This window comes from Rhodovulum kholense (assembly GCF_003053725.1).
GTDB lineage: Bacteria > Pseudomonadota > Alphaproteobacteria > Rhodobacterales > Rhodobacteraceae > Rhodovulum > Rhodovulum kholense.
The window spans coordinates 564736-605830 of sequence record NZ_QAYC01000001.1 but is presented as its reverse complement, the minus strand read 5'-3'; the positions used below and the strand labels follow the sequence as shown (position 1 = coordinate 605830).

Below are 41095 nucleotides of genomic sequence, written 5' to 3'. Positions count from 1 at the left end.
TCATCCCCTTGCGCTCCAGCATGATGCCCACGCGCCGATAGCCGAAGCGTCGACGCTTCTCGGCGATCTTGTGCATCTCCTCACGGATTGCAGGGTTATCGGGCGGCCGCTCACGCCGCACCGTCTTCGGATCGACACCGATCAGGACGCGGGCCCGGCGTTGCGAGATCGGATGATCCCTCATCGCCCGCAACACCGCGTCCCGCCGTTGCATCGGCGTCGTCACGGTTTTCCCAGCAGATCCTTCAGAACAACCCTCGCCATTGTCTCTCGGACCAATGGCGTTCCAATGGCTCGATCCAGCATGGCATCCGCCAGCAGGCGCTTCAGCTTCGCGTTCTCATCCTCGAGCTGCTTCAGCCGCTTGGCGTCCGACAGGTCCATCCCGCCATACTTGGCCTTGAGCTTGCAGAAGGTCGCGGGGCTCAGCCCATGCTTCCGGCAAAGTTCCGACGTGGGCAAACCCGCCTCCTGCTCTTTGAGCAGCCCGATAATCTGCGCCTCGGTGAAACGGCTTTTCCTCATTCGACTGCTCCTTCAGGTTGGGCAGACTCTACGCTACGGCGAGGGAACTTCCGGGGGGGGCAGACCAAGGTGTGTAGCTACGTCAGCACGTAAGCTGGGTATCGCGATTGACCCCGGCTCAAGTTTTCTGAGCGTGTGTTGTTCGCTGAGCATGGGGAGGCTGGCCGTGCGGTCAAACTCGTCAAGGATAGCCTGCGCCGCGTGATCACCAAGCGGCGCTCCCGGCTCGAACTCGAGGACGCCGAGCGCATCTTCGTGAAAAGCAATGGTCCCAGGGAAATGACACCTTTTCACCCCGGAGACTGGTCTTTCGTCGAGAGCGAGCTGAGGGCCATGGGATGGGTGCGATGAGAGTGCTGCGTCCATATCTGCCGTTTGACCCCGAGGAAACGACGTTGTCGTTCGCCAACCGTCTTGCGCTCATGCACACGGGGCGCGGTATGCGGCACTTCCTGCGTGATCTCAATATCAGCGCTCCGAGCTTCGTTTCGGGCCATGCGGCGGAAACCAGCGCACTTGCGGAGATGGTGGGCGTCGAACCCGAAGAGCTTTTGGCAAACAGTGTCGACGTGAAGCAGACTCATGCAAGCTTCAGGGACCAGCGACTGGCCCGGGCATTTCTCTCCCCGCATGCTGCACATTTCTGCCCGGCCTGCCTGGCGGCGGATGGTGCCCGCGAATGCTGGCGGCAACGGCTTATCTGGGGTTTTCGGCACGTTCACCGATGTGACCGCCATGGTCTTTGGCTCGCCCATTCAGACAATGCATCTGCAGAAGCGCTGCCCGATGCGGTCTCGGTTTCGACTTTCAAACAACGGGATACTGTCGAAGACCCCACGCCCGAGTACATTGGTTGGCTGAAATGCAGCCTCTCCAATATGAGTACACCGGTGTGGTCCTGGCTCGAGGGTCAGACCTTGGAGCAGGTCTTGAACGCGTCTGAGATGCTTGGAGCCGTCCTCGAGCACGGTCATGGCGTCAAGATCAAGAAGCTCGCCCCCATCGAAGTGGAGCAGGCGACAGACATCGGTTTCAGCATCTACCGCGAAGGCCCCGAGGCTGTGACCGAGGCGCTTGATACGATCCATGCAACGTCCCCGGCTTCGGCCGTTCAGGCGGGGCCTCTCGCCTACTATGGAGCGTTGTTTGACTGGCTTGATCGGCGAGCCAACGCAATCGATCCGGGGCCCATCCGAGATATCCTCCGTACGCACATCACAAAGTACTTTGCGATCGAGCCCGGCACGAACATTTTGGGCGAGCAAATCACCGCCCGCACCACCTATAGCTTCCAGGCTCTGAGCGACACGCTTGGAATTCATCGGCAGCGCTTGTCTCGGATCCTCCAGAAATTTGGGAAGGTTCCGATGGGGGCATCAGATAAGGAAAGCGGCAGGATCGTGTTCGATGCGGCTGAAATCTTGCCTCTGATCGAAGACTTCCAGACAGCGATCAGTCTTCATGACATCCCCGGCCACCTGGGGGCCAGCAAACGGCAGGTGGAGGTGCTATATCGGGCAGGTCACCTAGTCCCCCTGATACCTGCACCTGAGCGTGGTGCCGTCCGAAAGGTGGTCTTCTCCCGTCGGCATCTGGAGCAACTTCTTTCCAAGATTATGGTTCTCGACGAGCTGACAGATCCCGCCGATGGATGGCATCCTGTAGGTTATGCTTGTCAGCGTGGAGCTGGTCCGTTCGCGGACCTTTTTCCAGGATCATGTCGGGTGAACTCCGTGCGCTTCGTGCTCCTATGCAGCATGGCGTTGCCAGCCTTCGCGTCCACCTGGACGACGTGATTGGTTGAGCCCACCTAGCTCTGACGATCTTCCGCGATATGAGAAAATGCCCGCTTCGGCGGGTTTTTTCATGTCTCACGGGGTGATCCGGCCGGACCTTGAGGCCGACTTGGCCGCATCTTGACACCAAGGCACTTTGACTGTCACTTTAAGCATCTGATACGAAATCAAAAAATCTACGCCTTGGCCCCAACTTGTTCCCGATCCACAACCGCAAGGGCTTTCGGGATCATCCATCGGGCCGTTTCGGCGAACGGCACTGCTGTCGCCCGTTGAATGCCCGGCGTCCGGTGCGGCGCCTTTTGGGCCGAAGGCGCTGCCGACTGGCGGATCCCCGAGCGGCGCAGCGGGCCATGGCCGCGTCGGTCCGCAGAGATCCCGGGGCCTCTGTCCGCTGGAAGACCCCGGGGGAAGCTGAGCCATCCGGGCCGCCGGGCGCGCGCTGCGCCTCGTAGGGCCTCCCGACGCATCGACCCCTTTCCGTCGCGTCGTTGGCCGGTCGGCGAACCCGCCCGAAGCGACCGTTTCCGCCGGTGCCGGTCTAAAGGGTCTTCAGGTTCACCCGGGCCGAGAGCTCGGCATGGCTTTCCTTGCGCTCCGAGTAGCGGTCGACCAGATGGTCGCGGATGTCGCGCGTCAGAAGCGTGAGCTTCATCAGTTCCTCCATCACATCGACGATGCGGTCGTAAGAGGGCGAGGGCTTCATCCGCCCGGCCTCGTCGAATTCGGTCCAGGCCCTGGCGATGGAGGACTGGTTGGGAATGGTCAGCAGGCGCATCCAGCGCCCGAGCACGCGCAGCTGGTTGACCGTGTTGAAGCTTTGCGAGCCGCCCGAAACCTGCATCACGGCGAGCGTCTTGCCCTGGGTCGGGCGCACCGAGCCCAGCGACAGCGGAATCCAGTCGATCTGCGCCTTCATGATGGCGGTCATGGCGCCATGGCGTTCGGGCGAGGACCAGACCATGCCCTCGCACCACTCGACCAGGGCGCGCAACTCCGCGACCTTCGGATGGTCGGCCTCGACGCTGTCGGGCAAGGGCAGGTCGCGCGGGTCAAAAAACCGGACCTCGGCCCCGAGGCGTTCGAGAATGCGTGCGGCTTCCTCGGCGGCCAGGCGCGAATAGCTGCGCTCGCGCAGCGAGCCATAGAGGATCAGGATGCGCGGCGCATGGGCGCTGCGCCTGGCCGGGACCAGCGCGTCGGGATCGGGCAGGCGCAGCAGCGCGTCGACGAGGTTCGGCGTTTCAGGCAAGCCGGTCTTCCTTTTCCTTGAGGATCGTGTCTCGGTCCTGCCTGTCATGCGGCCCCGACGGCGGCCGGTCCAGCGGATTTGCGAGGGCGTCGGCGGCTGGAGAAGGGCGCATCCGCGTTGCCATTGCTGACCGCGGCCGGGAACAGGGTCGGTTTCGCGCCTTCGGGGGTCGCATGTCCGCCGCCCGCGTCCCCCGACACGCTGCGGCTGGCTGGGCAAGGATGCCGGGAACGTCCGCCATCGCGAAGTCGCCGCGCGGGCCTCCGCGTCCGGCCCCGATTGGCGGAACCCGGATGGCGTTCCGACGCGCCGATGCGCCGCCGAACGCGGCCGCCGGCCGATCGGGGCGCTTCTGGGCCCTGCGGGCAACCGGCTCTCGGACCGGTTTGTCCATGAGGCCCGCCGCCCGGGTGCCAGAGGGGGTCGTGCTTGCGGCAACGAGACATGGGATTTCGGCGCGGACGGCCCGATGATGGTGGGCCGCGCCCGGATCGGCGACCGGCCGATTGCCGGGACCGACCGGCTGTCCCGCTGGCCGCGTGGCCCCGGTCGGCCAGCCAGGCCTGTCCGACCCCGGCCGCTGAGCCCGCAGGGAAAGAGGCCCGCGAGGACCCGAGGCCTTGGCTCGGGACGTCCCCGGGGCCGCGCGGCAGAAGCGGGTTCCGGGTCGGGTCTTGGCCTTCGACCGGCACGGCGCGGGGCCTATCCCGCAACCCTTTTGCCGGGACGTGATCGAGGCGCTGGATGCGTCGGCGCCAGCGGGGGCGCGCGGCGTTCCGAATGGCGCGCGCCCGATTGGCCTTCCCGGCACCGGCGGAAACGGGGCGCTGCACAGCCACCTTGGCGTTCCGCCATCGGTTGGACTGGGCATCGCAGACGGCCGGGCCAGGGCCACCCCTGTCCATGACCGCGCGGCCCGGGCCTTTGCCGCCGGTCCCGGGGGCCGGACGCCCCGATATGGCGGCCGTTGCGCCTGCGGCCTCGCGCGGGGCAAGACGCTCGACCGCCCGATGCGGCGGTTCCGGCCGAACCGGGCGGTGCCGGGCAGGGCGAAAGCCAGGGCGGTCAGAAAAATGACGAAGGGTTCACAGCGGTGTTACCTGCGGTGGATACCCGACGGTCACGCGCTCACCAAGACCCTAAAATTCAGTTCGGATGACACGAAACGCGTCGCGCGTCGCGGCTCTGGCCGCGCGGCACCAGGACGGCCCCAGGATGGGTCCAGGACGGCGCCGATCGGTGCCGAAACGGCGAGCGACGGCCGCCGCGGCGGACCGGAACCGCGTCAGTGTCCCGTCCTGCGCCGCCGGATCGCGCGACAATCGCCGGACTGGCCGACGTTTCTCGACCCCAGGAGATCTTCACATGAGACATCTTCCCTTGGCCTTCTCGTTGCTGACGGCCGCGGCGGCGGCGACGCCGCTTGCGGCGGAGAACAGAATTGACGGCCAGGCGCCCAACGCTCCGGCTCTGGCGGCTTACGGGGATCTGCCCATCGGCGTGCGGCGGATCGATCTGGTCCATGAAAACCAGATCGACATCGTCGGCATCGATCCGGCGGCGGGCGCATCGGCGGATCTGCCGCGCTACGACCGGCCGCTGACGGTCGAGGTCTGGTATCCGGCCGTCGCGGGCGCGACGGGCGAGACCTCGCTTGATGTCTACCTGCGCGACGGGATCACCGAGGTCGCGCTGGAAGGCCGCGCGGTTCGCGACGCCGCCGCCGCGGACAGCGCCGAGCCGCTGCCGCTGGTGATCATGAGCCACGGCTATCCGGGCAACCGCTTCCTGATGGCGGAACTGGCGGAAAACCTCGCCTCGAAGGGCTATGTGGTCGCATCCATCGATCACACCGATTCGACCTATCGCAGCCAGGCGGCGTTCGGCTCGACGCTGGTGAACCGGACCCTGGATCAGCTGTTCGTCCTGGACGAGATGGAGCGGCTGAACGCCGACGCAAATTCGGGGCTGGCCGGTCTGATCGACACGCGCCATACCGGTCTGATCGGCTATTCGATGGGCGGCTACGGGGCGATCGTCACGGCCGGCGGCGGCCTGTCCGAAGCGGCGATGGGCTGGGCGCCTGCGAACACGCTGGCGATCCACGAGCAGGGCAGCGAGACCCACGCGGCCATGGCCGATCCGCGGATCAAGACCGCCGTGGCCATTGCGCCCTGGGGCATGAATTACGGTCTCTGGGAGGCCGAGGGGCTGGCGGCGATCGACGTGCCGATGCTGTTCATCGCGGGGTCGGACGACCGCACGGCGGGCTATGAGACCGGCGTGCGGGCGATCTGGGAAGGCGCGACCGGCGTCGACCGCTCCCTGCTGACGCTTGAGGGCGGCGGCCACCATGTCGTCGCGCCGATCCCCGCCCCGGAGGAAAGCCATGCCTTGGGCGTCGCGGATCACTACATCGATCCGCTCTGGGATCAGGTCTTCACCAACAATATCGGCCAGCATTTCGTGACCGCCTGGCTCGACATCGAACTGAAGGGCGACACCGGCAAGGCCCCCTATCTCGACCTGGTCGAGAAGGGCGACGACGGCGTCTGGTCGGTCAACGAAGACGGGTCCGTCAACCCGGATCACAGCTACTGGTTCGGCTTTGAGGAGGGCGCGGCCGCCGGGCTCCGGTACGAGGTCCTGGCCGCGGCGGAGGACCCGGCCCCGGTTCCGCTGCCGGCATCGGTCTGGCTGATCGGACTTGCCTGCGGCGCCCTTGGCAGCGCCGGGCGCAAACGCCGCCGGGCCGCCTGACCCAAGCGGGCGGTGCGGGGACGGCGACTGTCCGCCTCCGCGCAGGTCCTCTGCCGCCGAACCCTTGCCGCCGAACCCTTGCCGCCGGGGGCCCTTCCCGCAAAGCCCCGCCCGGCGGGTCCGGTGTCGTGAGCGAGGGGCGTGGGGGGCGTGTCCGAGGCGGGGACAGCGCTCGGCGCCCGCCTGCGCTTTCGGCCAGAAAGTCGGTCAGGGTCCGGACCCGTGCCGCCTTCCGGCCGTTCCGGGGAAAACAGAGAAAGAGCGCCGGATAGCGGCGGCAGCAGGGCTCCAGCACCGGCGCGAAGTCCGCCGCATCGGGCAGGCGGGCGCGCACTGGCTCGAACAACCGGCCGATCCCAAGGCCCTGCCGCACCGCGTCGGCGGTCACCTCGATGTCGTTGGTCGCAAGGCGCGCGGGCATGTCGATGGTCGGGTCCTCGCCGTCGCGCTCCTGCATCAGCGGCAGCCTCCGATGCGCGGGCAGGTCCTCTTCCAGCCGGTCGCCGAAGCGGATGCCCATGTCGAAGCCCTGTCGCAGGATATCGACCGTGCCGTGATCGTCCGAGATTTCCAGCCGGATCTGCGGATGGCGCGCGGCGAAGCGGGCAAGCACGGGCCGCCGCGGCCCGCACCAATGGGCAAAGCGGGCCACCGTGATCCGCACCGTGCCGCTGGGGGTCCGGCCCAGATCCTGCACGCTTTTCCACCGCATGGCTCGGCACCCGCAGCGCGTCCGAGCTGCGGCCCTGCAGCATTTCGCCCGCCGGGGTGATTTCCAGCCGCCGGGTGCTGCGGTTGAAAAGCGGCACCCCGTCTGCGTTTCGAGCGCTTTCAGAGACTTGCTGGCCGCGGGCACGCCGACACCCAGACGCCGTGCGGCGCCGGTGACGCTGCCCTCGGCGGCGATGACATGAAACACCCGGAGGTGCCCGTAAAGCGCCGGCTCCACCAACGTGTCCTTTCCTTCCGGGAAAGAAGGATTGGTCCATTCCACGGCCAATTGTCAAAAGCGCGCGGATCTGGATCGGCCCCGAGCTCCCCAATGCCCCCTCGGATCAAAGCATGACCAAGACACCCGTCATTTCCGGCCATCCCGATCTCGACCGGTCGACCGCGAACCGCATCATCCTCGACAGCCTGCGGGCGCAGCCCGGGATCGAGATCGAGCTGCGCCGCCTCGACGCGCTTTACCCCGATTTCCGCATCGACGTGCCCGCCGAACAGGCGGCCCTGTCCGATGCCGACGTCATTGTCTGGCAGTTTCCCCTTCGACTGCTTCGGCCTGCCGGGGCTGATGAAGACCTGGGTCGACCGCGTGCCGGTGCATGGTTTCGCCCACGGCGCGGAGGGCACGCGGCTGCAGGGCAAGCCGCTGATCCAGTCCTTCACCACGGGCGCTCCCGGGGCGGCCTATGCGTCGGGCCAGCCGATGACCTCTCCGCTGGAGGACTTTCTTCCGGCGCAGCTTTGCGGGATGGACGACTAGTCTCCCGTCATCTCGACCAGCATGAGACATGTCCCGGGGGTGAACAGTGCCGAGGACCTGCAAGCGGTGACGGACCGGGCGCGCGATCACGCGGCACGGCTGGCCCGCGCGCTGCGGGGCCTCGCGGCACGGCTGGCGGCCTGAGAGGGGGCGACTGGTGCGCCTTGTCCCCGATATGTCAGCCGGAAGGACCCGAACATGAGGCCTGCTGGCCATTTCGTCCTCGAACCCGACCCGCAGGACCCCGCGCGGATCGTCCCCCATGCCGAGAGGGTCGCGGCCGCGCCTGCGCGGTTCGGTGGGTGGCTGCTGGCCACTGGCGGCCGGACCGAAGCGGTCGAGGGCCGCGCGCCCGAGGGCAAGATCGTGAGGCCGCGGTTCGGCAGCATGGACAGCGCGCCTGGCTGGTACCGGTCCGCGGCCCATGCCGAAATTCGGGTCCACCGCCTCGCCGCGGGCCGGAACCGCGGCTATTTCGTCGAGCGGCTGCCCGGCTGATCGACGCGCCGGGCCAGTCGGACGATCCGAAGGACAGAAGAATGAAGGTGCTTGTGATCGGCGCCACCGGAGGCATCGGCAGACAGCTGTTGCCGCGTCTTCGCGCGGACGGGCACGAGGTGCGGGGCCTGCATCGCAAACCCGCACAGCCCGCCGGGATCGCCGAGGCAGGCGCGGTCCCGGTGTCGGGCGACATCGTCGGGATGACGGTGGACGACTTCACCCGCGCAGCCGAGGGCTGCGAGGTCCTCGTCTTTTCGGCAGGGGCGGCGGGCAGCGGGTCCGAGCGCACCACCGCGACCGACGGCGATGCCCCGGCCAAGGTCGTCGCGGCGGCCGAGCGGCTTGGCATCCGCCGCCTCTGCCTGGTCTCGGCCTGTCCCGAGGCCGGCCGCCAGCGCGCGCGCACTCCGGGTTTCGAACATTACATGGCCGAAAAGAAGCGGGCCGATGTCGCGGTTGCGGCCTCGGGGCTCGACCGGGTGATCCCGCGGCCCGGGACGCTGGTTCACGAAGGGGGCGAGGGCAGGGGCAGCCCCGGCCTCGCGGTGCCCTGTGGCTGGGTCGCCCGGGGCACCGTCGCCCGCGTCCTCGCCGGGCGGGTCGGTCTGCCCGGGATCCGGCGCGAGATCCTCGATCTGACCCACGGCGTCACACCCGTCGCGGCGGCGCTGGACGCGGTCGCGCGCGGCGAGGGCAGGACCCCGGTCGCATGGGGCATTCATGAGCCCTGCTCATGTCGCAAACAAGGACCCCGGGCGTTCCAGAGCTACGCGCGGGCGCTATGTCATGGCCGGACCGTCCGGGGCCGCGCCCCGGGGGCGACCAACGGATGAAGGGAAAATCCATGCAGAAGCGAACGCTTGGACAAGGGTTGGAAGTGTCGGCCCTCGCGCTTGGCGCGATGGGATACGGCAAGAGCCGCGAGATCGAGGATCGCGACCAGATGATCGCGCTGCTGCGGGCGGCGGCCGAGCGCGGCATGGACCTCTTCGACACGGCCGAGGTCTACGGGCCCTGGACCAACGAGGAAATGGTCGGCGAGGCGTTCCGGGGCATGCGCGACAAGGTCAAGATCGCGACCAAGTTCGGCTGGGACATCGACCAGAAGACCGGCGAGCATCGCGGCGGCGTCAACAGCAAGCCCGCGCAGATCCGGTCCTCGGTCGAGGGCAGCCTGCGCCGCCTGGGCACCGATTACATCGACCTCTGCTATCAGCACCGGGTCGATCCCGAGGTGCCGATGGAGGATGTCGCGGGCGTCGTGAAGGACCTGATCGCCGAGGGCAAGGTGCGCTGGTTCGGCCTGTCCGAGGCCGGGGCGGGCTCGATCCGCAAGGCCCATGCGGTGCAGCCGGTGGCGGCGCTGCAAAGCGAATATTCGCTCTGGACCCGCGAGCCCGAGGGCGGGATCCTGCCGGTCCTGGAAGAGCTGGGGATCGGGCTCGTGCCGTTCTCGCCGCTGGGCCGGGGGTTCCTGACCGGCAAGATCGACCCGGCCGCCAGCTTTGCCGAGAATGACATGCGGGCGAAGATGCCGCGGTTCGAGGCCGAGGCGCGCGCGGCGAACATGCGGCTCGTCGAGCTGATTTCGGGGATCGGCGCCCGCCACGGTGCGACGCCCGCCCAGGTCGCCCTGGCCTGGCTGCTAGCGCGCAAGCCCTGGATCGTGCCGCTCTTCGGCACCCGGCGGCTGGAGCGGTTCGAGGAGAACTGCGGCGCGCTCGACGTCGCGCTGACCGAGGCCGACATGGCCGAGATCGAGGCCGCCGGGTTCCGGCCGCAGGGCAATCGCTATCCCGAGGCTTTCATGAAGCTCTCGGGGCTCTGAGCGGGGCCTTGCTGCAGACCCGCAGCATGCCTCGTGCCGCGGCCTTCGCAGACTGACCGGTCCGGTCCGCGTCGGGCTTTTGGCATGGGGCTTTGGGTCCGGGCTGCCGGTCGGGCGGGCAGGGCATCGGATGCCGGATCACGGGAAGACGAGGCCCGGCCTCGCCGCGCCGTCGGCCGGACTGGTTGCAGACAGGCCCTGCCGTGCTCCGGCGCGGGCGGAGCGGTCCTCGATTGGCATCGGCGGGCGGACGGGCCTCGGGGTCGGCTGGCGCTCGGGTCGGGCGGCCGAGCGTGCGGGTCATGCCCGGGGGCGTGCCCGCCGCAAGGCCCCCCGTGCCGGGCCATCGTTTGGCTCGGGGGGGAGCCGGGCGGTCAGGCGCGGCCCGAGAAGATGTCCTTCTTCACGATGGCGTGCACGCCCCAGTTGCCGTCGACCACCTGCGTGATCCCGAAATCGACGCCGACCGACCGCAGCGCGCCCTCGACCGAGACCGGGTAATACATGATCGCGCCCTTGCCGATCCGCCGGTTGTCGACATTGCCGCCGGTATAGCTGGGCGGGACCGGTTCGACGAAATCGGCCTCGGCCGTGGCCACGCCAAGCGTGCCGAAATGCGGCCGGATCGGAATGCGGATGCCTTTCTGCACGTCGTAATTGCGGTCGGTCAGCGCATGGTCGACCGGCACGCCGGGATGGTCGATGGTCGGATGGGTCACGCCGAACGGGTCGGTCTGCGGAACCCATTTGAAATGGTAGACCGCCTCGGCCCAGCTTTTGTCGCCGGTGGCATCGACCTGATAGATCGTGATGACCTCGCGTTTCGCGCCGCCCAACATGTCGTTGTAATGATAGCCCCACCAGGCGGCGGCGTTCGACCGGAAGCTCTTGCCGGCGAAATCCGGATTGGCGCTGGGACGCGGCACGCAATCGAGGATGCGCATCTCGAGCACGTCGCCCGGCTCGGCGCCCCGCACATGGACCGGGCCGGTGAGGATATGCACCCCCTGACCGTCGCCCGAGCCCACCCTGTAGACCGCCGGATCGGTCGACCCCGCGCCCCGGCGGTCGACGCCCTTCCTGTCCTTCGTCCAGAGACAGACGCTTTCGGCGCCCTCATCGCCGTGAACCATGCGTTCCAGGTCGTCGTCGGCGTGATGGCTCAGCGTCTCGGGGGGCACGATGTCGCCGCTGTCGGTCTCGATCCGGGGCGCCAGCGTCTTGCTGGAATACCCCCCAATGGACCGTCTCGGCATTGGCGGGAAGATAGTGATAGGACGGGCGCCCCGGCGCCTTGGCGGCACTGGCCTGCGCCAGCGCGGGCGTCACCAGCGACAGCCCGCCGCCCCCGCCGCGATCAGCCCGCCCGCGCCGAACAGACTGGCGCCCAGCAGCCCGCGCCGGCCGGGGTTGATCTCTTCCTTGAACTGCCGGAAATGCGCCTCGAAATCGGGGCAGGTCGCATCGTCTTCACGACACATGATCGTCTTTCCTGTTGGGAAATATCTGGCACCGGCAGGCTCAGTTGGCGGTGGCCCGGTTTTGGCAAGCGCGCCCGCCCGGGGGCAGGGCGCCCGGGCCTTCCGTTACGGGCGGCGGAAAACGGCGCCATGGCAAGGAGTTGGCGGGGGCTGACCGCCGTCCTGCCGGACCGCCGCCGCAGGAGGGTCGCGCGTCCGGGAAACCGTTTGTGCATATGCGGGACAGCGCTTGCCGACACAGCCGCATAAAATTAAGGCATATGAACGGAAACCGGCCCGCCCCCCCCCGGATTTCCGGCACCGGGCGGCCGCTGCTGCGCCAGGCTTGTCGCGGGATGGACAGCGCTTTGGCCCCCGATCATCTGGATCTGTCGACGCTGCCCGAGGCGGGGCGCGCGGCGCTCTGGTGCGCGCGGCTGGCCGAATTCGGGCTGACCGCTGCGCCGCCCGACTGCGTCTCGACCCGGCTCGGCCGACAGCGGCTGGCGCGGCCGTTGGTGCTGGGCGGGTCGGTTGCCGCCGATATGGCGCGGACGATGCTGGCGGTTCTCGGCGCGCAGTTCGACGCGCTGACCCAGCAGGACCTTGCCGCCAGCGAGGGCGCCTTGCTGGACGTGCTTTGCAACGCCGTCCTGCGCGAGGCGGATCTGGACGACGGCGGGATGACGCCCGTTCAGGTCGCGCATTTCCGGCGGGTCACGGCCGCTATCGACACGCGGCTGGCGATGCAGGAGCTGTCCCTGCGCGATGTCGCCGGACTGGCGGGGCTGTCGCCGCGTTATGTTCAGCGGCTTTTCGAGCTGGGGGGGCGACAGCTTTTCCCGGCACATCCGCCAGAAACGGCTGGGGCGCAGCCGCGCCGATCTGCTGGACATGAGCCAGAACGGGGTCGGTATCGCCCAGATCGCGCATCGCTGGGGCTTTGCTGGCGCCGCGCATTTCAGCCTGTCGTTTCACGACGCCTTCGGCATCTCGCGCCCCGCGCGCTGCGCGCGGACAACCGGCATGCGCCGCTTCCCTACGCCGTTCGCGGCAATCCGGGTGAGGCCGCCGATCCGGCGGCGGTGGGCGCGGCCCGGCCGCCGGTGCGGCGGCCCGCGAGCCCCGCGGCGGAGCTGCCTGCGCCTGCGCCCGGCGATGGCGGCCCGGTCGATTTCGTGCTGCCCGCGCGGGCCGGTACCGTGCATCGGGGTCATATCAGCCGGTCGCTTCCGCCCGCCCTCCATGTGCCCTCCGGCGCGGTCGTCCGGGTCGAGACGCTGACCCGGCATGGCGGCGACGATTACACCTGCTTCGTCGAGGGCGATCCGGGGGCGGAAAGCGTCTTTCGCTGGACTCGTCAGGCCAAGGCGATCGACCGGCGCGGGCGAGGGTTTCGGCGTCCATATCTGCAGTGGGCCGATCCATGTCAGCGGCGCCGAACCGGGCGACGTTCTGGAGGTCGAGATCCTGAAGATCGCCCCGCGCCCCTCGGCCAATCTGCTGTTCCGGGGCAAGGCCTTCGGATCGAATGCCGCCGCCTGGTGGGGGTATCAGTACACGGACCCGCTGCCGGGCACGAAACGGCACGAGACGGTGACGATCTTCGAGGTCGATCCGGACCGCCCCGACGAGGCCCGCGCCGTTTATCAGTATCGCTGGACCCCGCAGACCGGTCCGTTCGGGATCGAGCGCGGCACGATGGACGATCCCGGCATTCCGGTCGACCACAGTCTGGTCGATCACCGCCGGGCGCTGGACGGCATCGTCGTGCCCGCGCGCCCGCATTTCGGCTTTGTCGGGGGCGCCCCGCGCGCGGCGGAGATCGTCGATACCATTCCGCCGGGCTATTTCGGCGGCAATATCGAAAACTGGCGCGCCGGTTCCGGCGCCCGCATCTATCTGCCCGTCGCGGTCGAGGGCGCGCTGCTGTCCATCGGGGACGGCCATTTCAGCCAGGGCGATGGCGAGATCAACGGAACGGGTCTTGAGATGTCGCTGACCGGCACCTTCCGCCTGAGACTGCACAAGTCCGGAACCGACACCGTCCCCGGGGTGCGCGGCCGGACCGCGCCGGTCATCGGGACGCCCGAGGCTTGGGTGATCCAGAGCTTCAGGTTCGAAAACCACCTGCGCGATCTCGGCCGCAGCGCCCAGACCGATGTCTACACGCGCTCTTCGGTGGATCATGCCTTGCGCCATGCCTTCCGCCAGGGGCGGCGTTTCCTGAGGGACGTCCACGGGCTGACCGAAGACGACGCCCGTGCCCTGCTGTCTGTCGCCGCCGATTTCAGCGTCACCCAGGTCGCGGATGGCAATTTCGGGGTTCATGTGGCGATCCGGCGGTCGCTTTTCCACCCGCCCGGGGGCTCGGCCAGGTCCGCAGGAGCCTGACCGCCGGGGTCGGCCGGCGGGTGAGACGATGCTTGCCCGAAGGGGCGCCGGCGCGACGGGCGATTGGCCGTTTCGCCCGCAATGACGGCAGGTCCTGCGCTAGGCCGGGCCGATGGCGCGACCAGCGCACCCGCGGCCCCACCGCCAGGGGCAGGATGCCTGGCGTTCCCGGCGCCTTTGCATGCATGCGCGGCGCCGATCCGATCATTAGGGTCTTTGGTCAACCGTCAGCGGGCGCCGCCAGTGGCGGCAATCGCAGGGTCCGAGTCCGCCCTTCCAAGGGACAACGCCCCTAATTCGTCGCGATCAACGGGTCGAGGGTCGGCCTCGGCCGAGGGCGCTTTGCCCCGGACTTTGCCGTGGCCCGACCGGGACAAGCGTCAGCCATATTGCCATCCAGGACAGGAAGCACAGGTAGATCTGCACCTGGATGCAGCATGTCACCGGCGCCGGGTCCGGCGCCTGACTTAAAGGAAAGGAGTTTCCATGCACGCAACGGTCATGCACGGCCCCGGCGACGTTCGCTATGAAGCCGTCGAAGATCCGAAGATCCTCAAGCCCACCGATGCCATCATCAAGTTGTCGGCCACCTGTATCTGCGGCTCGGACCTCTGGCCCTACCGGGGCCTGCAGCCGCAGGACGGTCCCGCGCATATGGGGCACGAATATTGCGGCGTGGTCGTCGAGGTCGGCAGCGAGGTGCGCACGGTCAAGCCGGGCCAGTTCGTCGTCGGGTCCTTCTGTCTTTCGGACAATACCTGCCCGCATTGCCAGTTCGGCTTCCAGTCCTCCTGCGAGCAGCGCGAGTTCATGACCGGCGCCCAGGCGCCCTATGCCCGGGTTCCGCTGGCCGACGGCACGCTGGTGGCCACCGAAGAGATGCCGGATGCCGGGATGATCCCGCATATGCTGGCGGTGTCGGACGTGCTTGGGACCGGATGGTACGGGGCGGTCGCGGCCAATGTGCGCGAGGGGGGAACGGTCGTCGTCGTCGGCGACGGCGCCGTGGGCCTGATGGGCGTGATGGCGGCCAGCCAGCTGGGCGCGGGGCGGATCATCGCCATGAGCCGGCATGAAAGCCGCTCGGCCCTGGCGCGCGACTTCGGCGCCACCGACATCGTCGGGGAACGCGGCAAGGACGGCGTCGCCCGGATCATGGACCTGACCGACGGCGTCGGCGCGGACTCGGTGATCGAGGCCGTCGGCATGGCGCAATCCATGCAGCAGGCGATGGGGGTCTGCCGCCCGGGCGGGACCATCGGCTATGTCGGCGTGCCCCATGGCGTCAGCTTCGACGGCGGGCAGCTCTTCTTCAAGCAGCAGCGGATGCTGGGCGGCCCGGCCCCGGTGCGCCGCTTCCTGCCCGACCTGATGGACAGGGTTCTGCAGGGCCGGATCGAGCCCGGCAGGGTGTTCGACCTGACGCTTCCCATCGCGGATGTCGCCGAGGGCTACCGGGCGATGGACGAGCGCCGTGCCATAAAGACGATGCTGCGGGTCGAGGAATGATCAGACCAGGCTCTGGCGGAAATCGTCCAGCAGACCTTCGAGTTCGCACGCGGCCTTCCGGAACGGCCTCAACTCGTCCTCGGGCAAACGCTCCTCGATGCGGCGGAGGGCAGACAGGCAGCGCTCGGGCCGGTCCGGCAGGTGGCCCACCCGCCCGATAAAGCCGGTCAGGGCGCGTGCCGCGCCCGGCGTCACGGCGCCGCGCTCCAGCAGGTCCTTCGCCCGCATCGTCGCATGCCCGAGATCGAGGATCGCAAGGCTCGCGCGCTGCCCCCGGTCCTTGGCGCGCGAGGCCTTTTCGGACAGGCGCACCAGACGCAGCGCCCGGTGATAGAGCCGCGCCCGCCAGACGGCGCGATGGGTCAGGGCCTGGTCGTCCGAAGCGAGGGCGGCCAGATCCGCGATCATCATGCGGAACTGGGTCCGAAGCCTGCGCCGCAACCCGGCGGGATAGACGAAGCGATAGGCCACGAAGGCCGTTATCGGTGCGGCGAGGATGGCGAGACCGATCTCGACCGAGTCGAGAAACTTGCCCGCCAGCGGCCAGACGGGTTGCAGCATGAGCATCAAGGTCATGTTGTAGTCGAAACTGATCGCCGCCGTGCGCCGATGGCCCACGAGAAACGGGCCGAAGAGGATGAAGGGAAAGGCCAGCAGGATCAGCTGATACTCGGCTCCGGCCAGCGGCCAGACCAGCCAGCGGCAGGCCAGCGCCCCCAGCGCGCCGAACAGCGAGCCGAGGAAGACGTTGCGCATCATGGCCCGCGGATTCTCGAAGGTCGAGAACAGCGAGATCATGATCGACAGGCCCAGCAGCAGATAGGGTCCCGCATGCCAGCCCGTCGCCTGCCAGACCGCGCCGAACAGAAGGATCGCGCCTCCGGCCCGGAGTGCGGCCTCGCGCGCTCCGATCCAGTCGCGCGAGATCACGGCCGGCAGCGAGCGGTCCGGCGTGCGGGCGTCCGGGTTTTGCCAGTGATCGAGCGCGAGGGCCAGGTCGCGCACCACGCCCAGCAGCCGGGGATGCGCCGCCACGAGGCCGGCCGAGGCCGAAAGCGTGGATCGTGCCCTGTCGATATGGTCCAGTCGCAGGTCGGCCGCGGCCTGACGGAAGGGCTGCGCCGCCCCGGGGCAAAGCGCATGCGCCGGGTTGCGACGGACCCAGAGCAGCGCCGACAATCCCGCCCCCAGGACGGCGCGGGTCGACCGCACCACGCGCCGGGACCGGATGGAGCCCGCCGCCTGGGGGTCGAGCCCGTCCTCGATACTGGCCATCTCCGCCAGCAGGGCGCCCCCCCGGTCCGGCCGTTCGGCATGCCCGTCCATCCGCGCGGCAAGCTCGTCGAGGATATCCGCGATCAGCCGGGCCGCCCTCCGGCGGATCTCGGGGCTTGCCGTGGGCGGCGCGAAGGCATAGCCGAAGACCATCGCCACGACGACCCCGGTCAGCACGGTCGCCAGCCGGTCGGCCCCAAGCAGAACCACGCGGTCGGGGAGGCTCGACTCGAGCAATGCCACCATCGCGGCGGTATAGCCGGCAAGCACCGTGCCATAGGACACGAACCCGCGCTGCACGTTGCCGATGCCCGTGCAGGCTGCCACCCAAAGCGCCAGCCCGAGGACCAGCAACAGGGGGTGCAGGCCGCCCGCCAGCACCAGAAGGATGCCCGCGGCCGTGCCGCTGACCGTGCCTGCGATCCGGAAGAAGCTTTTCTCAAGAAGCTGGCCGCGCGTCGGCTGCGACGCGGCCCAGACGGTCATCGCGGCCCATTGCGGATGCTCCAGCCCCGCCGCCCAGGCCACAGCCAGGGCCGCGCAGGCGGCGAGCGCGGTTCGGCCCGCGAAGGACAGGTGTTTCGGGTCGAATCCCAAGGTTGCCAGGACGGCGCGGCTTCTCTCCAAAGGTCCGGATCTCCAACGCTGATCATCCGTCAGAGCCGCGGCGGCGCCCGATTCTCGGGACGCTTTTGCGCAGGAAACCGTCCCTTCGGTCATGGCGGGGCGTGTGCCGCAGGCCAGCTGACCCTTGCCAGTTACCGGAGCGATGCCGCGAATGCCAGATGCAAGTCGCTCCCGGTGCCGGTGTCCGGGCCGAGACGCCAGTGAACGGGAACTTGCGCGCGCGCGTTCCGGGCGGACCCTTCGGATGGCCGGACTGGCCGGCCATTCCACCTTTCGGACCCCGACGGGGCTGTCACAGGCCGCCATTCCTCTCCCTCGGGGGCCGTTCTGTCCTGAGCGTCAGCGGCGTCCGCGACGATGCGGTCGCGGCCGTACCGCCGTGGAAGTTCGGCAAAAGCGGCGGTTCCGTTTTGGATCCATCCGGCAGACGCGGAGCCAGCAACCGCAATCCGGCCCGCGCGGCCGGAAATACGGCAACAGGCGGGTCCTGCTTCCTTCTCCGACTGCGGCGACCTGCGCCTTGAGCGTGTTGAGCATCGAAAGCGGTGCAATGCCCCCATGGTCCAGTGAAACACGGGCCTTGGGAGGATGTCTGCATGCGATCGAGGGGGCTGGACATGGCGCGCGATGGTGAGCCGACGCGTGGGGTGGTCTGGGAGTTTCCGGTTCCTGTCCACCCGACCGGCCGCCGAACGGATCGCGGGCGGGGTCGGTATCGCGGCGACTTCCCGCAAGATCGGGGCGAACGAGTCTTCCGCCGCGAAATCGGCCAGCCGACCCGGCGCAGGCCGCCTGTCGGAACGGGAAGAGCGTCCTGCACCGCCGCGTGCCGCGCCTTTTTGCAGAACGCGGGCAGACCCTGGCGGCGGCCGCATTCCCCGGCTGTTCCGTCGGCCGGGCCGTCCCGACCCGCTGATCGGCCCCGACCGCCCGACGGCCGGGCCGCGCGGCGCGACCTCATGGGGATCGTCGGGGACGGCGACGGCGTCGCCGTCATCATCCGCCAGTTGCCGGCCGGGGCCTGGCGCCGCGTCGTCGACGAGCCCGCCCGCGCCGACGCAATCCTGGACCGGCCCGGTCACGGCGTCCACAGGCGGGGGCCTGATGGCCTGCCGCTGTGAAAGACGCGCGGCCCGGGGAGGACGGAGACAAGCGGTGACCAGCGCCCGGCCGGTTGCCACCCGCGATGCCGCGCCAGCATCATGGGGCGCGCAGGACGCCGCGCGCGGCGGCTGTCCCGCAGGGGGCGAACCGCTTGACCGGTTCCCCTCGGGCGACATCGGGGAAAAGAGCCTGGCGGCTGGCCTCCGGCGCGACCGGATATGTCTGAGCCACGCACCGGATGCCGCCGAAACGGGCGACCGGGCGCTCCGGAAGCCGCAGGCCGGTTCCGGGACGCGGTGAAAGGCAAGGGCATACAAGCCTGCATCCCGGGACGGACGAAGTGCAACGGGACCGTCAGACAGGACAAGCGGCACAACCGCATCGGGATCATGTTTGGCCGCCTCGGGGACCGGCGCCGAGGTGCCACGCGAGTGGCCGCTGTCCGGGGACTTTCCTCTCTGCCATCTCGCGCACCGCAATCGTCATTTTCGGGCGATGATCAGGAATGCGTGCCGCCCCGTGCCTCGTGGTCCGCTTCGGGTTTCATGCGGCGGATGCCTTGCGCCGCGCGGGCGAACCGGGCGGGGGCGAGCGCCTGCGCACCGGTCTGGCCTGTGCCCTCGGGGTCGGGCCCGCCGCCGATGCGGCTCGTCCTCGACGGGCCGACCCATCCCCTCGATCTGGACGGCGTCGCCGCGATGGAGGCCGCCCTGACCGCCTGGGACATGTCAGCCGCGACAGGGCATGCCCCCCCGATCGCTCGCGCCGGACAGGACGCCCGATCCTGGGGAATGACGTCTCTTGTGCCGATCCCGATTCCGCCTCGGGAAGGCCCATTCAGGCCGCATCGCGGCAGGGTCCTTCGACAGGTCCGATCCGCCCGACCGGCAGTCGGGTTTTCCCGTCCGAAGCGCAGGTCAATCGGCCGAAGATGCGGGGACGGCGACGCGTCTGAGCCCGGCGCCGGGTGTCGGTTTCGTCTCGGGGCGCGAGGATTGCGCGGGCACGGATCGTTCTTGGGCGCCTCACAGCACCGAGATGAAGCGCGCGGCGGCCTCGACCCCGTCGATCACCGGCACCGGCAGCCGGGTGCGCAGATGTCCGGTGACCCGGGCCATCCCGGCGCAGCCGAGGATCACCGCGTCGATGCCGTCTTCGGCGACGGCGCGTTCAGCCTCTTCGGCGACGCGGGCGCAGGCGGCCTCGGTGTCTTCCTCAAGCGCCAGAACCGGCACGTTGCTGGCCCGCACCCGGCCCAGATGCTGCGACAGGCCATAGCCCCGGATATTGCCCTCGACCGTCGGGATCGCCGCGGGCAGCGTCGTCACCACGGAAAACCGCCAGCCGCGGAGCGCCGCCTTGTGAAAGGCGGACTGGCCGATGCCGATCACGGGGCAGGGCGCGCAGGCCCGCGCCTCGGCCAGCGCCGGGTCGTCGAAACAGGCCACGATCACCCCCTCGGCGCCGCGCCGGGCGGCCTGGGTGACCAGCTCCAGCAGCGGCGGCGTCGCGGCGGCGACATCCGCGGGCCCCTGGATCGCGGGCGGGGCAAGCGTCGAGGTCCAGCCCTCGAAGGCTGCGCCCGGGGCGGCGGCCTGGGCCATGGCGAGGATCGAGTCGGTCATGGCCGCGGTGGAATTGGGGTTGATGACGATGAAGGCCATGGCTCAGACCATCCCCTGACCGGCGTCCGAGCCTTGCCGGGCGCGGCGGCGGTTCATCGTCCAGACGGTGGCCAGGAAAACGCCGATCACGACCAGCGAGAAGGCGGTGGTCAGCGTGCCAAGCGCGAAGATGACGGGCGTCGTGACATTGGTGGTCATGCCGTAGATCTCCAGCGGCAGGGTGTTATGGCTGCCCGCGGTCAGCAGGGTGCGGGCGAATTCGTCGTAGCTGAGGGTGAAGCCGAACAGCGCCACCCCGATCAGCGAGGGCGCGATGATCGGCAGCACCACATGGCGGATCGTCTGCCAGGCGCTGGCGCCCTGATCGCGCGCGGCCTCTTCATAGCTTTTGTCGAAGCGGTTGAAGACCGCGAACATGATCAGCAAGCCGAAGGGCAGGGTCCATGTCAACTGCGACCCGAAGCCCGAGGTCGCCCAGTGCACGTCGAGCCCCGACTGGCTGAAGATCAGCCCGACGCCCAGCGAGACCAGGATCGACGGGATGACCAGCGAGGTCACCACCAGATAGAACAGCACCGCCGACCCGGCAAAGCGCTTGCGGAAGGCAAGCCCGCCCATCACCGAGACGACGACGGTCGTCACCATCACCATCAGCCCCAGCACGAAGGATCGCCCGAAGCTGCCCCAGATGTCGCCGACGGCCTGCTGCTCGAAGAGGTCGCGGAACCAGTGCAGCGAGACGCCCCGCATCGGGAAGGTCAGCCCGCCCTCGGGGCCCTGAAAGCTGAGAATGGCGATGGTGAAGGTCGGGCCGTAGAGAAACAGCAGGAACAGCGTGAAGAAGGCGGCCAGCACGTAGAAGGAACGGGGGCGGCGGTCCATGTCAAAGCTCCTTCCGGATGTCGACGAAGCGCAGCAGCAGGCCGATCACCATCAGCACCGTGATCAGCAGGATGACGGCGGTGGCGGCGGCCGAGGGGTATTGCAACAGCCCGATATCGTTCGAGATCAGGCGCCCGACATTCGCGGATTGCGAGCCCGACATGAAGCGCACGGTGATGAAGTCGCCCATCACCAGCGTGACGACGAAGATCGAGCCGATCATGATGCCGGGCTTGCACAGCGGAATGATGACATTCGTCAGCGTCTGCCAGCCGGTCGCGCCGGAATCGTAGGCCGCCTCGATCAGCGAGCGGTCGATCCGCATCATGGTGTTGAAGATCGGGACCACCATGAACAGCGTGTAAAGGTGCACGAAGGCGAGGATCACCGAGAAATCGGAATACAGCAGCCATTCCAGCGGCTCGTCGATCACCCCCATCGACATCAGCGTCGAATTGGCGATGCCGTTGCGCCCGAGAAACGGGATCCAGGAAATCATCCGGATGATGTTCGAGGTCCAGAACGGAATGGTGCACAGCAGGAACAGCGCGATCTGCCAGGTCAGGCTGCGGACATGGAAGGCCAGGAAATAGGCCACCGTAAAGCCGATGGTCAGCGTGAAAGCCCAGGTCAGAACCGCGTATTTGAAGGTGTTGAGAAAGACCTTGTAGGTGACGGGAGACGTCAGCAGGAACTGGTAATTGTCCCACTGGAAGGCCGGGTAGATCGAGAACTCGGTCGCGCCCCAGAAGCTGACGATGACGATCATCACGATCGGCAGCACCAGAAAGACCATCAGCACCAGCGCCATCGGCGAGGCCAGCAGCCAGCCCATGAGATGGCGGTTCTTGGTCCGGCCGGTCGCGAGCTGCGCCAATAGCGACGCCAGAAGCGATCCGAAAAGGCGGCGGTTCTTCGATAGGGCGGTCATGCAGGGCCTCACGGCGGGAAAGGGGGCCCTTCCCCCGGGTCGGGGGAAGGGCTGGGGCCGGGCGCTACGGAAGGCGTGAAACCCGCGCCGGCCCCAACAGGGTCGGGCTCAGGCCATCAGGCGGCGATGAACTCGTTCCATTTGCGGACCATGTACTGGTTCTCGTCCATGACCGCGTTCCAGCAGGCGATATGGCCCATGCGTTCCTCGAAGGACCCGCCGTCGCGGGTCTCGCCCGGCTGCGCCATCGCATCGCCATAGGGGTTGGTGATGACCTCGGTCGCGGGCTTGCCCTCGAACCAGTAGCCCCATTCGTTCTCGGTCATGTAATTCTTCGAGGTTTCCGGAACGGCCGAATAATAGCCCTGCCGCATCAGGAAGCCGCCGACCCAGCCGTCGAGATACCAGTTGATGTACTCATAGGCCGCGTCCAGCTCGAGCCCCGAGAGGTTCTTCGACAGACCGATGCCGCCGCCCCAGGCGCGGTAGCCCTCTTTCAGCGGCTGGTAGACGCAGGGGATGCCGCGCGACTTGACCGCGGTGATGGCAGGCGACCACATCGACTGGATCACGACCTCGCCCGAGGCCATCAGGTTGACGCTTTCGTCGAAGGTCTTCCAGAAGGCGCGGAACTGGCCGGCCTTCTTGGCCTCGGTCATGATCGCGAGGGTCCTGTCGATCTCGTCGCGGGTCATGTTGCCCTTGTTGCCATAGGTGATCTCGCCCATCGCCTCGCAGACCATGGCGGCATCCATGATGCCGATGGCCGAAATGTCCAGAAGCGAGGCCTTGCCCTTGAATTCGGGGTTCAGAAGCTCGGCCCAGCTGTCGATCGGACGGCCGATCAGGTCGGGGCGGATGCCCAGCGTGTCGGCGTTGTAGATCGTCGGGATCAGCGTCATCCAGCCGGTCTCGTGATCGGCGAACTTGGTCCCGTCCGGGCCGTCGGTGAAGCCCACGCTGTTGGGCGAGGTGCCCTGGGCGATGGTCGAGTCGGGCGTCAGCTTGCCGTCCTTGAAGATGCCGACGATCTTGTCGTAGTTCCTGATCTTGCTGACATCCATGCCCTGCAGGTTGCCGGTCGGCCAGACCTTCTTGCAGATCCAGTATTCGATATCGGCGATGTCGAAGGATTTGGGCTGGGTCGCGGCGCGCTGGGTCACCGCGTCGCTGTCAAGCGCGGTCATCTCCAGCGTGAAGCCCAGATCCTCTTTCACCTTCTGCGCCACTTCGTTGATGTTCGACACCCCGGTGCCGAACTGGCGCAGCGTCACGTCCTTGATGTTCTGCGCCCAGATCATCGGCGCCGGGAAGGCGCTGGCCGCAACGCCCGCGGCGGCGCCCTTCAGCAGGCTGCGCCGGCTCAGGCCGGACTTGGTGGCTTCGCTCATCTTTCTCTCCATGGTGGACTTGTTGGATCACGCGGTGAGGGCGTGGAGGTGGTCTTCGTCCCAGCTCAGCCCCACGCCGTCGCCGGGCTGGATGGGTTTGACGAAATACTGGTCTTCGGGAACGATCGCGGTGATCTCCTGATCGCCCGCGGTCATCAGCGTCAGCGCGACGCTGGTGCCCTGGTATTCGATGCCGGTGACATGACCGTCGAGCTTGCCCTGCGCGGCCTCGGTCACTGCGATCTGGTCGGAGCGGATCGCGAAATGGCCGCGCGGCAGGGCAATGACGTTGTGCCCGCCCATGAAACGCGCCACGAATTCGGTGCGCGGCGTGTTGAAGACCTCGCGCGCGGGCCCTGCCTGTTCGATCACCGCGTTGTTCATCACCACGATCTCGTCCGCGAGCGCCAGCGCCTCGTCCTGGCCATGGGTGACATGGACGAAGGTGATGCCCAGCTCGCGTTGCAGCTTCTTCAGTTCCGACCGCATCCGCACCCGCAGGAACGGGTCGAGCGCCGAAAGCGGCTCGTCCAGCAGCAGGACCTGCGGATTGGTGATCAGCGCCCGGGCCAGCGCCACGCGCTGCTGCTGACCGCCCGACAGCTGGGCGGGCAGGCGTTCGGCATAGGCGGTCATGTGCACGAGCTCCAGCAGCTCCATCGCGCGCTTTCGCCGGGTCTCGCGGTCGACGCCCTTCATCTTGAGGCTGAAGGCCACGTTGTCGGCGACCGACAGATGCGGGAACAGCGCGTAGTTCTGGAACATCATCGCGGTGCCGCGCCGGGCGGGCGGCAGGCGCGAGATGTCCTGGCCCGCCAGCACGATGGCCCCGTCCGAGACCTCTTCATGCCCGGCGATCATCCTCAGCGTCGAGGACTTGCCGCAGCCCGACGGCCCCAGCAGGCAGGCATAGGTGCCGCCGCGAAACAGGTGTTGGATGCCATCGACCGCGACGGTTTCGCCGTAGCGTTTCGTCAGGGCCACGAGTTCCAGATCGAGTTCAGTGCGCATGCCGCTCCCCCAGAAGCTGTTGCCTCACCTTTCCGGGCCGGGCCGCCCGCGAAAAGCCCCGGCCAACCGATCCGCCCCCGCCTTTTCGAGATGTGCTGCTAATTTGGGCAGATGTGAACAATATTGTCCGCTACGGCATCGCGGATTGTATACGATCCGGTCTGCGATCCCTCACAACTCTGACGATTCTTGTCCGGCCGCCTGAGTCGGGCGATGACAGGAGGGCAACGAGGAGAGAGCCGTGACCGATCAGACCCCGACAGCGCGCCAGGAGGGCAAGCGGGCGACCCGTGCCCGCGACGTGGTCGAGCATCTGACCCGCGCCATCCACGAGCGCCGGCTGGGGCCGGGGATGAAGCTGTCCGAGGACGAGGTGGGCGAAATCTTCGGGGTCAGCCGGACCATCGTGCGCGCGGCGCTGCAACAGCTTGCCCATGACAATCTTGTTGCCATCGAGCCCCATCGCGGCGCCTTCGTGGCCCAGCCGACCGTGCGCGAGGCGCGCGAGGTGTTCGAGGCGCGCGCGCTTCTGGAACCGCGCACCGCGCGCTCGGCCGCGCTGCGCGCCACGCCCCGCGACATCGGCCTGCTCAAGCGTCACATGGACCAGGAGCACGCGGCGCTGGCCGCCGCCCAGACCGGTCTGGCGCTGCGGCTGTCGGGGCAGTTCCATATCGAGATTGCCCGGATCGCCGACCAGACCATCATCGAGGGCTTCATCACGCAGCTCATCTCGCGCTCGTCGCTGGTGATCGCGCTTTACTGGCGCCGGCCGCAGGCGATGTGCGAAAGTCATGCCCATCACGCGCTCATGCGCGCGATGGAGGACCGCGACGGCGACCGGGCCGAAGAGGTGATGAAGGGCCATCTGCTGGACCTGCTGTCGCTTCTCGACCTGCAGGACCCGGTGCCGGTGCCGCAATCGCTGAAGGAGGCTCTGACAGGCCGATGAAACTGCGCAGCATGACCGCCGAAGAACTGCCCGCCGTGCTGGACTGGGCCGCCGAGGAAGGCTGGAACCCGGGGCTCGACGATGCCGCGGCCTTTTTTGCGGCCGATCCCGAAGGGTTCTTCGTGGCCGAGGCCGAGGGCCGGATCGTGGCCGCGATCTCGGTGGTGAACCATACCGACGAGGTGGCCTTTCTGGGCCTCTATCTCTGCCGCCCGGACTGGCGCGGGCGGGGCATCGGCTATGCGCTCTGGACCCATGCGCTGGAGCATGCGGGGGCGCGGACGGTGGGGCTCGACGGGGTCGAGGCGCAGCAGGACAACTATCGCAAGAGCGGGTTCGAACTGGCCGGGCGGACGGTGCGCTATGCGGGCGTGCTGCCCGGCCGCGCCCATCCCGGCATCGGGCCGGTGCTGAAGGACGATATTGAAACGCTGATCGCGATGGAGGCCGCAGCCACCGGCTATGAGAAACGTGCCTTCCTGTCGGCCTGGACCCGTGATTGCGAGACCCGGCGCACGCTCGTCTGCCGCGCTGCCGGAGAGATCGCGGGCTTTGCGACGATCCGGGCCTGCCGCGAGGGCTGGAAGATCGGGCCGCTGGTCGCCGGGGACGGCGCGGTCGCGGCGGCGCTGATCGAGACCTGCGGCCGCGTCGCCCATGGCGCGCCTGCGATGATCGACGTGCCCGGGACCAGCCCCTGGCTCGCCGGGCATTGCACGGGGCTGGGCCTGAGCCCGGTTTTCGGCACGGCGCGGATGTATCGCGGGCCCGCGCCGCAGCCCGGCCCACTCATCTCGGCGGTGGCGACGCTGGAACTGGGCTGAGGGCCGGGCTCAGGCGGCGCCCACCGTCACCAGATGGTTGTCGAAGGCGCGGCCGTGCCGGGCCGTCCAGACCGGGCGCAGGCCCTGCAGGCCCAGCACGTCGCCGGTGCCGGTCGTGGCGACGAAGCCGCCGCCCGCCGCAGGGGCAAGGCCGCAGACGTCCAGGGCCTCGATGGCGCCCGCAAACCGCGCGCCCGCGATGTCGAAAACATGCACCCGGCCGCCGCGCGGCGACGAGATCGCGGCCTCGACCCCGTCCTCCGAGATCGCGACCGACCCCGCATAGCCCTGCATCGCCGCATGTTCGGCGCCCGGCGCGTCCAGCCAGACCGGCGCTTCGCCCCGCCGGTGCAGGCCCAGAAGCGGCGGCGCCTCGGCCTCGGGGCCTTCCCATTGCATGGCAAAGGCGACGGTGCCGCCCGGTCCCAGCGCCAGATGCCGGATCGAGTTCATGTGCCACTCGGCGGGCGGCGCGACGGTTTCCAGCAGCGTGCCTTCGGCGCTGAGATAGGCGAGGTTCGGTTCCATGAAGGGGATGTTCAGCTTGGCCCGGCCGCTGTCGGGATGGGTCTCGATCCCGCCATTGGCGATGACGAAGCTTTTCCCGTCGGGCATCAGCTTGATGTCATGCGGGCCGATGCCGTGGCTGTCGAATTCGCCGACCCGCAGATAGCCTGCCTCGGTGTCCCAGACCCCGATCACGCCGCGCGCCGCGTCATAGTCGTTTTCGGGCGTGTACATGTAGCGCCCGTCGGCGGAATAGGCGCCATGGCCGTAGAAATGCCGACCCTCGGGCGCGTCCAGCACGGCAGTCACCCGGCCCTCGCGGCAGTCGATCACCAGCGCGAAGGTGCCCGGGCGGCGGGCAAAGGCCGTGGCCTCGGGGCGGATGGGATGGGCGGCGGCGGCATGGCCGCGCTCTGGCAGGGGCAGGCGGAACCGTTCGGCCCCCTGGGCATCGAGCCCGACCAAAGTCTGGCTGCCGTCGCGGTCCTGGGCGGCGCTGAGAAAGGCCGGGCTGCCCGCATCGGCCCAGCCGATCCGGGGGGAAAGCGAGGCGGCCAGCGCCCCGGCAAGGAAGCTGCGGCGGTCGGTCATGTCAGTCTCCGTCTCTTGAATTGAACCCGGCGGCGACGCCAAGTGCGGGGCCGAGGCTGGCGCGGGTTTCCTCGGCGATCTCGTGGATCGCCTGTTGCAGGATCTCGACCCTTAGCCGCCCTTGCGGCGTCGCGACCCCGGCGAAGACCGGATCGTCGAGGTCCGCGGCAAGCCGGTCGGCCCGGTCGAAATCGGCGCTCAGCGCGGCGGCGCTGGCCGGGTCCTCGGCCGCCATCAGCATCGCCAGCTCGCGCAGCGCCGCCAGCGTCACCGTCACATTGTGCAGCGACCGGCCCGAGCGCCAGCTTTCGGCGCGCGTCGGGCGCGGGCGCTCGAAGGTGCCAAGCGGGCGGCCGAGCCGCAGATCGACATCGACCTGCAGCCCTTCGTGCAGCGCGGTGAAGAAGGCTTTCAGCACCTCGCGTTCGTCCTTGTAAGGGGCCTCGGGGCCGGGATGGCGCATCAGGTCGGCATGGCCGCCCTGCCAGTCGGCAAGGATCGCGGCGGCAAGCGCGTGGATGTCGCGCGCCTCGGCCCGAATGAGGGCGCAGCCATAGGGGGTGGGGGCGGCGAATTGCGGGTCGTACAGCAGGTATTCAAGCGCGTAGAAGCCCCGCGCCGCGACCGAGACGGTGGCGAACCCGGCCTCGCTGTCGACCATCGGGTCGGCATCGGCGATCAGGCCTGCCAGCGCCTTCGGGGTCATCCCGCGCGGGTCGGGCCAGAAGGCCAGCGCAAAGGCGCGGTTGTCGGTCTCGGTCGGCCCGAGCCGCAGATGGCTGACGCCAAGCCAGGCATCGAAGGCGGCCCCCCAGGCGGTGCGGAGCGTTTCCGATCCCGGGTCGCAATCAGCCTCGGCCGCGGTTTCCAGATCGGCGGCCGCCGCCTCGAACCGGGCGAAGCCGGGCAGCACATGGCGGTCGATCACCGCCTCGGCGATGTCGGCCGGGGCTGCGGCAAGGGGGGCGGCGCAGAGCGCCAGGGCGAGGGCAAGGACGGATCTTCGGATCATAGGCTCTCCAGGAAACGGATCAGGGCGGCGCGGTCGGCTGCGGGCATCGTCGCCACGCGGTCGCGGGCCGGGGCAGCCTCGCCGCCATGCCAGAGGACGGCCTCCAGCAGGGTCCGGGCGCGGCCGTCATGCAGATAGCCCGCCTGCGGCTCCAGCGCGCGGGCAAGGCCCAGCCCCCAAAGCGGAGGCGTGCGCCATTCGCGCCCCTCGGCCCCGGCGCCGCCTTGGCCCAGCCCCGCGCCCATGTCGTGCAACAGCAGATCGCTATAGGGCCAGATCAGCTGAAAGCTCAGCGCGGGCGCGTCGGGCAGGCGGCGGGTGACGAAGGCGGGGCGGTGGCAGGCGGCGCAGCCGGTGTCGTGAAAGACCCGCTTGCCCGCCAGCACCTCGGGGGCGTCCGCGTCGCGGCGGGCGGGCACGGCGGTGTGGCGCGCATGGCGCGTCACCAGATCGAGCGCGGTGGCCGAGATCTCGAAGCCGTCCTGTTCCGGATCGCCGCCATCGGGCGCGGCGCGGCAGGCGGTCTGGGCCGGGGTGCAATCGCCATGGCCCTCGGGATAAAGCGGCGAACTCAGCCCGATGTCATGGGCAAAGGCATGGGCGATCTGGGCCTCAAGCGTCGGCTGCGCGGCGGTCCAGCCAAAGCGACCGAGGATCGGGCGCCCCTCGGGGCCGGGCAACAGGCTCGCCCGGCCGGAAATGCCGTCGCCATCGGCATCCTCGGGATCGGCGAGCGCCAGGATCGCCTCTTCGGGGATCGCCTCGATCAGCCCAAGCCCGGCCAGCCCCGGCGCGATGCGCGGGCTGAGGAGCGTGTCCGCGCCAAGCGGGCCATAGCCCGGATCGGCCAGCGCATAGCGGGGCTGGCGCAGGGTGACGCTGTCGCCCCCGGACAGAGCGCGCTCGACCGCGTCATAGGCGACGGTCGGGCGGCCCTCGGCGGTCAGGCCCGGCAGGCTCGCGGGCTGGATCTGGCGGCCATAGACCGGATCGGGCTGAGAAAGATAGCCCTCGATGGCGGAGGGATCGGGGACCCCGAGTTGCAGCATCAGCGCGACCGGCAGATCCCCGGGGCCTGCGGGCGCCGCGCCGCGCCCGCCGCCCGGATGGCAGGCAAGGCACGACCGCGCGTTGAAGAGCGGCCCCAGCCCGTCAGAGGCGATGGTCGAGGAGGGCGCCGAAACCCAGGTGCGGTCGAAAAGCGCCTGCCCGCCGCGAAAATCGAGCCCCTCGCTGCGCGGCAGGTTCGCCAGCGGCGCCGAAAAGGCGGCCGCGCCCGCAACGGTGCCCGCGCCGCCCGCGAGCGCCTCGAAAGGCTGCGGGCGGGTGAAATCGCGCGGCAGGGCTGTCGCCTCCGCGATGCGGGCCTCTTCGGCGGGGGTGAAGGGCAGGGTGGCAAGACCCGGGCCGGTGACCGCCTGGGTCAGGGGGCCGGCGGCGGACGCCGACCCCATCCACAATCCGAGAAGGGCGGCCTTACTCGGCCTCGTCCATCTTCGAGGCGTTGAGCAGCGCGTAATTCTCGGCGCCGACGCGGTCGTAGAGGTCAAGCTGGGTTTCGAGGAAGTCGATATGGCCCTCTTCGTCGGCCAGAAGCTCATCGAACAGCTCCTTGGTGACGTGATCCCCGGCGCCCGCGCAGTATTCCCGCGCTTCCTTGTACAGCGCACGGGCATCCTGTTCGGCGGCCAGGTCGCATTCGAGGGTCTCCTTGGGGGTCTGTCCGATGCGGAGCGGGTCGAGCTTCTGCAGGTTCGGGTGGCCCTCGAGGAACAGGATCCGCGCCATCAGCTTGTCGGCGTGGGTCATCTCCTCGATGCTTTCCTCGCGGCTCTTCTTGGCCATGTGGCCGAGCCCCCAGTCGTCCTGCAGGCGATAATGCAGCCAGTACTGGCTGATGGCGGTCAATTCGCTGCGAAGCGCGCTGTTCAGGTAGTCGATGACCTTGGGGTCGCCTTGCATGAGGTCTTGTCCTTTCTGTGCTGGGGCCTGAGGTTCTGTAGGTCCGATGGAACCTCAAGATTAGCGTTCGCGCGCATCGTGTCTAGAAAGAGCGTCATGCAATCTCCACAATCTGCGCGCTTGCCCAGCGAGCGAAAGACCTTTCCGGGCGTGACGATGGTCGCCGGGTCCGCCGCGCGCATCCAGTCGATGGCGGCGTGAATGTCGTGGTCGGTGATGCGCTGGCAGTGGCAGACGATCATGCGGGACGCTCCTTCCGGAAAGCGTGGGGCCCCGGTACTGGCGGGGCCCCCGGGTTCAGGACATCATTGGAAAACGGCAGCAGGGTTGTCGAGGCTGTCGGACCCCTCGACCGAGACATCGCCGACGCCGAGCGTGTCGACGACCCGCTCGATGCTTGCGGTTTGGGCAACAAGCCCGTTCACGCCGCCCATGATCAACGCCTCGCCGGCTTCGTTGCCGCGCGCGAGCATCTGGTCATAGGCGAATCCCGCCTCGGCGGCGGTCTTCAGCCGGGCGAGCGCGGCCATGGTGGCGTCGAGCTTGGTCTTCATCTCGGCATCGAGATCCGCATCCTTCGCCGCCACCAGATCCGAGACCGACGGCCCCGCGACCTCGGTGCCGTCGATCCGGGTATAGCTGCCAAGATAGACGTTCCGGATGCCGAGCCCGTCATAGTAATGGCTGTTATGGGTGTTGTCCGAGAAGCAGTCATGCTCTTCCTCGGGGTCGTTCAGCATCAGCCCCAGCCGCATCCGCTCGCCCGCCTGCTCGCCGTAGGAGAGGCTGCCCATGCCGGTCAGGATCGCCGAAAGCCCGGCCGAACTGTCGGCCATCACCGCCGCGCGGGCCTCGCCATCTTCGGCCCATTGCGCCGCCATCCAGCCCAGATCCGACACCAGCAGATCGGTCGCGGCCTTCAGATAGGCGCCGCGCCGGTCGCAATTGCCGTTGGTGCAGGCCTCGCCGGTCGCATAATCGGTCCAGGGCCGGTTGCCCGCACCCGGATCGGTGCCGTTCAGGTCCTGGCCCCACAGCAGGAATTCGATGGCGTGATAGCCGGTCGCGACATTGGTCTCGACCCCGTCGGCCTCGTGCAGCGTCTCGGCCAGCAGGGCCGGGGTGATCTCGGTGGCATCGACGGTCTCGCCCGAGATCTCGAATTGCGGGGTCGCCACGACGTTGACCGCGGCCAGCGGGTTTTCGTCGGTCGGCCCGCCATAGCCCGCATCGACATAGTCGATCAGCCCCTCGTCCAGCGGCCAGGCATTCACCTTGCCCTCCCAGTCGTCGACGATCGGGTTGCCGAAACGGAACACCTCGCTTTGCTGATAGGGCACGCGGGCGGCCAGCCAGGCGCGGCGCGCGGCGTCAAGCGCCTGCGGCGAGGGCTCGGCCACCAGCGCATCGACCGCCGCCTGCAGGCGCTCGGCCCCGGTCAGCGCGTCGCCATAGGTGGCGGCCGCGATGTCGGCATAGGTGGTCAGCACCGCCTCGGCGGCCGGAGCCTCGGCCATGGCGGCGGTCCCGGCCATCCCGAGGGCCAGCGTGCAGGTGGCGAGCGTTGGTTTCATCATGCGTTCCCGTCCTTTCAGTGTAGTTTTTCCGCAGGCGGCCGCGACGGCTGCGGCGCCACGCCCGTCGCAAGGTGCCGGAGCGCCAGCCCCAGCCGGGTGGCCGGATCGACCAGACCGGGCGCCAGATCGGCCCGGACCAGCATCGCCGCCATCAGCATCGCGTCCTCGCGATCTCCCGCGCCGGCGGCGGCGACGAAGGTGGCAAAACAGGATTCGTCCGCCCCGAGACAGGGGCAGCAGGCCGAATGCCGCATCAGCGGGCGCCGCCCGTACATGGCGCAAAGCGTGCAGATCGTGTTCAGGCTTTCGGCCGCGGCGCGCCCCTGCAGCGGCCCCAGACGGTCGGCCAGCTCGCGCCGCAACTCGCGCTGCGCGGCGTCGCCATCGGCCCAAAGGCGAAGGCAGCGCACCGCCCCGGCCTCGACCGGGTCGAGATCGGTGAGGTAGCCCACGGCGGCTCCGCCACGTCGATTGGGGTCGGCAGTCATCACTCGGGTCTCCTTGGCATCCGGCCGCGGCGGACCGGGGCCAAGCCCCGTCGTCGATGCCGTCTTGAACTGATCGGTCAGAATGCCCGGGCCTTCCGGCAGGTGGGTTCGGGTCGTGTTCGCGTCGCGTTAAAGCTGACGAAAATGCTCGGATAAGTCAACCTGAGTTTTTTCGTCGGATACGGTCGGGCAGGGGTGTCCGCGCGCAAATCCGGGCGGAAAGAGGCCCGCCGGATCGCGGTCGCCCGCCCGGCAGGAGGGGACAGGATGGAAGGACGCAGGACGGAGGGCGGAGGGCGGAATGCGCGGAAGGAGGCGGGCCGCGCGCTGCAGGATACGGGACGACGCGATTGCGTCCGGTCGTTCTCTTTGCAGCGTCGCGCGCGGCAGGATGCCAGGCAGAAACGGCCATGAAAAAGGGGCGCGCCCGGCAGGTACGCCCCTTCAGGATACGTCGTGATGCAGAAGTTCAGTCGGCCGCGACGGTCGCGCGGTCCGGGAACAGCCGCGCCAGGCCCTCGGGACTGGCCTCGGCCACGCCGCGTTCGGTGATCAGCCCGGTCACCAGCCGCGCGGGCGTCACGTCGAAGGCGGGGTTGCGGGCGGGCGTGCCGTCGGGCGAGATCTGCACGAGCCCCACCACGCCGCTGGGCATCCGGCCCTGCACATGGGTCACCTCGCCGCCGTCGCGTTCCTCGATCGGGATCTCCTTCACCCCGTCCCGCACCGTCCAGTCGATGGTGGGCGAGGGCAGGGCCACGTAGAAGGGCACGCCGTTATCCTTGGCCGCGAGCGCCTTCAGATAGGTGCCGATCTTGTTGCAGACATCGCCTTGCGCCGTGGTGCGGTCGGTGCCGACGATGCACAGGTCGATCTCGCCATGCTGCATCAGATGGCCGCCCGCGTTGTCCACGATCAGGTCGTGGCTGACGCCGTGATGGTTCATCTCCCAGGCGGTCAGCTGGGCGCCCTGGTTGCGCGGCCGGGTTTCGTCGACGAAGACATGCACGTCGATGCCGGCCTCGAGCGCGTGATAGATCGGCGAGGTCGCGGTGCCCCAGTCGACGGTCGCCAGCCAGCCCGCATTGCAATGGGTCAGCACGTTCACGCGCTTGCCGCCCTTGCGTTCGGAAATGGCGCGGATCAGCTCGAGCCCGTTCAGCCCGATCCGGCGGTTGATCTCGACATCCTCGTCGCAGATCTCGGCGGCGCGGCGGAAGGCGGCGGCGGCGCGCTCGGACGGCGGCAGCGGCTTCAGCACCCGGGTCATCTCGTCCAGCGCCCAGCGCAGGTTGATCGCGGTCGGCCGGGTTGCGTGCAGCACCTCCCAGGTCTCTGCCAGCGCCGCGTCGGACGCGTCATGGGCCATCTGCACCGCCACCCCATAGGCGGCCGTGGCCCCGATCAGGGGCGCGCCCCTGACCCACATGTCGCGGATCGCCGAGGCGAAATCCCGCCGGTTGGTCAGCGCCACGATCCGCAGCTCGTGCGGCAGCCAGCGCTGGTCGATGATCTTCACGGTTCCATCGGACTCGCGCCAGATGGACCGATAATGGGTCCCGTCGATCTTCATGGCCCCTAGGTCCTTTCCTTCACCCTTCCACCCCGGTTGCGTTTTGGCCTGCCCGCAGGCCGTCGGCAAACGCGGTCAGTCGTCTCACTCGGCACTTGCCAGATATCCCGCGCAGCCCGTCAGGGCGGCGGAATCGTCGGTCACGGTCAACACCCGAAAGGCGCGCATCAGTCCCGCGAACCGGCCCTTGCGGCGGAACGCGTCGGCAAACCCCATGCTGTCCGCGAGCGGCGTGACCGCACAGGCCATGCCGCCGATCAGGTAGATCCCGCCATAGGGCAGGTGATTGAGCGCCAGATCGCCCGCCACCGTCCCCAGAAGCCGCACGAAAGTCTCGGCCGCCCGGCGAGCCTCGGGATCGGTGTCGAGCGCGGCCAGAACGCCGTGGCCGTCCAGATGGCGCGGCGTGCCCGCCTCGGCCGTCGCCCAGTCGTAAAGCCGGCCCAGACCGCGCCCCGACAGCGCCTCCTCGACCGGGGCGAAGCCGTCGGGTTCCGCGAGGAAGCGCGCCAGCGACAGCGTCTCGGCATCGCCGACCGGCAGCGACACCTGCCCGGCCTCGGCCTCGGTGACGAAGGTGCCACGGGGCAGGGCATGGACCGCGGCCGCGTTGAACCCGGTGCCGATCCCGATCACCAGACGCGGGCCGCCGGGCTGCGCCGGGCCCTCCAGCACCGTTTCCAGCGCCCCGGGCGCGATGTGATCCAGCGCATGGCCCTGTGCGGCCATGTCGTTCAGCAGCTTGACGCGGCCGGTCCCGGCGACCCGGGCGATGGCGTCTTCCTCGATGATCCAGTCGAGATTTGTCAGCTTGCCGCGCCCGTGCCGCACCGGCCCGGCCAGCGCCGCGCAGGCGCCGTCGATCTCGGGCGAGCCCGCCGCGGCCAGATAGGCGGCCAGCACGTCGGTCAGGTCCGGGTGGTCGGCATTGCGAAAGCGCCGGACCGAGCCCGGCACCGGCACCGGCCCCTCGGCCAGCGCGACGCGGGTATTGGTGCCTCCGATATCGGCGACGAGCGAGGTCACGGCCTTCGGTCCTCCAGCATGCGTTTCAGCGCGTGGTAAGATGCCTTGGGGGTGCGCTGCAAGCTCTCGAAATCGACATGTACGAGGCCAAAGCGCTTGCCATAGCCGAAGGCCCATTCGAAATTGTCCAGCAGCGACCAGACGATATAGCCCTTGAGCGGCACGCCCTCGGCGATGGCCTCGCGCGCCGCGGCGAGATGGCTGGACAGAAAGGCGATGCGGTCCTCGTCATGGATTTCGGGGCCCGTCTCGCCCGCGACCGGCGTATCGGGGGCGGCCATGCCGTTTTCGGTCACGTAAAGCGGCAGATCGCCGGTATGGCTGCCGCTGATCCAGCGCAAGAGATCGGGCAGGGCCATCGGCGCGATTTCCCAGCCCATGTCGGTCTTGCGGCCCGGACCCGGCACCTCGGCCCAGTTGGGCCAGGGGCCGGGGGCATGGGTGATGCGCTTGACGGTGTAATAGTTGACGCCGAGCCAGTCGATCGGCGCCCCTATGGCGTCGAGATCGGCCTGCCAGCCGCGCGGAAGATGCGGGCCGAGCCCCTCGAGCGCCAGTTCGGGATAGGCCCCGCGCGCCACGCCCCCGAGGAAGAAGCGGTTGAAGACCGCGTCGTAGCGCAGCGTCGCCGCGCGCACGGCCTCGCCGCGGTCGGCCGGGAAGGCGGGCTCGAAATTCAGGACGATCCCGATCTGGCCGACGCCCCCGGCCCGGAGGGCTGCCAGACCCACCCCATGGCCCAGCGCCAGATGGTGCATCGCCCGGGCGGTGGCGCGGATGTCGCGCAGGCCGGGCGCATGGACGCCCGCGAAATGCCCAAGCCAAGCGGCGCACCAGGGCTCGTTCAGCGTGGCCCAGGACCACACCCGGTCGCCCAGCCTCTCGGCCATCAGCGCCGCGAAATCGCCAAAGCGCAGCGCCGTGTCGCGATTGGTCCAGCCGCCCCGGTCGGCCAGCGGGGACGGAAGCTCCCAGTGATACAGCGTCAGCGCCGGTTTCAGCCCGCGCGCCAGCGTCGCGTCGACCAGCCGGTCGTAGAAATCGAGCCCCTCGGGATCGGGCGCCCCCGCGCCCTCGGGCAGCACCCGCGCCCAGGAGGTCGAAAAGCGGTAGATGTCGAACCCGGCCGCCGCCACAAGATCCAGATCCTCGGCATAGCGGTCGAGATGGCCGCAGGCGCGCCGCCCGTCGGCGGCCCCCGCGACATTGCCGGGCGTCGCGGCAAAGCTGTCCCAGTGGCAGGGCCCGGCGCCGCCCGTGCCCTCGATCTGATAGGCGGAGGTGGCGGTTCCGAACAGGAAGCCGGGCGGGAAATCGGCGCGGGTGGGCGTCATGGGCTCCTCCGGGGCTGGCCCGTGCCGCGATCGGGTCCGGTCTTGAAAGCCGGTCGCGGGGCCAGTGGCGGTGGCGAAGGCAGGGCCGGTCGCGGGGCGGGTTGGGGGCCCGGTCGCCGGGCCGGTCGCGGGGCGTCTGTGGGGCCGGGCGGGGGCGTCGGCCGTGCCGCCCCGGCTGGGCCCATGCTTGCGTGACTGGACCGGGGCGTCAAGCGTGACGGTCCGCACCCGGCCGCCGCAGCGGGTCCGGCACGCTGTCCGGGGCGCCGTTTCGAGGGTGCATGGAACCGATGCCTCGCGCCCCGGTTGACACCATGTCGAGCATCGGCCACCGTTCGAGGACGACTCCCCCGGGGGCGTGCCTGCCCCCGGACGGGTGCACCGCAACAAGAAGAACCCAATAAAAAGAACCGCGGGCAAGAACCGCGACAGACCACAAGACGACGACAGACGACGTCAGGAACACGACTGGACCGGCCGGCGGGCGGGTCCGAGGGGAGGTCGAGATGCAACTTATCAGGATGGCCGGTGCCACGGCCGCCGCGCTGGCCCTGTTCGCGGGGACGGCCGCTGCTCAGGCGCTGAAATTCACGCCGGGCGAGGATGCGCGGTTTTCGTGGGACAGTTTCGAGGCCTTTGCCGACAGCCACGATCTGAGCGGCCAGACGCTGGACATTTCGGGCGTCTGGATCGGGCCCGACAAGGATCTGGTCGAAAGCGTTCTGGCCTATTTCGAGGCCGCGACCGGCGCGCGGGTGCGCTATTCGGGGTCGGACAGTTTCGAACAGGATATCGTCATCGCGGCCCAGGCCGGGTCCGCGCCCAATATCGCGGTCTTCCCGCAGCCGGGGCTGGCCGCCGACATGGCGCGGCGCGGGTTTCTTACGCCGCTGGGCGAGGACACCGCCGACTGGGTGCGCGAGAATTACGCCGCGGGCGACAGCTGGGTCGATCTCGGCACCTATGCCGACCAGACCGGCGCCGAGGCGCTTTACGGCTTCTTCTACAAGATCGACGTGAAATCGCTGGTCTGGTACGCGCCCGACGCCTTCGCCGAGGCGGGCTACGAGATCCCCGAGACGCTGGAGGATCTGAAGGCGCTGACCGAACGGATCGCCGAGGATGGCGGCACGCCCTGGTGCATCGGGCTCGGGTCCGGCGCGGCCACGGGCTGGCCCGCGACCGACTGGGTCGAGGACCTGATGCTGCGCCGCGAGACGCCTGAAACCTATGACGCCTGGGTCAGCCACGAGATCCCGTTCGACGACCCGGCCGTGGTCGGGGCGATCGAGGCCTATGGCTGGTTCGCGCGGAACGATGCCTTCGTCGAGGGCGGGTCGCAGGCGGTCGCGACCACCGATTTCCGCGAAAGCCCGGCCGGGCTCTTCAGCTTTCCGCCGGGTTGCTACATGCACCGGCAGGCCAGCTTCATCGACACCTATTTCCCCGAAGGCACCGAAATCGGGCTTGATGTCGATTTCTTCTACTTCCCCGCCTCGGCCGAGCGCGATCTGGGCACGCCTGTTCTGGGGGCGGGCACGCTCTGGGCGATCACCCGCGACAGCGAGGCGGCGCATGCCTTCATCGACTTCCTGCAGACGCCCATCGCCCATGAGGTCTGGATGGCGCAGTCGGGCTTTCTGACGCCCTTCACCGGCGCCAATCCCGAGGCCTACGCGACCGAGACCATGCGTGCCCAAGGCGAGATCCTGACCAGCGCCACGACCTTCCGCTTCGACGGGTCCGACCTGATGCCGGGCGAGGTCGGGGCGGACGCGTTCTGGAAGGGCATGGTCGACTACACGACCGGCCGCAAGGATGCCGAGACCGCCGCGCACGAGATCGAGCAGCGCTGGAGCTCGATCCGCTAGGGCGCGCCGCGAGGGCAGACCGGGGCCGGACGAAGATCCGGCCCCGACGATCGGGCCAGAACGGGAGGAGTGCCGATGTCGCCTCTGCTGCAGGGGCTGGTGACGATCCTGATCGGGGTCGGGGGCTGCGTGGGCTATTTCTACGGGGCGAACCTGATGCTCGACCGGGTGATCTTTCCGGCGCGCGGCCGCGATCCGGGGGCGAATATCTCGCGGGCGAACGCGGTGCGGCCCTGGCTCTTCATGGCGCCCGCGATGGCGGCGCTGGGGCTTTATCTGGTCTATCCGGTCGTGGGGTCCTTCTGGCGCTCGCTCTTCAACCGCGACGGCGGCAGCTTCATCGGGCTTGGCAACTACACCGATCTGGCGGCCGATCCGGCCTTCCGCACGGCGCTTTTCAACAACCTTCTGTGGGTGCTGGTGGTGCCCGCGGCCTCGACCTTTCTGGGGCTGATCGCGGCGCAGCTGACCGACCGCATCCGCTGGGGCAATATCGCCAAGTCGATGATCTTCATGCCGATGGCGATTTCCTTCGTGGGCGCCTCGCTGATCTGGAAATTCGTCTATGCGAACGAGGCCGATATCGGGCTGATCAACGCGATCCGGGCCGGGCTCGGGTTTCAGGACCCCATCGACGTGATCCAGATCCCGTTCTGGAACAATTTCTTCCTGATGGCGATCCTGATCTGGATCCAGACCGGCTTTGCCATGGTGATCCTGTCCGCGGCGCTGCGCGGCATCCCCGACGAGACCATCGAGGCCGCGATCCTCGACGGGGCCAATCCGTTCCAGATCTTCTTCCGGGTGATGGTGCCGCAGATCACCGGCACCATCGTCGTGGTCTGGACCACCATCACCATCCTGGTGCTGAAGGTCTTCGACATCGTCTACACCATGACGGGGGGCAATTTCGGCACCCAGATCCTGCCCAGCTACATGATGAGCTACATGTTCAAGGATGATGGCCGCGCCACCGCCGTGGCCTTCGTCATCATGCTGATCGTGCTGCCGGTGATGGTCTGGAACATCGTTCAGGCCCGCAAGGAGATGCGCTGATGAAAAGCCATGCCGGGGCGAAATCGGGGCTGAGCTGGGCGGTGCATCTGACGGTCGCGGCGCTGGTCGTGCTGTGGCTGGTGCCGACCGTGGGGCTGCTGGTGTCGTCCTTCCGCGACCGCGACCAGATCTCGGCCTCGGGCTGGTGGGAGGCGCCTTTGCCGGTCGAACAGACCTACCGGGTGCGCACCGATCCGGACGCGGCGGTCGAACGCCACGGACGGGTCGTCCTGAGCGGCAATGTCTTCGACAGCGAGGACAGCGCCGGGTCGGGCACGGTCACGGGGTTCGGCGTCACGGGCCGTGCGCCCGCCGAATTCGCGCCGGGCGCGACCGCCGATCTGCGCGGCGGCGGCCGGCTGACGGTCGCGGCCGATGGCCGTTTCTCGGCCGAGGCGGATGCGCCCTTCGGGCGGCGCGGCCCCACGATCTATTTCGAGGCCGAGACCCCGCCCAAGGTCACGCTCGACAACTACCGCATGGTGCTGGGCGCCGACGGCATGGACCGGGCCTTCATCAACACGCTGACGGTGACGGTCCCGGCCACGGTCATCCCGATCCTGATCGCGGCCTTCGCGGCCTATGCGCTGGCCTGGATGGAATTTCCGGGGCGCGGCCTGCTGATCGCGGCGGTGGTGGGGCTTCTGGTGGTGCCGCTGCAACTGGCGCTGGTGCCACTTTTGCGGCTGCATCAGGCGGTGGGGATCGGGCAAAGCTTCATGGGCATCTGGTTCGCCCATACCGGGTTCGGCCTGCCGCTGGCGGTCTATCTGTTGCGCAACTACATGGCCGGGCTGCCGCGCGACATCATCGAAAGCGCCAAGGTCGACGGCGCCACCGATTTCCAGGTCTTCACCCGGATCGTGCTGCCGCTGAGCTTTCCGGCCCTGGCGAGCTTCGCGATCTTCCAGTTCCTCTGGACCTGGAACGACCTGCTGGTGGCCAAGGTCTTCCTGCCCGCCGCCTCGGAAACCAAGGTGATGACGGTCAAGATCGCCGACGACCTTCTGGGGTCGCGCGGGGGCGACTGGGGCATCCTGGCGGCGGCGGCCTTCATCTCGATGGCGGTGCCGCTGGTCGTGTTCTTCGCGCTGCAACGGTATCTGGTGCGCGGCCTTCTGGCCGGGTCGGTGAAATGAGGAGACGGGTTTGGCCCTGAACGACGATCCCGACTGGTGGCGGGGCGCGGTGATCTACCAGATCTATCCGCGCAGCTTTCAGGATTCGAATGGCGACGGGGTGGGCGATCTGCCGGGCATCATCCGGCGGCTGCCGCATGTCGCGTCGCTCGGGGTGGACGCGATCTGGATCTCGCCCTTCTTCCCCTCGCCGATGAAGGATTTCGGCTACGACATCTCGGAATATTGCGATGTCGATCCGCTGTTCGGCAGCCTTGCCGATTTCGACGCGCTGGTCGAGGCCGCCCATGGCTGGGGGCTGAGGGTGATGATCGACCTCGTTCTGTCGCATTCCTCGGACCGCCACCCCTGGTTCATCGAAAGCCGGTCGAGCCGCACCAACCCGAGGGCCGACTGGTATGTCTGGTCGGACCCGAGGCCCGACGGCACGCCGCCCAATAACTGGCTGTCGATCTTCGGCGGCCCGGCCTGGGCCTGGGACCCGGGGCGCGAGCAGTATTTCCTGCATAATTTCCTGGCCTCGCAGCCCGATCTGAACCTGCATTGCGAGGCGGTGCAGCAGGCCATCTTCGACACCGCGCGGTTCTGGCTGGACCGGGGCGTCGACGGGTTTCGTCTGGACACCATCAATTTCTACTTTTGCGACAAGGAGTTCCGGTCCAATCCTCCGCTGCCGCCCGAAGAGCGCAACGACAATATCGCGCCCCGGGTGAACCCCTACAATCACCAGCTTCACCTTTACGACAAGAACCAGCCGGAAAACATTGACTTCCTGAGGAAATTTCGCGCCGTTCTGAACGGGTACGGGGCCATCGCCCTGGGCGAG

Annotated in this window: 38 protein-coding genes and 3 pseudogenes (1 of these 41 cut by a window edge); 19 read left to right on the top strand and 22 right to left on the bottom strand. The window is 68.7% G+C overall.

The window, feature by feature from the left end; genetic code table 11:
• Positions 1–525, bottom strand: a pseudogene (locus tag C8N38_RS02735) (transposase); the annotation flags it as partial.
• Between the two features lie 347 nt (positions 526–872).
• Between C8N38_RS02735 and C8N38_RS02730 the strand changes: the two are divergent.
• Positions 873–2321 carry a TniQ family protein gene (locus C8N38_RS02730; protein ID WP_158272288.1) on the top strand — a complete coding sequence of 483 codons (1449 nt, stop codon included), beginning with the start codon at positions 873–875 and terminating at the stop codon, positions 2319–2321.
• 541 nt (positions 2322–2862) lie between these two features.
• Here the strand turns inward: C8N38_RS02730 and arsH are convergent.
• Complete coding sequence (gene arsH / locus C8N38_RS02725) at positions 2863–3573, bottom strand: arsenical resistance protein ArsH (protein ID WP_425440003.1); 711 nt, start codon at positions 3571–3573, stop codon at positions 2863–2865.
• Positions 3574–3784: 211 nt separating this feature from the next.
• Here arsH and C8N38_RS22245 point away from each other — a divergent pair, with 211 nt between their 5' ends.
• Positions 3785–4480, top strand: a complete 696-nt coding sequence (locus C8N38_RS22245) for a DUF1348 family protein (RefSeq protein ID WP_215731074.1) — start codon at positions 3785–3787, stop codon at positions 4478–4480.
• A gap of 458 nt (positions 4481–4938) precedes the next feature.
• Positions 4939–6333, top strand: a complete 1395-nt coding sequence (locus tag C8N38_RS21780) for a poly(ethylene terephthalate) hydrolase family protein (RefSeq protein ID WP_108023637.1) — start codon at positions 4939–4941, stop codon at positions 6331–6333.
• A 484-nt stretch (positions 6334–6817) separates the two neighbouring features.
• Here C8N38_RS21780 and C8N38_RS22240 read toward each other — a convergent pair.
• Positions 6818–7252, bottom strand: a pseudogene (locus C8N38_RS22240) (LysR family transcriptional regulator); the annotation flags it as partial.
• 143 nt (positions 7253–7395) lie between these two features.
• Here C8N38_RS22240 and C8N38_RS22235 point away from each other — a divergent pair.
• The 6 genes and pseudogenes from C8N38_RS22235 to C8N38_RS02690 all read left to right on the top strand — a co-directional run.
• Positions 7396–7542 (top strand): annotated as a pseudogene (locus C8N38_RS22235) (hypothetical protein); the annotation flags it as partial.
• Between the two features lie 28 nt (positions 7543–7570).
• A complete protein-coding gene (locus C8N38_RS21585; RefSeq protein ID WP_215731069.1) occupies positions 7571–7819 on the top strand; it encodes an NAD(P)H-dependent oxidoreductase in 249 nt (82 codons plus the stop codon).
• Between the two features lie 21 nt (positions 7820–7840).
• The gene (locus C8N38_RS22100) at positions 7841–7963 is read left to right on the top strand and encodes a hypothetical protein (protein WP_281258202.1); all 123 of its coding nucleotides are present in this window, start codon (positions 7841–7843) and stop codon (positions 7961–7963) included.
• 54 nt (positions 7964–8017) lie between these two features.
• Positions 8018–8317 (top strand): DUF1330 domain-containing protein, encoded by a 300-nt coding sequence (locus tag C8N38_RS02700; protein ID WP_108023635.1) that lies wholly within the window; start codon positions 8018–8020, stop codon positions 8315–8317.
• Positions 8318–8358: 41 nt separating this feature from the next.
• Positions 8359–9153 (top strand): NAD(P)H-binding protein, encoded by a 795-nt coding sequence (locus C8N38_RS02695; RefSeq protein WP_108023633.1) that lies wholly within the window; start codon positions 8359–8361, stop codon positions 9151–9153.
• An 11-nt stretch (positions 9154–9164) separates the two neighbouring features.
• Entirely contained in the window at positions 9165–10148 is a 984-nt protein-coding gene (locus tag C8N38_RS02690) for an aldo/keto reductase (RefSeq protein ID WP_108023631.1), read from the top strand.
• Positions 10149–10522: 374 nt separating this feature from the next.
• Here C8N38_RS02690 and C8N38_RS02685 read toward each other — a convergent pair whose 3' ends face one another.
• From C8N38_RS02685 to C8N38_RS02680, 3 genes are all read right to left on the bottom strand, one after another.
• Complete coding sequence (locus C8N38_RS02685) at positions 10523–11404, bottom strand: acetamidase/formamidase family protein (protein ID WP_215731068.1); 882 nt, start codon at positions 11402–11404, stop codon at positions 10523–10525.
• Positions 11405–11473: 69 nt separating this feature from the next.
• Complete coding sequence (locus C8N38_RS21580; RefSeq protein WP_215731067.1) at positions 11474–11629, bottom strand: hypothetical protein; 156 nt, start codon at positions 11627–11629, stop codon at positions 11474–11476.
• 251 nt (positions 11630–11880) lie between these two features.
• Positions 11881–12504 carry a hypothetical protein gene (locus C8N38_RS02680; protein ID WP_170120291.1) on the bottom strand — a complete coding sequence of 208 codons (624 nt, stop codon included), beginning with the start codon at positions 12502–12504 and terminating at the stop codon, positions 11881–11883.
• On the opposite strand from C8N38_RS02680, the gene C8N38_RS22230 reads away from it, so the two are divergent.
• The 3 genes from C8N38_RS22230 (at position 12410) to C8N38_RS02665 (ending at position 15511) form a co-directional block, all read left to right on the top strand.
• The gene (locus C8N38_RS22230) at positions 12410–12892 is read left to right on the top strand and encodes a helix-turn-helix domain-containing protein (RefSeq protein WP_158272287.1); all 483 of its coding nucleotides are present in this window, start codon (positions 12410–12412) and stop codon (positions 12890–12892) included. The two genes, C8N38_RS02680 and C8N38_RS22230, sit on opposite strands and share 95 nt — an antisense overlap.
• A gap of 6 nt (positions 12893–12898) precedes the next feature.
• A complete protein-coding gene (locus C8N38_RS02670; protein ID WP_108023625.1) occupies positions 12899–14002 on the top strand; it encodes an acetamidase/formamidase family protein in 1104 nt (367 codons plus the stop codon).
• A gap of 486 nt (positions 14003–14488) precedes the next feature.
• Positions 14489–15511 (top strand): zinc-dependent alcohol dehydrogenase family protein, encoded by a 1023-nt coding sequence (locus tag C8N38_RS02665; RefSeq protein ID WP_108023623.1) that lies wholly within the window; start codon positions 14489–14491, stop codon positions 15509–15511.
• Here the strand turns inward: C8N38_RS02665 and C8N38_RS02660 are convergent, their stop codons facing one another.
• Complete coding sequence (locus tag C8N38_RS02660) at positions 15512–17413, bottom strand: FUSC family protein (protein ID WP_158272286.1); 1902 nt, start codon at positions 17411–17413, stop codon at positions 15512–15514.
• Positions 17414–18372: 959 nt separating this feature from the next.
• On the opposite strand from C8N38_RS02660, the gene C8N38_RS21355 reads away from it, so the two are divergent.
• A complete protein-coding gene (locus C8N38_RS21355) occupies positions 18373–18534 on the top strand; it encodes a hypothetical protein (protein WP_158272285.1) in 162 nt (53 codons plus the stop codon).
• A 1008-nt stretch (positions 18535–19542) separates the two neighbouring features.
• Here C8N38_RS21355 and C8N38_RS02650 read toward each other — a convergent pair.
• From C8N38_RS02650 to C8N38_RS02630, 5 genes are all read right to left on the bottom strand, one after another.
• Positions 19543–20181, bottom strand: a complete 639-nt coding sequence (locus tag C8N38_RS02650; RefSeq protein ID WP_075786079.1) for an aspartate/glutamate racemase family protein — start codon at positions 20179–20181, stop codon at positions 19543–19545.
• A 3-nt stretch (positions 20182–20184) separates the two neighbouring features.
• Positions 20185–21024 carry an ABC transporter permease gene (locus C8N38_RS02645; protein ID WP_108023619.1) on the bottom strand — a complete coding sequence of 280 codons (840 nt, stop codon included), beginning with the start codon at positions 21022–21024 and terminating at the stop codon, positions 20185–20187.
• Position 21025: 1 nt separating this feature from the next.
• Entirely contained in the window at positions 21026–21859 is an 834-nt protein-coding gene (locus C8N38_RS02640; protein WP_245895491.1) for an ABC transporter permease, read from the bottom strand.
• 212 nt (positions 21860–22071) lie between these two features.
• Positions 22072–23346 carry an ABC transporter substrate-binding protein gene (locus tag C8N38_RS02635; protein WP_108023615.1) on the bottom strand — a complete coding sequence of 425 codons (1275 nt, stop codon included), beginning with the start codon at positions 23344–23346 and terminating at the stop codon, positions 22072–22074.
• Positions 23347–23373: 27 nt separating this feature from the next.
• Positions 23374–24357, bottom strand: coding sequence for an ABC transporter ATP-binding protein (locus C8N38_RS02630; protein WP_108023613.1), 984 nt, complete (start codon positions 24355–24357; stop codon positions 23374–23376).
• A 301-nt stretch (positions 24358–24658) separates the two neighbouring features.
• On the opposite strand from C8N38_RS02630, the gene C8N38_RS02625 reads away from it, so the two are divergent.
• Positions 24659–25309, top strand: a complete 651-nt coding sequence (locus tag C8N38_RS02625) for a GntR family transcriptional regulator (protein WP_245895490.1) — start codon at positions 24659–24661, stop codon at positions 25307–25309.
• Positions 25306–26133 carry a GNAT family N-acetyltransferase gene (locus C8N38_RS02620; RefSeq protein WP_108023610.1) on the top strand — a complete coding sequence of 276 codons (828 nt, stop codon included), beginning with the start codon at positions 25306–25308 and terminating at the stop codon, positions 26131–26133. Before C8N38_RS02625 ends, C8N38_RS02620 begins: the two co-directional genes overlap by 4 nt.
• Positions 26134–26142: 9 nt before the next feature.
• Here the strand turns inward: C8N38_RS02620 and C8N38_RS02615 are convergent, their stop codons facing one another.
• From C8N38_RS02615 to C8N38_RS02570, 10 genes are all read right to left on the bottom strand, one after another.
• Positions 26143–27231: a DUF1513 domain-containing protein gene (locus C8N38_RS02615; RefSeq protein ID WP_108023608.1), complete on the bottom strand. Its 1089-nt coding sequence runs from the start codon at positions 27229–27231 to the stop codon at positions 26143–26145.
• Position 27232: 1 nt separating this feature from the next.
• Positions 27233–28243 carry an imelysin family protein gene (locus C8N38_RS02610; protein ID WP_108023606.1) on the bottom strand — a complete coding sequence of 337 codons (1011 nt, stop codon included), beginning with the start codon at positions 28241–28243 and terminating at the stop codon, positions 27233–27235.
• A complete protein-coding gene (locus C8N38_RS02605; protein WP_108023604.1) occupies positions 28240–29697 on the bottom strand; it encodes a di-heme oxidoreductase family protein in 1458 nt (485 codons plus the stop codon). The genes C8N38_RS02610 and C8N38_RS02605 overlap by 4 nt, the downstream gene beginning before the upstream one ends.
• Positions 29698–29719: 22 nt before the next feature.
• Positions 29720–30205, bottom strand: coding sequence for a bacterioferritin (gene bfr, locus C8N38_RS02600; RefSeq protein WP_075786072.1), 486 nt, complete (start codon positions 30203–30205; stop codon positions 29720–29722).
• Positions 30172–30447 (bottom strand): (2Fe-2S)-binding protein, encoded by a 276-nt coding sequence (locus C8N38_RS02595; protein ID WP_108023602.1) that lies wholly within the window; start codon positions 30445–30447, stop codon positions 30172–30174. The genes bfr and C8N38_RS02595 overlap by 34 nt, the downstream gene beginning before the upstream one ends.
• A gap of 63 nt (positions 30448–30510) precedes the next feature.
• Positions 30511–31782 carry an imelysin family protein gene (locus tag C8N38_RS02590; protein ID WP_108023600.1) on the bottom strand — a complete coding sequence of 424 codons (1272 nt, stop codon included), beginning with the start codon at positions 31780–31782 and terminating at the stop codon, positions 30511–30513.
• A 14-nt stretch (positions 31783–31796) separates the two neighbouring features.
• The gene (locus tag C8N38_RS02585) at positions 31797–32270 is read right to left on the bottom strand and encodes a hypothetical protein (RefSeq protein WP_108023598.1); all 474 of its coding nucleotides are present in this window, start codon (positions 32268–32270) and stop codon (positions 31797–31799) included.
• 469 nt (positions 32271–32739) lie between these two features.
• Complete coding sequence (gene mtnA, locus C8N38_RS02580; RefSeq protein ID WP_108023596.1) at positions 32740–33843, bottom strand: S-methyl-5-thioribose-1-phosphate isomerase; 1104 nt, start codon at positions 33841–33843, stop codon at positions 32740–32742.
• 84 nt (positions 33844–33927) lie between these two features.
• Positions 33928–34869, bottom strand: coding sequence for a glucokinase (locus C8N38_RS02575; protein WP_170120290.1), 942 nt, complete (start codon positions 34867–34869; stop codon positions 33928–33930).
• Positions 34866–36203: a GH1 family beta-glucosidase gene (locus C8N38_RS02570; protein ID WP_108023594.1), complete on the bottom strand. Its 1338-nt coding sequence runs from the start codon at positions 36201–36203 to the stop codon at positions 34866–34868. Before C8N38_RS02570 ends, C8N38_RS02575 begins: the two co-directional genes overlap by 4 nt.
• 506 nt (positions 36204–36709) lie before the next feature.
• Between C8N38_RS02570 and C8N38_RS02565 the strand changes: the two genes are divergently transcribed.
• The 4 genes from C8N38_RS02565 to C8N38_RS02550 form a co-directional block, all read left to right on the top strand.
• Positions 36710–38074, top strand: coding sequence for an ABC transporter substrate-binding protein (locus tag C8N38_RS02565; RefSeq protein WP_108023592.1), 1365 nt, complete (start codon positions 36710–36712; stop codon positions 38072–38074).
• A gap of 75 nt (positions 38075–38149) precedes the next feature.
• Positions 38150–39130, top strand: coding sequence for a carbohydrate ABC transporter permease (locus C8N38_RS02560; protein WP_108023591.1), 981 nt, complete (start codon positions 38150–38152; stop codon positions 39128–39130).
• Complete coding sequence (locus tag C8N38_RS02555; protein ID WP_108023589.1) at positions 39130–40269, top strand: carbohydrate ABC transporter permease; 1140 nt, start codon at positions 39130–39132, stop codon at positions 40267–40269. The genes C8N38_RS02560 and C8N38_RS02555 overlap by 1 nt, the downstream gene beginning before the upstream one ends.
• A gap of 10 nt (positions 40270–40279) precedes the next feature.
• On the top strand, positions 40280–41095 hold the start of the coding sequence (locus tag C8N38_RS02550; protein ID WP_108023587.1) for an alpha-amylase family glycosyl hydrolase. 819 nt of this gene lie beyond the right edge of the window; only the first 816 of its 1635 coding nucleotides appear in the window; the start codon lies at positions 40280–40282; its stop codon lies off the right edge, out of view.

Coding starts and splice junctions, on each gene's coding strand:
- C8N38_RS02590 (WP_108023600.1), bottom strand. CDS start 31,782: ATGATGAAACCAACGCTCGCCACCTGCACGCTGGCCCTCGGGATGGCC.
- C8N38_RS02640 (WP_245895491.1), bottom strand. CDS start 21,859: ATGGGCTGGCTGCTGGCCTCGCCGATGGCGCTGGTGCTGATGGTCTTT.
- C8N38_RS02635 (WP_108023615.1), bottom strand. CDS start 23,346: ATGAGCGAAGCCACCAAGTCCGGCCTGAGCCGGCGCAGCCTGCTGAAG.
- C8N38_RS02685 (WP_215731068.1), bottom strand. CDS start 11,404: ATGCCGAGACGGTCCATTGGGGGGTATTCCAGCAAGACGCTGGCGCCC.
- C8N38_RS02700 (WP_108023635.1), top strand. CDS start 8,018: ATGAGGCCTGCTGGCCATTTCGTCCTCGAACCCGACCCGCAGGACCCC.
- C8N38_RS02680 (WP_170120291.1), bottom strand. CDS start 12,504: ATGTCCAGCAGATCGGCGCGGCTGCGCCCCAGCCGTTTCTGGCGGATG.
- C8N38_RS02690 (WP_108023631.1), top strand. CDS start 9,165: ATGCAGAAGCGAACGCTTGGACAAGGGTTGGAAGTGTCGGCCCTCGCG.
- C8N38_RS21355 (WP_158272285.1), top strand. CDS start 18,373: ATGGGGATCGTCGGGGACGGCGACGGCGTCGCCGTCATCATCCGCCAG.
- C8N38_RS02670 (WP_108023625.1), top strand. CDS start 12,899: ATGGCGGCGACGATTACACCTGCTTCGTCGAGGGCGATCCGGGGGCGG.
- C8N38_RS21580 (WP_215731067.1), bottom strand. CDS start 11,629: ATGTGTCGTGAAGACGATGCGACCTGCCCCGATTTCGAGGCGCATTTC.
- C8N38_RS21780 (WP_108023637.1), top strand. CDS start 4,939: ATGAGACATCTTCCCTTGGCCTTCTCGTTGCTGACGGCCGCGGCGGCG.
- C8N38_RS02620 (WP_108023610.1), top strand. CDS start 25,306: ATGAAACTGCGCAGCATGACCGCCGAAGAACTGCCCGCCGTGCTGGAC.
- C8N38_RS02555 (WP_108023589.1), top strand. CDS start 39,130: ATGAAAAGCCATGCCGGGGCGAAATCGGGGCTGAGCTGGGCGGTGCAT.
- C8N38_RS02610 (WP_108023606.1), bottom strand. CDS start 28,243: ATGATCCGAAGATCCGTCCTTGCCCTCGCCCTGGCGCTCTGCGCCGCC.
- C8N38_RS02565 (WP_108023592.1), top strand. CDS start 36,710: ATGCAACTTATCAGGATGGCCGGTGCCACGGCCGCCGCGCTGGCCCTG.
- C8N38_RS02615 (WP_108023608.1), bottom strand. CDS start 27,231: ATGACCGACCGCCGCAGCTTCCTTGCCGGGGCGCTGGCCGCCTCGCTT.
- C8N38_RS02630 (WP_108023613.1), bottom strand. CDS start 24,357: ATGCGCACTGAACTCGATCTGGAACTCGTGGCCCTGACGAAACGCTAC.
- C8N38_RS02560 (WP_108023591.1), top strand. CDS start 38,150: ATGTCGCCTCTGCTGCAGGGGCTGGTGACGATCCTGATCGGGGTCGGG.
- C8N38_RS22230 (WP_158272287.1), top strand. CDS start 12,410: ATGTTCAGCGGCTTTTCGAGCTGGGGGGGCGACAGCTTTTCCCGGCAC.
- C8N38_RS21585 (WP_215731069.1), top strand. CDS start 7,571: ATGCCGACGTCATTGTCTGGCAGTTTCCCCTTCGACTGCTTCGGCCTG.
- C8N38_RS02645 (WP_108023619.1), bottom strand. CDS start 21,024: ATGGACCGCCGCCCCCGTTCCTTCTACGTGCTGGCCGCCTTCTTCACG.
- bfr (WP_075786072.1), bottom strand. CDS start 30,205: ATGCAAGGCGACCCCAAGGTCATCGACTACCTGAACAGCGCGCTTCGC.
- C8N38_RS02730 (WP_158272288.1), top strand. CDS start 873: ATGAGAGTGCTGCGTCCATATCTGCCGTTTGACCCCGAGGAAACGACG.
- C8N38_RS02605 (WP_108023604.1), bottom strand. CDS start 29,697: ATGGGGTCGGCGTCCGCCGCCGGCCCCCTGACCCAGGCGGTCACCGGC.
- C8N38_RS02595 (WP_108023602.1), bottom strand. CDS start 30,447: ATGATCGTCTGCCACTGCCAGCGCATCACCGACCACGACATTCACGCC.
- C8N38_RS02585 (WP_108023598.1), bottom strand. CDS start 32,270: ATGACTGCCGACCCCAATCGACGTGGCGGAGCCGCCGTGGGCTACCTC.
- mtnA (WP_108023596.1), bottom strand. CDS start 33,843: ATGAAGATCGACGGGACCCATTATCGGTCCATCTGGCGCGAGTCCGAT.
- C8N38_RS02650 (WP_075786079.1), bottom strand. CDS start 20,181: ATGGCCTTCATCGTCATCAACCCCAATTCCACCGCGGCCATGACCGAC.
- C8N38_RS02570 (WP_108023594.1), bottom strand. CDS start 36,203: ATGACGCCCACCCGCGCCGATTTCCCGCCCGGCTTCCTGTTCGGAACC.
- C8N38_RS02665 (WP_108023623.1), top strand. CDS start 14,489: ATGCACGCAACGGTCATGCACGGCCCCGGCGACGTTCGCTATGAAGCC.
- C8N38_RS02695 (WP_108023633.1), top strand. CDS start 8,359: ATGAAGGTGCTTGTGATCGGCGCCACCGGAGGCATCGGCAGACAGCTG.
- C8N38_RS22100 (WP_281258202.1), top strand. CDS start 7,841: ATGAGACATGTCCCGGGGGTGAACAGTGCCGAGGACCTGCAAGCGGTG.